General features: G+C 58.5%; 66 protein-coding genes and 1 riboswitch (1 of these 67 only partly in view). Of the genes, 21 read left to right on the plus strand and 45 right to left on the minus strand.

Going from position 1 to position 53,418, the window contains the following annotated elements:
- The 27 genes from ACJ8HT_RS05960 to ACJ8HT_RS06090 form a co-directional block, all read right to left on the minus strand.
- Nucleotides 1-367: phage virion morphogenesis protein (locus ACJ8HT_RS05960; RefSeq protein ID WP_442520126.1), on the minus strand; the 367-nt coding region annotated here is incomplete at its 3' end.
- A complete protein-coding gene (locus tag ACJ8HT_RS05965) occupies nt 367-1,602 on the minus strand; it encodes a phage head morphogenesis protein (RefSeq protein ID WP_197653620.1) in 1,236 nt (411 codons plus the stop codon). The genes ACJ8HT_RS05960 and ACJ8HT_RS05965, both read right to left, overlap by 1 nt.
- Nucleotides 1,602-3,110, minus strand: a complete 1,509-nt coding sequence (locus tag ACJ8HT_RS05970; RefSeq protein ID WP_282677131.1) for a DUF935 domain-containing protein — start codon at nt 3,108-3,110, stop codon at nt 1,602-1,604. The genes ACJ8HT_RS05965 and ACJ8HT_RS05970 overlap by 1 nt, the downstream gene beginning before the upstream one ends.
- Before the next feature lie 5 nt (nt 3,111-3,115).
- Nucleotides 3,116-4,900, minus strand: coding sequence for a hypothetical protein (locus ACJ8HT_RS05975; protein WP_193145338.1), 1,785 nt, complete (start codon nt 4,898-4,900; stop codon nt 3,116-3,118).
- 8 nt (nt 4,901-4,908) lie between these two features.
- On the minus strand, nt 4,909-5,130 hold the full coding sequence (locus ACJ8HT_RS05980) for a hypothetical protein (protein ID WP_350429792.1): 222 nt from the start codon (nt 5,128-5,130) through the stop codon (nt 4,909-4,911).
- A complete protein-coding gene (locus ACJ8HT_RS05985) occupies nt 5,123-5,626 on the minus strand; it encodes a DUF1804 family protein (RefSeq protein WP_060417729.1) in 504 nt (167 codons plus the stop codon). The genes ACJ8HT_RS05980 and ACJ8HT_RS05985 overlap by 8 nt, the downstream gene beginning before the upstream one ends.
- Nucleotides 5,626-5,853: a hypothetical protein gene (locus ACJ8HT_RS05990; RefSeq protein WP_040175205.1), complete on the minus strand. Its 228-nt coding sequence runs from the start codon at nt 5,851-5,853 to the stop codon at nt 5,626-5,628. Before ACJ8HT_RS05990 ends, ACJ8HT_RS05985 begins: the two co-directional genes overlap by 1 nt.
- A 2-nt stretch (nt 5,854-5,855) precedes the next feature.
- Nucleotides 5,856-6,104, minus strand: a complete 249-nt coding sequence (locus ACJ8HT_RS05995) for a hypothetical protein (protein WP_060417730.1) — start codon at nt 6,102-6,104, stop codon at nt 5,856-5,858.
- A complete protein-coding gene (locus ACJ8HT_RS06000; protein ID WP_197819255.1) occupies nt 6,101-6,721 on the minus strand; it encodes a hypothetical protein in 621 nt (206 codons plus the stop codon). Before ACJ8HT_RS06000 ends, ACJ8HT_RS05995 begins: the two co-directional genes overlap by 4 nt.
- On the minus strand, nt 6,693-6,977 hold the full coding sequence (locus ACJ8HT_RS06005; RefSeq protein WP_060417809.1) for a hypothetical protein: 285 nt from the start codon (nt 6,975-6,977) through the stop codon (nt 6,693-6,695). The genes ACJ8HT_RS06000 and ACJ8HT_RS06005 overlap by 29 nt, the downstream gene beginning before the upstream one ends.
- On the minus strand, nt 6,965-7,615 hold the full coding sequence (locus tag ACJ8HT_RS06010) for a glycoside hydrolase family 19 protein (RefSeq protein ID WP_350429794.1): 651 nt from the start codon (nt 7,613-7,615) through the stop codon (nt 6,965-6,967). The genes ACJ8HT_RS06005 and ACJ8HT_RS06010 overlap by 13 nt, the downstream gene beginning before the upstream one ends.
- A 100-nt stretch (nt 7,616-7,715) precedes the next feature.
- Entirely contained in the window at nt 7,716-8,165 is a 450-nt protein-coding gene (locus ACJ8HT_RS06015) for a Mor transcription activator family protein (RefSeq protein WP_040175214.1), read from the minus strand.
- Nucleotides 8,162-8,584: a gp16 family protein gene (locus tag ACJ8HT_RS06020; RefSeq protein WP_197819182.1), complete on the minus strand. Its 423-nt coding sequence runs from the start codon at nt 8,582-8,584 to the stop codon at nt 8,162-8,164. Before ACJ8HT_RS06020 ends, ACJ8HT_RS06015 begins: the two co-directional genes overlap by 4 nt.
- Nucleotides 8,581-8,703: a hypothetical protein gene (locus ACJ8HT_RS06025; RefSeq protein WP_350429795.1), complete on the minus strand. Its 123-nt coding sequence runs from the start codon at nt 8,701-8,703 to the stop codon at nt 8,581-8,583. Before ACJ8HT_RS06025 ends, ACJ8HT_RS06020 begins: the two co-directional genes overlap by 4 nt.
- A gap of 46 nt (nt 8,704-8,749) precedes the next feature.
- Nucleotides 8,750-8,998 (minus strand): hypothetical protein, encoded by a 249-nt coding sequence (locus ACJ8HT_RS06030; protein ID WP_060417735.1) that lies wholly within the window; start codon nt 8,996-8,998, stop codon nt 8,750-8,752.
- Nucleotides 8,979-9,590 carry an HD family hydrolase gene (locus ACJ8HT_RS06035; protein WP_350429809.1) on the minus strand — a complete coding sequence of 204 codons (612 nt, stop codon included), beginning with the start codon at nt 9,588-9,590 and terminating at the stop codon, nt 8,979-8,981. Before ACJ8HT_RS06035 ends, ACJ8HT_RS06030 begins: the two co-directional genes overlap by 20 nt.
- Before the next feature lie 127 nt (nt 9,591-9,717).
- Nucleotides 9,718-10,068, minus strand: a complete 351-nt coding sequence (locus ACJ8HT_RS06040) for a hypothetical protein (protein WP_197653599.1) — start codon at nt 10,066-10,068, stop codon at nt 9,718-9,720.
- Nucleotides 10,065-10,289: a hypothetical protein gene (locus ACJ8HT_RS06045; protein WP_197653600.1), complete on the minus strand. Its 225-nt coding sequence runs from the start codon at nt 10,287-10,289 to the stop codon at nt 10,065-10,067. Before ACJ8HT_RS06045 ends, ACJ8HT_RS06040 begins: the two co-directional genes overlap by 4 nt.
- Nucleotides 10,290-10,736: a hypothetical protein gene (locus ACJ8HT_RS06050; protein WP_197653601.1), complete on the minus strand. Its 447-nt coding sequence runs from the start codon at nt 10,734-10,736 to the stop codon at nt 10,290-10,292.
- Nucleotides 10,733-11,233, minus strand: a complete 501-nt coding sequence (locus tag ACJ8HT_RS06055) for an ANR family transcriptional regulator (protein ID WP_197653602.1) — start codon at nt 11,231-11,233, stop codon at nt 10,733-10,735. Before ACJ8HT_RS06055 ends, ACJ8HT_RS06050 begins: the two co-directional genes overlap by 4 nt.
- Nucleotides 11,223-11,744: a hypothetical protein gene (locus ACJ8HT_RS06060; RefSeq protein WP_197653603.1), complete on the minus strand. Its 522-nt coding sequence runs from the start codon at nt 11,742-11,744 to the stop codon at nt 11,223-11,225. Before ACJ8HT_RS06060 ends, ACJ8HT_RS06055 begins: the two co-directional genes overlap by 11 nt.
- Before the next feature lie 193 nt (nt 11,745-11,937).
- Nucleotides 11,938-12,135, minus strand: a complete 198-nt coding sequence (locus tag ACJ8HT_RS06065) for a hypothetical protein (RefSeq protein ID WP_188240518.1) — start codon at nt 12,133-12,135, stop codon at nt 11,938-11,940.
- Between the two features lies 1 nt (nt 12,136).
- The gene (locus ACJ8HT_RS06070; protein ID WP_060424341.1) at nt 12,137-12,766 is read right to left on the minus strand and encodes a DUF3164 family protein; all 630 of its coding nucleotides are present in this window, start codon (nt 12,764-12,766) and stop codon (nt 12,137-12,139) included.
- Nucleotides 12,767-12,803: 37 nt separating this feature from the next.
- Nucleotides 12,804-13,037 (minus strand): hypothetical protein, encoded by a 234-nt coding sequence (locus ACJ8HT_RS06075; RefSeq protein WP_197819180.1) that lies wholly within the window; start codon nt 13,035-13,037, stop codon nt 12,804-12,806.
- A 12-nt stretch (nt 13,038-13,049) separates the two neighbouring features.
- Nucleotides 13,050-13,946 (minus strand): AAA family ATPase, encoded by an 897-nt coding sequence (locus ACJ8HT_RS06080; protein WP_197819178.1) that lies wholly within the window; start codon nt 13,944-13,946, stop codon nt 13,050-13,052.
- Between the two features lie 15 nt (nt 13,947-13,961).
- Complete coding sequence (locus ACJ8HT_RS06085) at nt 13,962-15,995, minus strand: Mu transposase C-terminal domain-containing protein (protein WP_197819176.1); 2,034 nt, start codon at nt 15,993-15,995, stop codon at nt 13,962-13,964.
- 2 nt (nt 15,996-15,997) lie between these two features.
- Entirely contained in the window at nt 15,998-16,240 is a 243-nt protein-coding gene (locus ACJ8HT_RS06090) for a helix-turn-helix domain-containing protein (protein WP_060424344.1), read from the minus strand.
- A 167-nt stretch (nt 16,241-16,407) separates the two neighbouring features.
- Between ACJ8HT_RS06090 and ACJ8HT_RS06095 the strand changes: the two genes are divergently transcribed.
- Nucleotides 16,408-16,980 carry a transcriptional regulator gene (locus ACJ8HT_RS06095; protein WP_197652834.1) on the plus strand — a complete coding sequence of 191 codons (573 nt, stop codon included), beginning with the start codon at nt 16,408-16,410 and terminating at the stop codon, nt 16,978-16,980.
- Between the two features lie 188 nt (nt 16,981-17,168).
- Here the strand turns inward: ACJ8HT_RS06095 and ACJ8HT_RS06100 are convergent, their stop codons facing one another.
- Together ACJ8HT_RS06100 and ACJ8HT_RS06105 are read right to left on the minus strand one after the other, a co-directional pair.
- A complete protein-coding gene (locus ACJ8HT_RS06100; protein WP_197652835.1) occupies nt 17,169-17,567 on the minus strand; it encodes a universal stress protein in 399 nt (132 codons plus the stop codon).
- Between the two features lie 3 nt (nt 17,568-17,570).
- The gene (locus tag ACJ8HT_RS06105) at nt 17,571-18,536 is read right to left on the minus strand and encodes a DHHA2 domain-containing protein (RefSeq protein ID WP_197652836.1); all 966 of its coding nucleotides are present in this window, start codon (nt 18,534-18,536) and stop codon (nt 17,571-17,573) included.
- 40 nt (nt 18,537-18,576) lie between these two features.
- Nucleotides 18,577-18,652: riboswitch (Fluoride riboswitch) on the minus strand.
- Nucleotides 18,653-18,833: 181 nt separating this feature from the next.
- Between ACJ8HT_RS06105 and ACJ8HT_RS06110 the strand changes: the two genes are divergently transcribed.
- The 3 genes from ACJ8HT_RS06110 (at nt 18,834) to ACJ8HT_RS06120 (ending at nt 22,093) form a co-directional block, all read left to right on the plus strand.
- Nucleotides 18,834-20,714, plus strand: coding sequence for a diguanylate cyclase domain-containing protein (locus ACJ8HT_RS06110; protein WP_194572209.1), 1,881 nt, complete (start codon nt 18,834-18,836; stop codon nt 20,712-20,714).
- 70 nt (nt 20,715-20,784) lie between these two features.
- Complete coding sequence (locus ACJ8HT_RS06115; protein ID WP_194572210.1) at nt 20,785-21,633, plus strand: AraC family transcriptional regulator; 849 nt, start codon at nt 20,785-20,787, stop codon at nt 21,631-21,633.
- Between the two features lie 52 nt (nt 21,634-21,685).
- Complete coding sequence (locus tag ACJ8HT_RS06120) at nt 21,686-22,093, plus strand: DUF2000 domain-containing protein (RefSeq protein WP_194572211.1); 408 nt, start codon at nt 21,686-21,688, stop codon at nt 22,091-22,093.
- A gap of 12 nt (nt 22,094-22,105) precedes the next feature.
- Here ACJ8HT_RS06120 and ACJ8HT_RS06125 read toward each other — a convergent pair whose 3' ends face one another.
- Entirely contained in the window at nt 22,106-22,975 is an 870-nt protein-coding gene (locus ACJ8HT_RS06125) for a LysR substrate-binding domain-containing protein (protein ID WP_197652837.1), read from the minus strand.
- Between the two features lie 181 nt (nt 22,976-23,156).
- Between ACJ8HT_RS06125 and ACJ8HT_RS06130 the strand changes: the two genes are divergently transcribed.
- The 5 genes from ACJ8HT_RS06130 to ACJ8HT_RS06150 all read left to right on the plus strand — a co-directional run bounded on the left by ACJ8HT_RS06130 (nt 23,157) and on the right by ACJ8HT_RS06150 (nt 28,715).
- A complete protein-coding gene (locus ACJ8HT_RS06130; protein ID WP_244664458.1) occupies nt 23,157-24,329 on the plus strand; it encodes an MFS transporter in 1,173 nt (390 codons plus the stop codon).
- A 17-nt stretch (nt 24,330-24,346) separates the two neighbouring features.
- Nucleotides 24,347-25,390 (plus strand): NAD(P)/FAD-dependent oxidoreductase, encoded by a 1,044-nt coding sequence (locus tag ACJ8HT_RS06135; RefSeq protein WP_197652838.1) that lies wholly within the window; start codon nt 24,347-24,349, stop codon nt 25,388-25,390.
- A 236-nt stretch (nt 25,391-25,626) separates the two neighbouring features.
- Nucleotides 25,627-25,944, plus strand: a complete 318-nt coding sequence (locus ACJ8HT_RS06140; protein WP_038871643.1) for a cupin domain-containing protein — start codon at nt 25,627-25,629, stop codon at nt 25,942-25,944.
- 357 nt (nt 25,945-26,301) lie between these two features.
- Complete coding sequence (locus tag ACJ8HT_RS06145) at nt 26,302-27,093, plus strand: AraC family transcriptional regulator (protein ID WP_084827800.1); 792 nt, start codon at nt 26,302-26,304, stop codon at nt 27,091-27,093.
- Between the two features lie 86 nt (nt 27,094-27,179).
- Nucleotides 27,180-28,715 carry a phospholipase D family protein gene (locus ACJ8HT_RS06150; protein WP_194572214.1) on the plus strand — a complete coding sequence of 512 codons (1,536 nt, stop codon included), beginning with the start codon at nt 27,180-27,182 and terminating at the stop codon, nt 28,713-28,715.
- 59 nt (nt 28,716-28,774) lie between these two features.
- Here ACJ8HT_RS06150 and ACJ8HT_RS06155 read toward each other — a convergent pair whose 3' ends face one another.
- Complete coding sequence (locus ACJ8HT_RS06155) at nt 28,775-29,188, minus strand: energy transducer TonB (RefSeq protein WP_197652839.1); 414 nt, start codon at nt 29,186-29,188, stop codon at nt 28,775-28,777.
- Between the two features lie 315 nt (nt 29,189-29,503).
- Here ACJ8HT_RS06155 and ACJ8HT_RS06160 point away from each other — a divergent pair, with 315 nt between their 5' ends.
- Nucleotides 29,504-30,589: an NAD(P)-dependent alcohol dehydrogenase gene (locus ACJ8HT_RS06160; protein ID WP_194572215.1), complete on the plus strand. Its 1,086-nt coding sequence runs from the start codon at nt 29,504-29,506 to the stop codon at nt 30,587-30,589.
- A gap of 26 nt (nt 30,590-30,615) precedes the next feature.
- Here the strand turns inward: ACJ8HT_RS06160 and ACJ8HT_RS06165 are convergent, their stop codons facing one another.
- From ACJ8HT_RS06165 to ACJ8HT_RS06195, 7 genes are all read right to left on the minus strand, one after another.
- A complete protein-coding gene (locus ACJ8HT_RS06165) occupies nt 30,616-31,494 on the minus strand; it encodes an efflux RND transporter periplasmic adaptor subunit (RefSeq protein WP_195873442.1) in 879 nt (292 codons plus the stop codon).
- A 7-nt stretch (nt 31,495-31,501) separates the two neighbouring features.
- Entirely contained in the window at nt 31,502-31,714 is a 213-nt protein-coding gene (locus ACJ8HT_RS06170) for a DUF1656 domain-containing protein (protein WP_038871631.1), read from the minus strand.
- Nucleotide 31,715: 1 nt separating this feature from the next.
- Nucleotides 31,716-33,653 (minus strand): FUSC family protein, encoded by a 1,938-nt coding sequence (locus ACJ8HT_RS06175; RefSeq protein WP_197652840.1) that lies wholly within the window; start codon nt 33,651-33,653, stop codon nt 31,716-31,718.
- A complete protein-coding gene (locus ACJ8HT_RS06180) occupies nt 33,650-34,114 on the minus strand; it encodes a MarR family winged helix-turn-helix transcriptional regulator (protein WP_015377885.1) in 465 nt (154 codons plus the stop codon). The genes ACJ8HT_RS06175 and ACJ8HT_RS06180 overlap by 4 nt, the downstream gene beginning before the upstream one ends.
- 156 nt (nt 34,115-34,270) lie before the next feature.
- Entirely contained in the window at nt 34,271-35,131 is an 861-nt protein-coding gene (locus ACJ8HT_RS06185; protein ID WP_043147473.1) for an oxidoreductase, read from the minus strand.
- A 27-nt stretch (nt 35,132-35,158) separates the two neighbouring features.
- Nucleotides 35,159-36,025, minus strand: a complete 867-nt coding sequence (locus tag ACJ8HT_RS06190) for an oxidoreductase (protein WP_197652841.1) — start codon at nt 36,023-36,025, stop codon at nt 35,159-35,161.
- Nucleotides 36,026-36,057: 32 nt separating this feature from the next.
- Entirely contained in the window at nt 36,058-37,080 is a 1,023-nt protein-coding gene (locus ACJ8HT_RS06195; protein WP_048233955.1) for an MBL fold metallo-hydrolase, read from the minus strand.
- Between the two features lie 166 nt (nt 37,081-37,246).
- Here ACJ8HT_RS06195 and ACJ8HT_RS06200 point away from each other — a divergent pair, with 166 nt between their 5' ends.
- Nucleotides 37,247-38,179, plus strand: a complete 933-nt coding sequence (locus ACJ8HT_RS06200; protein ID WP_049272629.1) for an AraC family transcriptional regulator — start codon at nt 37,247-37,249, stop codon at nt 38,177-38,179.
- Between the two features lie 36 nt (nt 38,180-38,215).
- Here the strand turns inward: ACJ8HT_RS06200 and ACJ8HT_RS06205 are convergent, their stop codons facing one another.
- The 3 genes from ACJ8HT_RS06205 to ACJ8HT_RS06215 form a co-directional block, all read right to left on the minus strand.
- Nucleotides 38,216-39,157 (minus strand): sugar phosphate isomerase/epimerase family protein, encoded by a 942-nt coding sequence (locus ACJ8HT_RS06205; protein WP_197652842.1) that lies wholly within the window; start codon nt 39,155-39,157, stop codon nt 38,216-38,218.
- 10 nt (nt 39,158-39,167) lie between these two features.
- Nucleotides 39,168-40,343, minus strand: coding sequence for a Gfo/Idh/MocA family protein (locus ACJ8HT_RS06210; protein WP_197652843.1), 1,176 nt, complete (start codon nt 40,341-40,343; stop codon nt 39,168-39,170).
- Between the two features lie 67 nt (nt 40,344-40,410).
- Nucleotides 40,411-41,334: a substrate-binding domain-containing protein gene (locus ACJ8HT_RS06215; protein ID WP_197652844.1), complete on the minus strand. Its 924-nt coding sequence runs from the start codon at nt 41,332-41,334 to the stop codon at nt 40,411-40,413.
- A 317-nt stretch (nt 41,335-41,651) separates the two neighbouring features.
- On the opposite strand from ACJ8HT_RS06215, the gene ACJ8HT_RS06220 reads away from it, so the two are divergent.
- On the plus strand, nt 41,652-42,674 hold the full coding sequence (locus tag ACJ8HT_RS06220) for a LacI family DNA-binding transcriptional regulator (protein WP_197652845.1): 1,023 nt from the start codon (nt 41,652-41,654) through the stop codon (nt 42,672-42,674).
- Nucleotides 42,675-42,708: 34 nt separating this feature from the next.
- Here ACJ8HT_RS06220 and ACJ8HT_RS06225 read toward each other — a convergent pair whose 3' ends face one another.
- On the minus strand, nt 42,709-43,371 hold the full coding sequence (locus ACJ8HT_RS06225; protein WP_197652846.1) for a hypothetical protein: 663 nt from the start codon (nt 43,369-43,371) through the stop codon (nt 42,709-42,711).
- A 177-nt stretch (nt 43,372-43,548) separates the two neighbouring features.
- Here ACJ8HT_RS06225 and ACJ8HT_RS06230 point away from each other — a divergent pair, with 177 nt between their 5' ends.
- Entirely contained in the window at nt 43,549-43,929 is a 381-nt protein-coding gene (locus ACJ8HT_RS06230) for a nuclear transport factor 2 family protein (protein ID WP_197652847.1), read from the plus strand.
- 920 nt (nt 43,930-44,849) lie between these two features.
- Nucleotides 44,850-45,227, plus strand: coding sequence for a VOC family protein (locus tag ACJ8HT_RS06235; RefSeq protein ID WP_194571981.1), 378 nt, complete (start codon nt 44,850-44,852; stop codon nt 45,225-45,227).
- Between the two features lie 85 nt (nt 45,228-45,312).
- On the opposite strand, the gene ACJ8HT_RS06240 is transcribed toward ACJ8HT_RS06235, so the two are convergent.
- Nucleotides 45,313-45,771 (minus strand): YbaK/EbsC family protein, encoded by a 459-nt coding sequence (locus tag ACJ8HT_RS06240; RefSeq protein WP_048233970.1) that lies wholly within the window; start codon nt 45,769-45,771, stop codon nt 45,313-45,315.
- Nucleotides 45,772-45,938: 167 nt separating this feature from the next.
- Between ACJ8HT_RS06240 and ACJ8HT_RS06245 the strand changes: the two genes are divergently transcribed.
- The gene (locus tag ACJ8HT_RS06245; protein ID WP_047730692.1) at nt 45,939-46,364 is read left to right on the plus strand and encodes a DUF2231 domain-containing protein; all 426 of its coding nucleotides are present in this window, start codon (nt 45,939-45,941) and stop codon (nt 46,362-46,364) included.
- A gap of 10 nt (nt 46,365-46,374) precedes the next feature.
- On the plus strand, nt 46,375-47,676 hold the full coding sequence (locus ACJ8HT_RS06250) for a PQQ-dependent sugar dehydrogenase (RefSeq protein ID WP_197652848.1): 1,302 nt from the start codon (nt 46,375-46,377) through the stop codon (nt 47,674-47,676).
- 40 nt (nt 47,677-47,716) lie between these two features.
- Here the strand turns inward: ACJ8HT_RS06250 and ACJ8HT_RS06255 are convergent, their stop codons facing one another.
- Entirely contained in the window at nt 47,717-48,325 is a 609-nt protein-coding gene (locus tag ACJ8HT_RS06255) for a class I SAM-dependent DNA methyltransferase (protein ID WP_197652849.1), read from the minus strand.
- Nucleotides 48,326-48,571: 246 nt separating this feature from the next.
- Between ACJ8HT_RS06255 and ACJ8HT_RS06260 the strand changes: the two genes are divergently transcribed.
- The 4 genes from ACJ8HT_RS06260 (at nt 48,572) to ACJ8HT_RS06275 (ending at nt 52,141) form a co-directional block, all read left to right on the plus strand.
- Nucleotides 48,572-48,958 (plus strand): DUF2946 domain-containing protein, encoded by a 387-nt coding sequence (locus tag ACJ8HT_RS06260; protein WP_244664496.1) that lies wholly within the window; start codon nt 48,572-48,574, stop codon nt 48,956-48,958.
- Nucleotides 48,959-49,235: 277 nt separating this feature from the next.
- Nucleotides 49,236-51,248, plus strand: coding sequence for a TonB-dependent copper receptor (locus ACJ8HT_RS06265; RefSeq protein ID WP_341534879.1), 2,013 nt, complete (start codon nt 49,236-49,238; stop codon nt 51,246-51,248).
- A 141-nt stretch (nt 51,249-51,389) separates the two neighbouring features.
- Nucleotides 51,390-51,551, plus strand: coding sequence for a hypothetical protein (locus ACJ8HT_RS06270; RefSeq protein ID WP_197652851.1), 162 nt, complete (start codon nt 51,390-51,392; stop codon nt 51,549-51,551).
- 110 nt (nt 51,552-51,661) lie between these two features.
- On the plus strand, nt 51,662-52,141 hold the full coding sequence (locus tag ACJ8HT_RS06275) for a GNAT family N-acetyltransferase (protein WP_197652852.1): 480 nt from the start codon (nt 51,662-51,664) through the stop codon (nt 52,139-52,141).
- 13 nt (nt 52,142-52,154) lie between these two features.
- On the opposite strand, the gene ACJ8HT_RS06280 is transcribed toward ACJ8HT_RS06275, so the two are convergent.
- Nucleotides 52,155-53,048: a LysR family transcriptional regulator gene (locus ACJ8HT_RS06280; protein WP_087762808.1), complete on the minus strand. Its 894-nt coding sequence runs from the start codon at nt 53,046-53,048 to the stop codon at nt 52,155-52,157.
- 84 nt (nt 53,049-53,132) lie between these two features.
- Between ACJ8HT_RS06280 and ACJ8HT_RS06285 the strand changes: the two genes are divergently transcribed.
- Nucleotides 53,133-53,418, plus strand: the 5' portion of a protein-coding gene (locus tag ACJ8HT_RS06285) for an NAD(P)H-dependent oxidoreductase (protein ID WP_197652853.1). 491 nt of this gene lie beyond the right edge of the window; the window shows 286 of its 777 coding nt (coding positions 1-286); it begins with the start codon at nt 53,133-53,135; the stop codon falls past the right edge of the window.

Consider the following 53,418-nt stretch of genomic DNA (forward strand, 5'->3'; position numbering starts at 1 on the left):
GCCGCACCTGGCCCTGGCGCTTGATGGTGCCGCCCAGGTGCTGAATGGCGGCGTAGACCAGGTTAGAGCCAATCTGCGCAAAGTCGTCACCGGAGGCCGGCGTGACCGATGCCGCCAGGCGGCCGGTCACCTGCAGGATTTTCCCAGGCCAGTGGCCGGCGCGGGAACGTGAGCGGATGGTGCTGGGCCTGAGTGAGGGCCAGCTGTTGGCGGGAAAACCTTGCTGCTCGAACATTGCCATGCTTTGAGCATGGAGCGTTTCGGCAACCTGCAGCATCAGCGGCCGGGGCTTATCGACCACCTGCAGCAGCTGCTGCAGACGTTGGCTTACCGCTTTGTCATCGACGGTGACTTTGATATTGGCCATCAGCGCGCATCCTTCAAGAGCGTGCCACGGCGTATTGTGGCATCGAGGGTTGACGCCTTCACAGGCGCAAAGGTGTTGACCACCAGACCCGCATCCAGCGTCGCCAGCCACCATTGCCCCTCATCGAGCTGGCGGAACAGGTGCAACAGCTCGCCGGCACGCACCGCGACGGTGGATGACTCGATAACCGTCTGCACGCTGGCCCATTGCTGCTGAGTCGGCAACGTGCCGGCACTGGCCTGGGCGGCAAGCTGGTGCTCAGCCAGCCAGGCGGTACGGCCGGACGTGCCGAGCGTCGCCATCTCGCCGGCATCCAGCACGCCGGCGGCCAGTATCTCGCCTGTGCGGTTGCCCTGGGCGACATCGCTCAGCATGTGAGTCAACTCTGGGCCGGCCAATCCCGCGCTGACATAGGGGCGCGACAACTCCACATCGTACTTGTCCAGGTTGGCTTTCCACACCTCTTTGCCGGGGTTGATATCAAAGCCCACGTCCGGGAAGAAAGTCACCGCCTGGCCGTCCGGGCCACTGAACCGCACGCCATTCACCGGGGTGAAGGTTGGGCGCCCGTTCTCGTCCTCGCCGGTCATCACCTGCTGGACAACTTCACTGTCGGTGCGCGAAATCACATAACCCCATTGCTTCACTTCTCGCTCGGTCAGCGCTTCAACGCGGCAGCGGCAGTTAAAGCCGTTCGGCGGGAAGATGTACTGCCAAATCGGATCGAGGTAATGGAAGACGCGGTTATGCAGCCGGGCATGGCTGGGACGAGTCTTTGCATCCATAACCGCCACATACCGCCAGTACGGGCGATTTTCGGCGTTGGCCAGCATGGACTCATGGCGCGCCGACATGTAGGCCGCCTGGGTGTTGGTGCGATAGATGGTATTGAGCCGGGCCGGGTTGCCGAGCTGGCGCGTTGTGATCTCGCCGGTATCGGTGTCGATATTTTCCTCGCTGCCCCACCAACCCTTTTTACGCAGTACCGGCTCCAGATTCTTGACGAACCATTCCGGCGTCTGGCCAGCGGCCAGGCCTTCGCGTAACCCGTTCACCAAATCCTGGGCAATATCCAGGCGCGCCAGGTTGGCAAAGCCGAATGCGTGCGCATGATCCACCGCCTGCATGGCGTCGGCATCAGTTCGGATGCGCAGACCCTTGTTCTCCAGGTAACGCAACGCGGCTTCCGGCTTCATGCCAAACAGCGCGCTGATTTCTGCCTTCGATATTGGCATTACTGCCCCTCCTGCTGGGCATACAGGCCAATCAGGCGCGCGATGGTCTGCGTATCACCGAGGTTAGCCTGCAGTAAGGTCGGATCGAGCTGAGGGAACGCATCAGCCAACGCACCCAGCAGGCTTTGTTCGTCCAGTTCCCCGGACAACGCAGCGATAGCCGGCTGCAACATGGCAATCAGACCCTCAGCGGGTTTATTGCCGCTTAACAGTGCCGTTAATGCCTCATCAATCCCGGTTTGCGTGTCATCCGCACCGGGTTTGCGGGTCAACGCGGCCACTAACGCGGCAATGACCTGGGAATTATAACTGCGTGCCGGCGTCGGCGCTGCTGGCGCGCCCAAATTAACCTGCACGGTGCGACTGGCCCCGACAGGTTCGGGTGCCTGGGGTTCAGGCACCTTGAACTTGATGCGCGGCGTGCGGCGCGGGTCGGCGTTCGCGCGGCGATTGAGCACCAGCAGCGGCCAGAACAGGTCGCTGCGCAGCGTCATGGCCAACTGGCGGCTGTCAGAGGAAAGCAGGTCGTGACGCACTTCGTTGTGGATCACGCCCAGGGCATTGGTGGAGGTCTTGCCGTCGGCCTGCGTGGTCAGAGTACCGCCCAGAATGGCCTTGGACATGGACTTTTCTGCCCACTCAGCCAACGCCATAAACGGCTCATGCGAGCTGTTAGAGGCTTGATGCAGCGTTATTTCCATTTCCTTGGGAATGATGCCGCCGGCATAGCGCCCCAGCTCGGTGACGGCGCGCATCAGCTCGTTTTTCTCTTTCTTGCCGATGCCCTCCGGATATTTACCGATACGCAGCGGGATACCGTAGATCTCCAGCAGCTCCGCCAGGCTCTGAGTGCCGAAGTTGCGGCACACATACGGCCAGGACAGGGTACGCAACAGCCCCGCACGCGCAACATAGCCGCTGCGCGACTTGTGGCGGTGCTGTATCCAGCCGAAAGGCTGCAACGGCGCGCCCATGCCGTCATCGGTTCGCAGCAGCAGCTGATCCTGATTGTCCCGCGCCAGTTCGAACCAGGACGCCGGCCGGTGGTTAAACGCCTTCGGGAACCACTCGCGGCCAAGCTGTTGCCATTCAATCTCGATGTTGCTGAACCCCTGGCCGATGGCGTCGAGCATATCGATGATCAAATCTTCCCAGCCGTCTTGCTCGGTGATGTACTCCGCCAGCCAGGCCGCATCCGCTTGCTCTGCCGGTGTGGCATTGGGCGGCGGCGTGATTTCGTGCGGAATGGTCAGCAGCGCGCGCTTGCGCTTTTGCATCTCGGCAAACAAATGGGCGTCCCGTTCTTCCATATCGGTGAACAGGTCGGCCTGGGCCTGCAGGTTGCCCAGCTCGGCCTCGTTGAGAATTTGCTCCAGGCGCTGGGGCGTCAACCGCTGGCTGGGGTGCTCGGCATACAGGCCGGCCAGTGCGGCCACATGCGAGGATTGCGGCTCGCGCAGCACATCGCGGCGGATCGGTTTCCCGTTGACATCGACAATTTGAACCATTTTTTTCACCATAAACCGCGACCGCCGTAGTCCGGCTCGTCGTCGTCATCAAGAAAATGATCGCCGCCGTACCGGGACGCCTCCCGGCGCGGTATCGGCTCCCAGGCGAACGAACCTGCGCCGCGGCTAACGGCAATCATCCAAAGTAGCTGCAGCGCCGACAGGCCGTCATAGTGGTGACCGGTCTGCGGCTCTGGCCAGGTCTCCAGCTCCGACAGCAACAGCGTCAGACCTGGGTTGAACAAAATAGAGGGGTTGAGCTGGTCGTTGATATACGGCTCCAGCCCTTCGACGCGCACTTCCAGCGGCACTTTGGCCGTCACACCCACGAGCGGCAGCGCCACGCTCTGGCGCAGCGCATTTTTGATGAACGTCGAGCGCGAGTGCTCGTAGGCGTTGTTGTTCTCAAAGCCGATGGCCAGGCACCTGAACTGCCGCTGCATCGCTATCAGGTCGGCTTCCAGTTTGGACGGTACACGGCGCTTGATCTCCGCTTCCATCACATGCAGCCGGCTGCGCTGCTTGTCCCAGCCGCCCACAAGAATTGCCGAGGGGTCGCTGGTCTCACCCTGGCCCATAGAGGGGTCACAGGCACCGAAAATCAGCCAGTCGCGCCAGCGCTGGGTAAAGAACTGGATGTTGATAAACGTCCGGTCTTCGTCCGTGCGCGGGTCACCCTGCATTTCGGTGGCAAATGCCTTGCCGTTCTTGGCGCGCTGGCGCATCAACCAGTAGAGGGTACGCACCGCCGGCCAACTGGTGACCGCGCCATCATCCATCTGCACCTGGTGCGCCAGGTAGAACTTGTACGACGGCAGCTTGTCCTGGGGAAGGTCGAGACCCAACTCGGCCGCCTGTTCTTCGGCGCGCTTGTCGTCGTTGAGCATCTTCTCCTGGCACTGCTCCCACAAATCCATGTGCGTGGGCAGCGTCACGATGGCGCGGAAGTGGTGAACCACATGGCCAATGGTGCGCTTGGCCCGGCTGATAGGGTCGTCTTTGTTAAGCACGGTGCCGACGCCCAGGTATTTTACAGAGCCGTCCGGCGGCCCCAGGTATTCGATGGCCTTTGAAATCCAGTTCCAGCGGTTTTCGCGCTCGGTCGGGGATTTGGCCTCGGCATCGGTGATCAGGTCATCGCCCAGCAGCAATTTGGGGCGACTGGCCCCGTGGAACGTACCACGGATAGCCTGCTCGGCACCGAACGCCTCGACCTTCACGCCGGTGCGGGTGGTGAACTCGCCAATCTTCCATTGTCCGCTGCGGCCGCAGACCTCCGGGAAATCCAGCATCAGTGCCGCGTTCATGGTCAGTTCGGTTTTGACCACCTCCAGCAGTTTGGTCGGCAGTTTGGTCTCCGCGCCGAGCAAGATGATGTAGTCGATGAAGGCCGGCCGCTCGTCTGTGAAGCCGAGCGCCGCGCGAACGTCGTCATGCTGATGCAACCCCTGAACGGCGCACCAGACCGGGCCGATTTTGGTCAGCAGCGAGGATTTGGCTTCACCACGCGGGGCAATCCACCATTCGACTGCGCCGCCGGGGCGCGTCAGCAGTTGCGGAAAGCGCGTGCAAAAATGTGCATGGAACAGGGATTGCTCGCCCCGGATGTGATGTGGGAAATAGGTGTAGGCAAAAAACGTGAAGTCGCCAGACAGCACCCTGCGCCGGCGCGCGTTGATGGCCTCCGGCGAGGTATCAAGCCCGGTGCTGTGCGCCTGGATATCGGCACGCAGCACATGCTTGAGCATCGCCAGCTCTTTGAGAAAATCCCTGCTGCTTAATTTGCTCATCGTGGCCCTTACTGCATTGAGCCAGGCGCATCACTCGCGCTGGCTATATTCACCTCATCCACCAACTGCGCCAGGCGCGCCCAGGCGGTCTGTCCGTGACTCTGTTCAGCCAATGCAATACGCCCGTCACTCAACAGCACTTTGACCTGGCGATTACTGTCAATGTGCATATCGTCAATTGCGCTGTAGGCAACGTAATGGTCGCTTGCCAGGCGGATCATCCTAGCCATAAATCCTCTCTATCTCTTTGCCGAACCCCTCCAGCAGGTCGCCGAACGGCTGCAACTGCTGGGGGTGATTGTCTTTGATGTACGCGGCCAGCAGTTGGATCACTTCCAGCGCGATGGCCAGGCGGGATACCTCCGGCATGGCTCGCTTGCTGCTGGCGACAGCCTTGTTGAAGGCATCCGACAGGCTGGCCAGCAGCTTCACGCGGTCTTCCGGCTTAATGTCCACATCGTCATAGGCCAGCTTGTCCATGGTGGTTTTGAACTGCACCACCAGGCCGGTGAACATGGCCAGGGTCAGCTCCTCCAGGCCGCCGCCGGCAAGCATACGCGCGCCGCGCAGCGTCTCCCAATCGTCGCCGCCGGCTTTGCTGTCGTTCTTCCAGCGTTGCGCCGTCCCGTAAGAGACACCGCACTGCACGGCCGCCACTTCCAGTGAGAGGCCGTCGAATACATAGGCCCGGCGTAACCGGTCGCGCGTCTCTGGCGGGTATGCCATCAGCCAACCCCCAGTTTTGCCTTGATCAACATAATCGTGGTGTACACGAGGCCGCCGCTGACGCTGCCGGTGATCGCACCGGCGATAGCGCCCTGGCGAATGGCCGAGGACTTGACGTCATCCAGGCTGCTCTCCATTCGCGCCAGGCGCTGATTGATTTCAGACAGCAACGCCATTTCGGCAGACGTTGCCGGCCCCCGGCGGTAGCGCGATGCGCGTCGGCCCATGATTAGCTCCTTTTATCCGCTTTGCGGTCTAGTTTCTGGTCGATGTGCTCGACGCTGCGTTTTACATCCTTCAACAAGTCCAGTAACTGGTCATTGTTTCGCTGTGCATCGTCCCGGCGCTGGTATTCCGTGCGGATGGACTCGAGGCCATTACGCAGGTCTTTCAGCTCGGCAAACAGATGTTTAAAAAGACCGCTGAACAGGCCCATAATCAGGCCTATCGCGATGTTAAACGCCATTTCAAGGGTCATTGTTCCCTCCCGGCGTACCATTGATTAAGTTGCTGCAGTTGAGCCTCTAATGACTGGCACCAGGCCCCATAGTCGGCGCTGTGCCGGATGAGACCGCCGGCGGAGAGTCCGCCTGCGCTGCCGGCGGCTTCGGTGGAATGGCCAGTAATGCCGCCGGCGGTGTTGGGCAAGTGTTGACCACAATCGGCATAGCCGAGGGCGGCGTTGTAGAGGCACAGCCCGCGAGGGCCAATGCCGGTAAAACCCACATCGTTTTTAACCGCATCGTCGATCGCCTTCTTGAGTTTGTCTTTCGTTGCCTGTAGGTGAGATTGGCTCTGCTGCAGTTCACGGGAGAGCTTGTCGCCGAGCTGCTGCGCCGCCTGCAGCTCGCGCAGCGCTTTAGCCATGGCCAGGGCGTGCTGCTCGGCCTGCTGGCGCAGCGTTTCATTCAGAGCAGACTTATCCGCAGCCAACTGGCCGATGGTGTTGCGGGCTTTTGTCAGGTCGCCCTGCAGTTGAGCGCGGCCGGCAGATTGCCCCAGGTAATACGCACCAACGCCGACGCCGAACGCCAGCAGATAGGCAAGGAAATGGGTTTGCAGGTGACTAAGCACCAGTCTGAGGGTTAACAGCATCGCCCACCTCCAGCTTGGCCTTGTCTCGCTTGATGGCGGCGAATTTCGACGCTTGAGACTGGAAAACGAACGCGCCCAGGTAGGCGGCCAGGTGCCACTCTTCCAAGTGACCGGTCACCGTAACCCAGACAATCACGAACGACGCCACCAGGAATGCACCCAACACCATGGTGTCCGAGGTGGACAAGCGGCCGGTGGCCGGATTGGTGATGAGTTCGCCCAGGCGGCGCAACAGCGTGCTTATCAGCGCGGACATAAGGCGGCCTCGGCATCTTTCAGACGGGCCAGACGGTCATCCATTCCCAACATCCCGCTGTTGATCCGGCGCGTCAGCCCCTTGAAATCACCGCTATCGGCGTAGTTGTTGAGATTGTTCGACCACCAGAAGAACGCGGCAGAACGCGCCGCCGGCAATGGCTGCAGCAACAAGTCAGGACTGCCGAGCAAATCAAGCCCCAGGGCATTGCCGGCGGCGCGGTAATTGTTCTTGAAGGTGGTTTGAATCAGCCCTCGGCCACGATAGCGCCAGCCGTCCCCGGATGACTCCGGGCCATTGCCGCCCCGGTTGGCGTAGGCACGGTTGGCCAGCTTCTCCGGGCGGCGAACGTAGCCGCGCGCAAACTCGATTTCTTCCGGATCAACCACGCCGTCGCCATCGAGATCAAAGCCGGTACGAAAGATGGTCGCAATACGGCGGGGGTCGGTGTAGTAGAGGTTTTCGGACAGCGAGGTAAAACTGTTGCTCTCATGGCCAACCTGCGCCAGAAACGCCGCCTGGCGTTTGGGGGTATCAATGCCAAACTCAGCCATCGCTGACGTGATAGGCGCGTGCCAGCGTGACACATTGGCGGGGGTTAACCTGGCTGCACGGCGTAACTGTTCGGGGGTAATCATAAAAAAGCACCATCCGGTGAAAGATGGTGCCAGTATGATTAAAACGGAGTTTTTCAAAGCGGGGACGGTGTTCGTCACCCTTTGATATCAGGCAAATTTACTATAACAGATCTAATTGCTGTGACGATACCTGTCGCTCAGCCAACAGCTTTTGCGCCCACCGGTCAGTCACGCCATATTTGGGGCAAAGCGTGATGCGCGCAAACCGGGAGCTTTCACCGGCCGCCACCAGGGCGTTGTGCTCGTCGATGAAACGGCGGTTACGCCACTCACGCAACGCGCTGTCACAGCGCGGAATGTACAGCGGTTCGCTGCCAAAGTGTTTTTCAATCACCTTTGCTGTCTCCTTGCCAAGCAGTTCGACCAGCAGCTCGCCGCGACGGTTGCCCTTTTTACGCACGGACTTGCCGACCTTGAATGTGATGCCGCCCAGGTGGCTTATCATTTCCTCGGTCTTGGCATAGCCAATCAGTGAGATCAGCTCAATGACCACCGACGGCAACAGCGCTTCAACCTGGCTTAAATCGGGCTTGATCTCGTTAAATTTCATGATGGCTTACTCCTGTTTTTGCGGCGTTTGGCGTCGATGATCAGCGCCTTCATTACCGCAGACAGCTGCTCGACGGTCAGCCACTCCAGCACATGCTGCTGGTACATGTGCGCTGCCAGCCCCTCGGCGTAGTTCCAGGGGCGCTTGGCCTCGGCCAACAGCGCCTCAATCTTGGCCAGAATGGCTTCGCGTGAGCGGGCAACCTTCGGCCGGCGTCCGTGCCGGGCGGTTTTGCGGGGGAACCCCTGCTGATGCAGGTATTCCCGGACGCGCTGCAGCTCGTCCAGCGAGCACTGCCGGCAGGAGGTTTTACCGTCGCTGACCCTGGCAATCATCTGACGATAGGTGTCGTCATCCATCCCCAGGAACGCCTGGCCGGCTTTGATGGCCCCGATGAGGCCTTTCGCGTTAGGTGTCATACCAAACTCCCGTACACTTTGGGGCGGTCAACCGTCGCCCACTGGATCTCTTTCTCTTCGTAGACCTGGTAAGAGCCGCTGTCCCACTGCACGCCGTAACGAAATCGCTCATCCGGCATTGGGAACACGTTGAGAACAACGCCCCGGCCTGGCTGGGGTGGCAACTTAACCACGCTGCCCTTGGGGTACTTCATGGAAGGCCTCCAGCGGCTCCAGACGGTAGACGGAAACGCCGCCAATCTTGCCCTCGACCCGCACCACGGTCTTACCGTTCTGCAGGTGCCAAGCCACCGAGCGTGTCACCACTTCTTCGCAGTCAGGCACGCCGACAACGGGGTAGTAGCGAAACCGCGACCCCACCGGAAAACGCCGGTTAAAGTCTTTGGCGCTGGTTTTACGCAGGACGTTTTTCATGAGGCCCTCCTGCCTGCTGCAACTCGTTAAAGCGCTCAATGAACAGGCTGCGCGCCTGGCGTGGGTTTAGCGGGCAAACGGTGAGTTTATCGGTCGGCTCGATCCCCGCGAGAATGTCCCACTTATCGCCATCGTCAATGTCGAGGTCGCGGCGTTCGGTAGCCAACATGATCAAATCCGCCTGCTTAACCTCGGCGCTATGCTGTAGCGGCAGCCAGAATCTGTTGCGGATGGCGCAATCAACCATTGACTCAATATCGCGGTAATCCGGCAGCAACGCTTTTAGCGGTGCGGGGATATCCTGGCAGTAGGCCTCTGCGGCATCGTGCAGCAGTGCTTCCAGTGCCAGTTCCGGCGGCACCAGATAGCTGACAAGAACCGAATGCTGCGCGACGCTGTAGAAGTCATCCAGGTGCCCACAAAACCGGCAGATATTGGAAAGCGCCTGGGCAATATCGTGAATATTAATAATGTCCTGGTCGATAGCCTCGTAGCAAAAATGGAGGCCGCCGTGGGTGCGGATGTAATGCTGTTGTGTCGGCTGCTGCAGCTTGATCTCGACGCAGTTCGTCAGCAGATCCGCATCCAGCATGGCATCGGCCATGTTGTAGGCTGATTTGGCCATATCGGCATAATCGGCCCAGGCTCCGGTGTTCAGGCCGCTAATCACCAGCGCCTGCATAGCTGCGCTGGCGAACTGCTGGCGAATGTTCAGGGTTTCATTGCTCATCGGTTACCTCCGGGGAATCCGTTGAATCGACACACGCGCTGCACAAATCAGGGCTGACCCAGTGGCAACCCCCGGCGCACGCATTGCGCCAGGTGCAGCCACAACGGCGGCATTTTTGGGTTTCATCGACCGTGACCCGAAATGTGCCGGCCGCATGTTCCCGGCCGGCGCTGATCCGCGTGACTGTCACCCGCTGCAGGGTGCCAAAAATCTTACCTGCCAGCCGATGGACAGCGCCTTTTGCGCTGGCGGTATTGCTGGCCTGTTTACCCTGGTATCGGGCAATGTAAGTGCCGCTGGTAAAGCGCCCGATGATTTCAATGCTGTTGTCGTCGTTCATTCGAACCTCCAGAGTTTTTTATGGCGTTCAACGGCCTGTTTCATCGCGACACGATCGCCATTGGTATGAACCTTGTTGCCGCGCGGGTCATAGAACTGAAAGCGAGAACGTACAGGCAAACGCGGATACTCAATCACCGTGGCCTTATTGGTCAGGTGGTAAACACGCTTGGCACCGCTATCCAGATGCTGGCAACCGGTGACTGACAGGAAATTAGTCATCTATTCGCCCCCAGACTTAGAGCCAGAGGCGGTGTAGAGCCGATCACCAATTTTTATTTCTTGTCCGTAAAAAGATTTGAAAATGTATTCATCGCAACCGTTGCCATAACCCAGAATAAAACCAGACGCCTTTACCTGTTGCGCTCCCTGGTTATCTGTCAGCTTGTTTTCTTTCTGCGCCAAAAGTTCATTCAGGCGCGCGACTTCTGCCTCATTGCGGTCATTCATGATTAATAGATGTTTTGATGCATCCTGTACCTTTTGGAACTTGTAGAAATACTCATTTACCAGTAATTCCAACTCGGTAACCCGTGCAGCCAAGTTATCCCGCTGCGTTTTTACGGGCAGGTGGTCTTGATATTCCATATATGCGCCGTCTGGCGTTTCACGCATAAACGCCATTTCGTGTGACATATGCATTGAACAATCAGGGGTAAACCGTTTCATTGGTTCACCTCCGGATATTTCCAGCCGCGCACGCAGAAATCAGAACGGCTACGGCACCAGAATTGATTCGCTTCTTTGGTGGCAAAGTCAGCAGCAATTAACCAAAGCGGGGCGGCGGCGGTGAAGTTATTTGCCTGCTCGCATTGACGGGCTTTTTCGGACAAAGTTGTAAAATTGTCGCCAGGTTCAATATCAGGCATCCGCATACGCTCAACAGCTTTACTTTGTTGGGTACGATGCGAGACATAAGGCTTGGCTCTACGCAAGGGAACCAGTGAAGGCGATGGCGACGGATTATCGATGGTGCCAGGCAACCCATAAATACGAATTTTTCCGCGCCACCCACGATCCAGGCGGCCATGCTTCAAATCATAAGCCAGCAACGCCCCAACGTTTTTAATCTCAATGTCTACACCTTCGGCCAACTCTGCCGCCGTGGACGGGCCGCGCTCAGCCAAAGCCAGGCGAATCTGTTCGCTTTTAGATTTATTTTCCATTTTGATAATCCTCAGCAGCAGCGGAATATTCAGAACCGGTAATTTCAACGGCACCACATTCCAAATTTGGTTTGGCGCTGGTATTGAAATAAATCGCGTCTTTAAATCGAAATATCTCAAGGCCACAGATAAATAACATTCCCCAATCCAAACCGAGCGAAGACCATAAAGGCTCGCGTGATACCGACTCGCCGGGATACCCCTCATCCCATAGCGCCCAGAGTTCGCGATGCTCTTTACTCATCCCCGCAGGTGCTCTACGTTTGGGGGCTGTGGTGTATCTGTTTGCGTCCGTTGCTGCTGTCCACAGTGACGGGTGGCCAAACGTTGGAACGCCATCAGGAAACGCAACAGCATAGAAACGATGGCGAGTGGCGTCAGTGTTAAAGACCGGCCTGGCACCAAACTTAGCGGCAAACTCTTTCGCTTTTTCGTTCAGCTCTTTGCGCTTGAGGCTTTCAAAGTCCCATGCCTGAATAGCTGCCTCATTAGTTGTTTTATAAAAACTCATAATCACCCCCAGAGAATTAAACCAAGCCAAATCAGGCTACTAATCCACACCACACCGATAATCAAAACACCGGCCCAAACAGAGCGCCGAGAAACATAAAATTCTTTATCCATTTCAGAACCTCATGATTTAGGCGTAAGCGCGCCCCTGCGGGTTTACGCCATAATTAAAAGTCAGTTATTTACGTTTAAATTCAGTCGGTCGGTGTTAATGATTCAATATTGACGAAATACGGCGCAACATTGATTTCCACAACCGTTGCCGATTTAAGGTCTCGGGCTGTTTCCACTGTCCTGACCACCGGGCCACCGCATAGCGCCCGGTTAGGCTGATAAATAAACGTGCTGCCTATTTTGTGCTGCTGGTTAAATAACTTTGCTTTGGAACCCATATCACACCGCCGCGATATTAATAGGGATGCTATTCAGCTCACCGCTACTGTCTTTTTTGAAGAACCGAATATAGGTCTTACTGACCGCCACCTGCAGGGACTCAGAAATGCAGTCCATCGCTTTAAGCCAGCGTGGATCATCAATCTTGATGCGACGCAGCGATAAGATGCGGCCGGTGTTGAGCTTGCCTTCCTGGTCAACGGCGAACGCATCATTCACGATGGCTTTCAGGTTTTTATTGGCACCCTCTGACCACTCGCTCAGGCACTCATCAATAATGTCCTTAGCCACCTGCAGCTCCGGCCCGAACGTCAGCGAGTCCTGCACGGCAATGCGGATTTGTTGGCTACCGTCGAACGAGGAGAACGTGACGTTGCCTTTCAGGCCGCCGCGCTGACGGTCGTACTTTTCCGCAACCAGATCGAGCCAGGCATAGCAATCATCAAAAGACTTATTTTTAAACGCCTTGATGCGCTCGCTTTCATCCTCTGCCTCTTTGACCTGGGCACGAACAAAGGCGTCCATTTCGATATCAAAAGGGGATACCTGCTCAACAGGAACCAGGCGACCCTTACGGTCTGCCATGTAGCCTTCAGGAATTGTGTTATTTGATGCGACTGTAGTAGTCATATAAACCTCTTTATTAATAGTCCGAAATAAAACGCAATTAACACCAGATGATGTGTGCGCCATGCCATATCGTCATTTTGACAATGCGCTTAATTCCGTTTCGTGTTTCCGTGATTTCCACAGCACCCTTTACCCAATCTTGCAGTGGCGCTTCAACTTCAATAACCGGGCGGCGAAAATTAACATGGCACTCAACAACCTTTAACCCCACACGCGCCAGACAATTCAACTTCGCCGCAATCTTCTTATTGTTTACCGTTAATTGTTCCATGCTGATGCCTCATTAACTAATTAACATGCCGGCGACTTTATCAACCATTGCCTCATCAATCGGCGTGGCGTTAATTTCGCTGGCGCGGATGGTGCCGCGTGCCAATTTGAACAACCGGCGCGCATTACCTTTTGATGCCCTGTAAAAGGCGGAAAAAACACTGTCGCTGTTCGCTTCCTCGACCATGTTGGTGAGGATAAGCTGCAGGTCTGCCTGCGGCAGCTTCTCCTGTAGATCAAGAGCAAAGCCGACACGGCTGTAGAGCTGCGCATACTCGCCGCGCTTGCCTTTCAGGTTGAGGATCAAGCGCGGCATACCGGCCAGAACGACGCCTACACCGGCCTTGTCATGAACGCGGCGGATGACCTCCAGCGCGCGATACGGCAGGTTTTCGGCCTCGTCGATCAGCACAGCGCGCCCTGTGCCGCTCAACGCGGTGATGCAGCTCTCGCTCAGCTCATGGATGGTGCCGCGCTTGCTGAGGCCCAGGCGGTCGCACAGCTCCTGCAGAAGCACCAACGCGGTATAGCCGGGGTCGGCCTCAATCAAGATGGCATCACGATAGCGGCGGGCGTACTCCTTCAACATCATGGTTTTACCCAAACCGGCCGCACCGTAGATCACGTTGATATCGTTTTCCAGGTGCGCCATGCGAATGACCTCAAGGCCGCTTTTGGCGGTAATAGTCGGCACGAAATCAATATTCAGATGGTGCAGACGGTCTTTATCAGATTCACGCTGAATAAAGCCGGACAGTTCGGATTCCAGGGTTTTAATATCGCCGCTGTATTTCCCACTCAGGAACGTGCTGATCGCCGCCGGGCTGCGCCCAATTGCGCGCGCTACATGGGATTGCGTGTAGCCCTTACGGCTCATAATTTCTTCAAGCTGTACGCTTATTTTTGACATGTTTTATTCTCCAGTTCAGCGGGAATTGGTTTTCTTAAAATATTCGTCGCGTTGCGTTTTCAATACGAACAACGGTTCTTTCTGTTTAGGTTCTTCATCGACAAACAAACTGCCAAAATCATTTCTTTTAACTTCCAAGACTGGCCGCAGCTCGTCATTGGCATCCTGAATAATCTTCCCAGCCCGTTTAATCATGCGTTTAGCGCGTTTCTCTTTGGCCTGCTCAACGCGAGACTGAGGAACAGGGGAATGAGAGTTGCCATTCCAAATGGCAGTGCAAACATAGGTGCCATCCATTTGGCGAATAATAACTGCCTCCGGGTCGTGAATATCCATACCCACGCGCACTGACTGGCGATCGACTTCGATAAGGTCTTTGGAGAAATATTGGTTATTCCCGACACTGACCCATCCACGCTGCGCTACGCGCTCAACTTCTGGCATAAACATCTCGCGCAGCTCGCCTTCGGTGATGTATTCGATTTCATCGCCTTCCTGCTGCAACACCAGGGCGCGATAGGCCGCCGGTGTCATGTGAGTGCCGTCAACCTTTGGTAACTCACTGTGTTCATGGTGATTGTTGTAGTTATCAATCTCGTCCTGTACGGCATCCATCAACCACTGCCACGATGGCAGGTCGCGGAACGTCCGCTGCTGCTGGGTGGTCAGCTCGTTGCCGTTGCGCAGGGCATCCGACAGGCTGATGAGATTTTTCCCTTGTATCCTGGCGGCGTTCGGGTCAACCGATCGCCCGTTATAGGTCATCGTCCGTTTGGCGATACGCTCTGGAATGACGGCGTTGAGGCGTTCGATGATGCCGCGTGCCTGCGGGTTGCCCGGTATGCCGGTCATATGCTCAATACCCAAGCGCGGGAATATCCCGGTAATATCGGCGTCCAGCATTTTGTTTTTCTGGCCGCCGCCATTATCCGAATAAACAAATAACGGCTTACCGAAATGCTTCATGCCAAAGCGGTATGCATCCGCAACGCCCATCGCGTTCTCTGACAGCGATAAACTCCAGCCGACGACAAAACGTGTCCGGCCATCAATAACCATGGTTAGCTCTGGCGTAAATGGTCGCCCGTGGATCGGGTGGGCCACCTTCATATCCATGGATTTACCATCGCTGATCCAGATGCCATTGACCGGCATCTGCGCCCAGTCGCGCTTGGAATACACCTCGTAAGCCTTCTTGGCCGAGCCGGAAACACGTCCCTGGACACGAGAGCACAGCGGCAACTGGTTAACCCGGCGCAAAACGGCGTAGTAAGACGGTATCGCTTTACGCATGGCCGGCTCCGCGTGGTAGACCTCGTACCATTCCCGACGGAAAGAGCGGTAAGCCTCGCGCACGCTGGGGCCGTTCCTGTTGGCGTAGTGAGGCCAGAACATGCCGTAAAACCATGATGCATCTTCGGGCTTTTTGCGCTTGTTCTGCCCTGGTGCCAGCATGGCCAGACGCTCCAGACCGGGCTGCGTTGCCTGAAAAATGGAAACCCACTCCTGCAGGCTGCTGCGGCTAATGCCAACCCGTGACCCCTTGCGGGCGTTGGCCAGGTCTGCCGCCGCCATCAAGTTCTCTGGCAGTGAACCATCGCGCGAACCGCCCACGATGTAATTCACAGCCGAGAGGCGGGACAGGCCGGCATTGCGCAGCCGCTCCACCTCAGACGCCAGTAGCGCACGGGCATCCGCGATGGCTTTCTGGTCGTCGGTCAGGCCGCAAACCTCGCGCTCGACCAGCGCAGGACATTGGCGCATCAGCTCCAGTTCCTGGCGCGGTTTGATTGCAACAGCACGCTTAACGGGCGGTTCAGTCGTCTGGCAACCGGATTGCTCCAGCACAGACTTGTAATGCCGCTCGGTCGCTGCCGCGCGCGCCGCTTCCGGCAAGCAGTCGATGTGGTACTCGAAAGCCTTGCTCCCCTGGCGCTTGCGCACCAGATCAGGTGAATTATCTGCCCGTTTTTTCAGTGCAAGGCGTAAGCCTTGCGCTGTGCCAGGCAGTCCCGGCAAGCCGATCAGTTCATTCACGCTAAGAAACATAATCATGCCACCTGTTGCTGTTGCGGATAACGGCTAGGCCAGATGGCAGAGGGTTGCGTATCCAGCGCCTGGGCAATAATTTTTTCGCCTTTCGGGTAAGAGCGATACAGCGCATTTTTGAGCGTATCAGGGGAAAGGCCTGCGGCGCGGGACAGCTCCCGCATCGTGGTGCCTTGTTTGTGGAGAGCAGCAACGATATCAATTCGATGCATATCGACAGGTTCAACTTCATTTCTTTTGTTCATTCGATTACCCTAAAAAGTTGTCTGTACGGATAACCCTGACGGCTTATCTCTACGGATAAGTATTGATCCAAATAAGGAGCATGTAAAGCAAATAAGGAGCTTTCTTTGTTTCTTTTAAGGATTGAATGATTCCTTTAATACAAATCAAATAAATATCAAGAGGTTATATGGAAAGGAAAGTGCGCACTGAAAAGCAAGAGATGCTTTCTTTTGATACCGTGGGTAAAGAAACGCTTAAAGACAGGCTGTACAAGCTTATGGCCAGGCGTAGTGTCCGTGCCGCCGCAGAGGATTGGGGGCTGCCTTTTTCGACATTGAACAACTATCTAACCAAAGACACAGAGCCCTCGCTGAAGAACATCCAAAAAATTGCAAATAAGGAACAAGTGACGCTTGAATGGATCGCAACAGGTCTTGCCCCCATTGTTGCTAAGCAAACCGAGGAAGGTGATGCTAACCGCGAAGTTAGCGATTTTGGAGGTCTGCGGATGGTATGGGACAGTTTAAGCGAAGACGAGCGCTCACAGCTTCTACGAGTGTTAGGCCGCAAAGGCGCTGATGCCCTGACTTTACTGTTAGATGAGGAAGCGTTCCAATTGTTGAAGTTAACAGGCGATGCACGCAAGGCGGCGCTGTTGCTTGAAAAATTGCCAGCTTCAAAGCTTGAAGAGATTTTGGTCGAATGTAGTAAGGTTCAGCAAGACCCGACTCTAAACGTACAACATAAACAGGCCGTTTAAGGAGTGTTTCATCGCAATTTTTAAACTCTTTAATCGGCCCTTAAAAAGGGTTTAATTGTGGATCACTCTAGTCCAGAATTTATCGCATAATTTCTCGTTTTTTATCATTTTTCTTCCATCAGTCCAGAATCACCAGATTCCGTCGAAATCCCCGCCGTTCAAGGCTTCGGGGCTAATCTGGCGTTCCCTCAGACAGTCCAGAAACGATCACCACCCCACACGAAGGAGGTATAGACGCCAAACGGACGGTTCTGATGGCCGAGCAACAAAAGATCGACGCCTTCACGGGCAATCAGGGCTTCGACGTCTTTGAAGCGATGGATGCTGACCATTGCGCGCACCTCCAGGGGGATTGAGCAGTCGTCCACCAGGCGGCTGAGCATGGCTTTGGCGGCGATCACCTCGCTGGACTGGCGATCTTTGGTTTGCGCATCGCTGAGGTAGTCCAGCTCGGCATAGTCGGCACTGATGTGCGCCATGGTAATGCGCGTATTCATCTGCTGATTGAGGCGTTCGGCATGGCGCAACAGCAGCCGGCCGTCGCGTTCATCCTGTACCAGCAGTAAAGCGTGTTGGTAGATCGGCATGACTTATCTCCCTGCGTGAGCAATCTGTAGGGTTAACCACGGTAAAACCTCTTTTTTTCGGCTCGTCATACCGGGCAGCGACACCTGCTGAATGGCGAGCACCCGGTTCGACGAAAAATACAGGGTGGAACGGCGGTGGGTGATATCGGTAACCAACAGCGCGGTCATCTCCAGCCCGGCTTCCTGCTTCGCCTGCTCGAGCGCCTGTTGCAGCGCGGGCAACAGCGGATCGATGTCGCTCATGGCCCGCACTTCTATCTGCGACAGCAGCAGCGAAACGGTATGGATGCGGTAATTCTTGGCGTCGCGCTGCAGCAACTGCGGGGCGGATTGCCCGGAGAGATCGGTTTTGGCGGCCAGCAGCCCGGCGATGAAGGCGTCATAGTCGACGTGAGAGATTGCGCGCAACCGGGTGACCGCCAGCCGATCCTGTTCCGTGGTGGTCGGCGCACTGAGCGCGACGGTGTCGCTCAAGATGGCGCCCAGCAGCAGCGTGGCCTGCGCGGCGTTAAGTGGCATCGGCTTTTCTGTCGTCAGGATTTGCAGGATCACGGTGGCGCAACAGCCGACGGCGCGCACCCAGACATCGGGCGGGTTGCGGGTGATCAAGGTGCCCAGGCGGTGATGGTCGATAACGCCGACCACGTCGCTGTCGGGCAATGAGGCCGGGCCTTGTTCGATATCGGTAAAGTCGACCAGCCAGACTTTGCGGTCACGGAGATCGTCTGTCAGCAGCGCAGGTGCTTGTACGCCGGCGGCAGCCAGTATGTAGCGGGTTTCCGGCGTCAGCTCGCCTAGGCGGAAAGCCACGGCCGGTTTGCCGAGGTGATTGAGCCAGTCCGCGACCACCAGCGCGCTGCAGATGCTGTCGCTGTCGGGATTTTTATGGCCGAAAACGTACAGAGGCATTTCCCGCGCGACGGCATCGGGCTGGCGTGGAAAAGAGGTAAAACGTGAGATTTCATTCATAGCGACTCCTGACATACCTGCCTAAAAAATAAAGCGAAGTTGTATATCAGGCGTCATCATCCGGTTCGAGTGAACGCGGCGGTTGGGAAAGGTGGAACACCATCACCTTGTGAACGACTGTAGCGCAGCGCGGGGGTAAACGCAACGCCCGGCAAAGTTGGCGAGAATACATAATCGGATTGATACTGTGAGTGAGTCTATGATGGACAAGGATATTATTTGCCGCTAATCGACGGATAGGCTGAACGGACTCACGCCGGCCATACCGGGTCCGTGGGTGACACAATGGGAGACAACATGCTCGAACCCTGCTTCCCCGAAAACGAAGCCGAACGCCTGTCGGTATTGAATTCGCTGAACGTGCTGGATTCGAACTCGGTGGAAAAACTGGATCGCATCACGCGGTTGGCGGCGAAATACTTCGGCGTGACCATTGCGCTGGTGTCGCTGATCGATCGGGATCGCCAATGGTTTTTATCGCGCTACGGCCTGGATGCCCGAGAAACCCCGCGCAATATCTCGTTTTGCGGCCATGCCATCTTGCAACACGAAGCGCTGGTGGTGCCCGATACCGCCAAGGATCCGCGCTTTTTCGACAATCCGCTGGTGATCGGTGGGCCGAGGATCGGTTTTTACGTCGGGCAGCCGCTGCTGTCGCTCGACGGCTTGCCGCTCGGCACGTTGTGCATTATCGACAGCCACCCGCAGCCGTTTTCTCCTGCTCAGCTGGCCGATCTGCACGATTTCGCCGCCGTGGTGGAGGAATATCTGCAGAGCATTGAACGCCTCGTCTATACCGAAAACCTGAAATCCGACCTGCAGCGCACGGAGGCGCTGTTCGAACAAACCTTCTCCCAGGCGGCGGTAGGGATGGCGCTGGTCTCGCTGCAAGGATATTGGCTGCGGGTGAATCCGCGCATCTGCGAAATGCTTCAGTACTCCGAGCGTGAGCTGATGGATCGCACCTTCCAGGACATCACCTATCCGCTCGATCTCAACACCGATCTGGAAAAGCTGCAGCAGCTGCTGAAAAATGAAATCAGCACCTATTCGATGGAAAAACGCTATTTCCGCGCCGACGGCTCGATCGTTTGGGTGCAGCTGACGGTGGCGCTCAATCGCTTGCCGAACGGCAAGCCGGACCATTTCATCTCGGTTATCGTCGATATCAGCGAGCGCAAGGCGGCCGAGGCCGATCTGTTCGCGTTGCAGCATGAACTGGAGGAACGCGTCGAAATCCGCACACGGGAGCTGAACGTGGTGGTCAAGAAACTCAACGAAGAGATTGAGACGCGGGTGCTCGCCGAATACCAGCTCAGCACGGAAAAAGAACGCCTGCGCGCCATTACGGACAATATGCCGGCGTTGATCAGCCAAATCGACGGTAATGAACGTTACCTGTTCGCCAACAGCGCCTACAAAACCTGGTTCGGTCTGGAGGAGTCCAGCCTCAGGGGGATGACGGTGCGCGATTTCATGGGGGAAAGCGTTTATCGAATAGCAAAACCGATGATCGAGCGGGCCCTCGCGGGCGAAATGGTGAGTTTTGAAAATGAGCTCCAGACCCAACAGGGGCAGCTGATGATCCACACCACGCTGGTGCCGTGCGAAGCGCAGGGTTTTTACATTCTGTCCATGGATATTACCGAACTGAAACGCTTGCAACAGCGGCTAGAGTACGAGGCCACGCACGACATGTTGACCGGATTGACCAATCGCCGCGCGTTTCTACGCCGGTTGTCGGGCACGCTGCAGGCCTGTTGCCATCAGCGGCAGATGGCGCTGCTGTTTATCGATCTCGACGGGTTCAAAACCCTTAACGACAGCTATGGCCATGACTTCGGCGACGCGATCCTGAAGACGTTCGCCACATTGCTCAGCACCTGCGCCGGCGAGCGCCACAGCGTCTCGCGTCTGGCCGGTGACGAGTTCACGGTGATCCTGTGGCCGTTGACGGATCCGCGGCGCGAAGTCAGCGAGTTTTGCGAAAACGTGTTGGCGCATCTGGCCAAAATTACGCAGATCGGGCCGCAGAAGGTACGGCTTTCCGCCAGCATCGGCGCGGCCATTTCCCCACGCGGCGATGTGACGGAGGAGATGCTGCTGACCCGCGCCGACGGCGCGATGTATCAGGCGAAATCGGCCGGAAAGGGCACCTACGCCATCTGCGAGCTGTGAGTGTGCAACGGTGGCGGTCTCGGGGTAAGCTGTTTTTCTTTTCCTGTGAGCAGAACCACGGACTTATGGCATGGCGTCAAATCATCAACATAAAGACTGGCTCGAACTGCGACGCGATGACGAAACCGGTATTGAAAGCGTCAACGCCCACTTTCAGGGGCATGCCTACGATCCCCACGATCATGATGAAATGCTGGTGGGCGTCACGCAGCAAGGTTTACAGCGTTTCAACTGCCACCGCTCACTGCATACCAGCCAGCCGGGCAGAGCCATGCTGATCGAACCGGGCGCGGTGCATGATGGCCATGCGCCGCAGGCCGAGGGATTTACCTATGCGATGCTCTACTTGCCCCAGCATTGGGTATCCGCCGCTATGCACCGCCGTGGAATGGGGGACGCCTCCGTGCTCGAAGGCGCCTTCCACAGCACGTTGACCGACGATCCGATGCTGGCTGCCGCGATACGGCAGGCCTTTTTCTCGTTGCATCATAGAGAGGGGCGGTTGGCGCGCGATCAGAGCCTGGACCATCTGCTAACGCTACTGTCACGGCACATCCGCACCAGGCCGGCTTCCCAACACGATGACGCGTTGATTGAGATGAACCGCTTACGAGACTATTTGCATGCACATATGGCGGATAACCCCAGTCTGGATGACCTGGCGCTTCAGTGCGGTCTGGACCGCTTCCGCCTGACTCGCCAGTTCACCCGGGCTTTTGGCCAGTCGCCGCATGCCTATTTGGTTCGGTTGAGGCTGCGGGCCGCTCGCTTGTTGTTGGCGCAGGGGCAAGAACCGGCGCAGGTCGCTATGCAGGTGGGCTTTGCCGATCAGAGCCATTTGGGGCGCTGGTTCCAGCGCGCCTACCGTTTATCACCGGCGGCCTATCAACGCCAGTGCACAAACGTTCTATACCGCTGATTTGCCATTTCCGATGATGTGCTTTTAACAGCACAACGGAGTAGAGCGAAAGATGTTTGATACTAAAATAGCGTTTATCGTACGTGACGATCTGCCAACCTGGCAGCGGCTGAACGTGGTGGCCTTTCTGGCGACGGGTATCGCCGCCGCGGCCCCGGAGATCATCGGAGAGTGTTACGTAGATGCGCAGGGCAGACGCTACGGCGGTATTTCCGGGCAGCCGATGCTGATTTTCGCCGCAGATTTGCCGGGCCTGCAACATGTGCATCGCAAAGGGTTGGAGCGGGAATTGACGTTGATCCCCTATGTGCACGCCATGTTCTCGACCGGGCACGATGAAGCCAACCGCCAGGTTTTTCTTGCTGAAGACGCGGACAATCTGGATTTGGTCGGTCTGGCGCTGCGCGGGCCGAAGAAAGCGGTGGACAAGGCGATAAAAGGCCTGGCGCTCCACGGCTAACCCTATCGGGATCTAAGCCTGGAATGCCTGCAGCCAGGTGGCGAATTTTCTCACGACCTCATCGTCCCGATCGCGCAGCAGCAGGGAATAAACGCCGGTTCGGATAGTCAACGCCGGGAAAGGCGACACCAGCCGACCAGACGACAGATGTTTGGCGCAGAACAGGTAAGGCACGACGGCCAACCCCAGGCCGTCCTCGGCCGCCTGAATGGCGGCGAAGGTATGGTCGAGCGTGAGCGGCGGCGGCGAAGCGTCCAGCGCCGTCGGGTAGGTATTCAGCCAGCTGTGCCATAAATCCTCTCGGGCGCGGATGCGGATGGCGGTATGTCCGGCCAGCTGGCTCGGCGCACTGACCGGCATCGTGCACAAATAGCTCTGGCTGCAGACCAGCAGGCTGTCCTCCTGCAGGAAAGGGATCGCTTTCAACCCGGAGAAGTGCGCGGGATCGCGCCGGATCGCCAGATCAAACGGCGTATTGCGATCGACGGCGCCGGTGCTGGTGGTGATATCAATCGCGACCTCCGGATGAATCTCATTGAATGCCGCCAGCTTTGGCATCAGCCAGTGCATGGTAAACGTCGGCAGGCTGTGTACTACCAGCCGCTGCCGGCCTGCGCTCTCTTTCAGCGCGCTTTCCGCCGCAAACAATTCGCTTATCACCCGCGAAGCGGTGCGGGAAAAGTTCTCACCGGCCTGCGTCAACCGCACGGACTTGTGTCCGCGATAAAACAATTTGATCCCCAGCTGTTCTTCCAGGCTGCGAATATGGCGGCTGACCGCGCCGGTGGTGAGAAACAGCTCATCCGCAGCGGCGCTGAAGCTGCCAAGACGGGCGGCAGCTTCGAAAGCGGGGAGGTGCGGCAGGGAATAAATTTTTTTCATAGGTTGAGTCTAGCTCAACCAAATGAGCGAGGAAAGATCGTTTGTCAGCCGTTGATTTTTATCACTATTATCACGCATCCTTCCCGGTTTGCCGAGTGTGTCATGCAGCGATTTTCCCCGTCTGTCGTTCGTGTTAATCGAATTATCCTCACCCCTCGATTGGCAGGGAGACGGCGCTGAGATGCGAGCTTTCTTTCTGCTTTGCGTGAGCCGGGCCGGCCTCTGCCTGGGCACCATGATGTTCGCCGGTGCACTGCCGACCATCAGAAGCGAGTGGCAGCTCGACGCCGCCTCCGCCGGTACGGTGCAGACGGTGTTCAGCCTGACCAACGCCTTGGCGCTGCTGGTGGCCTCCTGGTGGTGTGATTCACTGGGGGCGCGCCGGGTTTACCTGCTGTTTTCCTGGCTGGGCGCCGCTGCGCTGATGCTGTTCGCCGTGTTTGCCCATTCTTATGCCGGCGCGTTGGTGTTGATGGCCTTCGTCGGCCTGACGCAGGGCGGCGCCTATACGCCGGCGCTGCTGCTGGCGATGGGGATGAACGGCCCGGCCCGGCGCGGTTACGCCATTGGCATGATGCTGGCGGCCAGTTCGTTGGGGTATTTTCTGTCGGTTTTCATCGCCGGTTGGAGCGCCATGCGTTGGGGCGCCGGCGTGGCGTTTTTCCTGTGTGCCGCCGGCGCGTTGCTGGGGGCGCTGGCGGGTTCGTTGGCCCTGATCGGTTATCAGGAACCGCAGCTGCGCACGCTGGGGAGGCAGACGAAACGTGAAAACCATGCTATCACCTATGCGACCTTGCTGTTGCTGATCGGGTATATCGCCCACAGCTGGGAGCTGCTCGGCAACTGGGCCTGGGCGCCCAGCCTGGTCAGCGAGGCATTGAGCGGTTTCTCTCTGGATCCGCTGAGCGCCGGATTGATCGTCGCGGCGGTGATCCACCTGGCTGGCATGGCTGCCACGCTGATTGTCGGCACCGTTTCCGACTATTTCAATCGCGCATCGGTGCTGATGTTTATGGGCGCCGCCGGCGCGCTGGGATCGCTGCTGATGGGGTGGTCGGCGAACTGGGGGCCGGGCTGGACGCTGCTGGCCGTCAGCATCGGCAGTTTCTTCATCCTCGGCGACTCCGGCGTGCTGTCGGCCGCGATGGCGGACAACGTGCCGCCGCAACAGCTCGGCAGCGTGATGGGCTGGCGATCGTTGCTGGGGTTTGGCATTGGTTCGTTCGCTCCTTTATCCTTTGGCGTCGTGATGGACACCACCCAGAGCTGGGGGGCGTCTTATGCCGTGTTGGCCGGCGGCGGTGGGGTAGCCTGTCTGGCGGCAGGGCTGTTTTGGCGACAATACCTGAAATGAGGCACGGGCATCATTAAATGAATGGAACATCATCACGCATTGTTATCGTTGGCGCCGGGATTGTCGGGGCATCGATCGCCTATCATCTGGCGCGTCAGGGGCAGCACGTTATCGTCGTTGAGCAGGCGCATCCTGCGGCGGGGGCCACGGGCAGATCGTTCGGCTGGATCAGCGAAGGCGTGCCTGATGGCGCTCCCGACGCGTTTCTGCGGCGCGAGATCGTCGCTGACTGGATGCGTCTGGCGCAGGAGATCCCGGATCTCTGGGTGAATTGGTCCGGCGCGCTCAGCTATGGCCAGGCGCCGGCGACGCAAAATCCCGACAATCGGCTTTTGCCCTCCGCCGAGGTGAACGCGCTGGAACCGGGGCTCAGGCTGCCCGATAGCCAAGCCTATTTTGCGGCGCGTGACGGCGCCGTCGATCCGCAAGAAGCGACACAGCGGTTGCTCGAGTGCGTTAGCGCGTGGGGCGGGGAGTTGCTCCTGGGGCGAACCGTCACCGGATTTTTGCGTGAAAAGGGGCAGATAATCGGCATCGTTACCGAGGAAAGCGCTATTGCCGCCGATCGGGTGGTGCTCGCCTGCGGCACGGGAATCTCCGCGCTGCTGGATGGCAGCGGGTTCTCGCTGCCGATCGAGGCGTCGCCGGCGATTCTGTTACGCTATCGTGCAGCGGCGCTGGCAGTGAACACGCTGATTGCGGGCGATGACGTTGAAGTGCGCCATACGCAAAACGGCGATCTGCTGGCGGCGGAGGATTACCCGCCGGAGGGGGACGTTAAACGGGTGGAAAACGACGCGCAATCGGCGATTAAAAACCGCCTGCCGGATACGGCACCCTTGCAACTGCAGGCGTGTTCGGTGGGGATACGCCCCCGGCCGCGCGACGGTTATCCCATCATCGGGCCACTGGGCGCTACCCGGCTCTATGTGGCGGTGATGCACCCGGCAGTGATGTGCGCGCCGACGCTTGGCCGACTGGTCAGCGACGAGCTGCTGTATGGCGTCAATCCTGCCATTCCGCACGCTTATCGCCCCGAGCGATTTGACGAGGGGAAATGAATATACGCTCAACCTGGTAGCGGTTTTTTGCGCCGTCGGCGAGGCTCTTATATATTTAGTAGCATGCCTGAGGCTGGTTGGGCATGAAACGGCGGTCGATCGGGCCGTGCAAGTACGACAGTTAAATCCGTTCGCCAAGAGGCTGCGAGCCTGTGCTTTCGGTAGGGACAGCCGCCAATCGTTTTTATGGCGACCGAAGGCGGAGCAGCTACTCACAGGTCACGAGGACACTTACCATGCATAAGAGAACACTGGCGTCACTGCATTACGAAAACATGCCTTACGATGGGGTGCGTTTTCATATTTTGAAACGGGAGACGCCTGGCCATACGGCGTTGCTGAAGTTGGATGCGGGCAGCCGACAACCGGCGCGTTTTCATCCGGGGTGGGTGAAACTGATGGTGCTGAGCGGTGAACTGAAGGTTGACGATCAGACGTTGCAACCCCATGAGATGTTAATCATTCCTGCCAATACTGCCTATACGGTACAGGCCATTACTGAAGTGATTTGTTTGGCGATTTCCGAACTGGACGGCGCTGAGTTGGCCCGTTGATGTGATAACACGAATGGATAGAGGAGAGCCTAGGCGCTCTCCATATCCATTCAGCATTGAGCCGCCCCCCAGGCTGAGCTACCTGCTGATTGATGCGTATACCTCCTGATTTTTGCCACCGCGCTTTCCCTTTCCATCACTTTCGGCCACGTCGCCCCCGCAACGAGCCGCCATCGCGCAGCGCATGCGCAACGTCATCGCTTTGGTTTTACGCAGAACGATGAAATTTTGGTGTAAATAGTGAGTTTCTTCGCATAAGGCCCCTGGTGTGGCTTGCGAGAACGTCACTATATGGAGGATTATGCGGTCCCTCTATCAAATAAAAGACATTCGCGTTATCAAAAGGGACAAACGACCATGGGATTCGAAGTCGACAACGCCGAAACGAAACGCATCGACCTCAGTAGCCACGAAAACTCCTCGTTCGAGGTGACGGGGCTGGTGAAACACTATCCGGCGGGCTTTGTCATTCCTTACCACTCGCATAAACGCTGCCATTTGCTCTATTCGCAGCAGGGCGTTATGGCGGTCGAGGCGAGCAGCGGGCGCTGGATCGTGCCGCCCACCACCGCGGTCTGGCTGCGGCCTGGGGTAGAACATCAGTTGGTCATGCAGAGCAACATTTGCGTTTACGGGATTTTGGTTGATGAAGTCACCGCCGCGCGTTTGCCGCTGCGCGACGGCGTATTGCAGGTATCACCGCTGCTGCGAGAACTGATCGCTCAGCTGGCGACGCTGGCGCCCGAAGGGGCGGAGACCAAACGCAATACGCTGCTCAGAGCGTTGTTCCTTGAGGAGCTGAGCCTGCAGCCGCAGCTGGCGCTGCATTTGCCTTGGCCGGCAGAGGCGAGAATGGCCGAGATTTGCCGGCTGTTAGTCATCACGCCGGCCGACGATCGCGGCATTGAGGCCTGGGCCGATTCACTGTCAATCAGCGCGAAAACCTTCCAGCGTCATTTCACTCAACAAACCGGCATCACCTTCGGCCAGTGGAAACAGCGCCTGCGGCTGCTGTCGTCCATTCCGCTGCTGTTGGCCGGCAACTCGATCATCCATGCCGCCTTCGAAAGCGGTTACGAGAGCCACAGCGCCTATTCGGTGGCGTTCAAAAAACTGTTTGGCGTTTCGCCTTCGCGTTTTACGCTATAGCCTTATGGCATAGCGCGCTTCTCCTATAGATTGAAGCAACCTAATGACGTATAAAGCAAAGCAGTCAACCTCCGAGGCCGCTTCCCGTGATAAAAATTGTCGTGTATCTGATTCTCGCCGTGACGATCGCCATTATTGCGGCAAGAGTCCTCTTTCGTTTGCCGGATATTTCCCAGCGTCTGCCGCAGGCGGCGTTGCCGGCGGATCCTGCCGCCCAGTTGCCGGCGCGGGCCGCCGAACTGATGGCGGCGCATCCAGGCCTGAGCGGCGTGGTGCCGCTGGCCAGCGGGCACGATGCGTTCGCCAGCCGCCTGGCGTTGGCGCGGATGGCGGAAAGGTCGATCGACGCCCAGTACTACATCTGGCATAACGACACCTCCGGGCAGATCCTGCTGAAAACCCTGTATGACGCCGCCCAACGCGGCGTGCGCGTGCGGCTGCTGCTGGACGATAACGGCGTCGCCATGGACGAAACCCTGGCGGCGCTGAACGCCCAGGAAAACGTCGAGATTCGCCTGTTCAACCCATCAACCGTGCGCACGCCGAAGCTGGCCGGCTACGCCTTTGACTTTATGCGTATGAACCGCCGCATGCATAACAAGTCTTACATTGTCGACGGCGCCGTGGCGATCATCGGCGGCCGCAACATTGGCGACGAGTATTTCCAGGTCGGCGACGAAAACTATTTCCTCGATCTCGACGTGCTGAGCGTCGGCAGCGTAGTGGCAGAAACGGCCGAGGTCTTCGATCGCTACTGGAACAGCGCGTCGGTGTTTGGCGTTGAGCAGATTATCCGGGGCAAAGGCAACCTTTCTGCGTTCCTGACGCAGGCCACCGCGACCGAAAGCAGCGACCGGGCGCGCAAACTGGCGGTGCAGTTGGAAACCAGCGCGGTGCGCTTTCGCGATGGCGCCGTCCAGCCGGAATTCACCAGGGTGGAGCTGGTGGCCGACGATCCGGCGAAAGGGCTGGGCAAGGCTTCGCGCGATCGTTTGATGGTGACGCAGCTCGGCAAGATCATCGGCGGCGTCAGCCGACAACTGGATCTGGTTTCCGCCTATTTCGTGCCGGGCCGAGAAGGGGCGAGCTTTTTTGAATCGCTTGCCAAACAGGGGAAGTCCATACGCGTGCTGACCAACGCGATGAACACCACCGACGTGCTGGTGGTGCATGCCGGCTACGCCAAATACCGGCGTGAGCTGCTGCAGGCCGGCGTGGAGCTGTTTGAACTGAAACTGCGAGCCGGCCAACCGACGGGGCGGCAGGAACTCAAACCGCTGGGGCTGTCCGGCGCGGCGCTGCACGCGAAAACCTTCGCCATCGACGACAAGCGGGTGTTTATCGGTTCGTTCAATTTCGATCCGCGATCGGCGCACCTGAACTGCGAAATGGGCTTTTTGATCGACAGCCCGACGCTGGCGGCCGACACTCGCCAACTGTTTGATGGCCCGCTCGAGTACGCCGCCTATCGCCCGGCGCTGACGCCCGAGGGCAAGATGGTGTGGAACGAAGCCTTCGAAGACGGCCACACCGAGGTGCATCAGCAAGAGCCTGGCGCCGGCTGGGTAAAACGCATTATTCTCACCGTGGCCGGCTGGCTGCCGATCGAGTGGATGTTGTAACGGCGGCGAATGCCGCCGCCACCCGTTGAGTCAACCGTTGCAAGGGAACCTATCCTGCGCTATCGGTTGGCTTCAGCATCACCAGAGAGTTTAAAAGTAAACAACGCCGTTTCATTAACGCTGCCTGGTATCCAGCAGCTGCGTGCGATAGCGCTTTTGGTGTCGCGATAAAACTCCGGTGTGCCCGTTAGCACGATATTTCTGGCTTTACCCTTATCATCAACATCAAACGTTGCGCTCACTTCGCCTTCACGTTTTTCAGCCTTCGCAGAGGCGGAATAGTATGGCCGCTCATAAAAGACTTGTCCGTCGCATCCCAGGTTAGGCGGTTGCTTTACCGTTGGAACATTGCTGCCTGCACGCCAGGCATAGACGCAATCATTCACCGCACTGGCTTTTTCACAGCCATCAGGTTGCAATGGCGCGCAGCCGGCAAGTGCCAAGCTCAGCGGGATGAGGGTGAATCGTGACATGGCGTTTCCTGCATGTTTTATCAATCAGATAACGTATATTTTCGCTGAGCGCAGGGTATTTAGGAAGAGAAATTATGCAGCTTTCGCTAGGGTGTTAACCATTCTTTTCTTAAGCGATGCTCTATTCGAAAATTTGAGGATAAATAGTTTTCCGGGGTGGGGTTAATTCTTCGGCTAATTATATTTCTCATTGTACTTCACTCATGGAACTATTGGTTATAGTGATTATTTTACAAGGCATTAAAATAGGAAAAATAACCGCTTGGGTTATTCTTTCTTGTAATCACCTCGACAGAAACCAAAGGGTCTTCCACCATGCGCATGATGAAAGCCGCCGCCTTTATCGAAAGGGGGAGAATAGAACTCATTGAAAAACCGATCCCTTCTCCCGGCCCCAATGATGCCTTGCTTAAAATAACCACGACGACAATTTGCGGTACCGATATTCATATTCTCAAGGGCGAATATGCCGTGCCTCACGGGTTGACCGTGGGCCATGAACCGGTCGGGATTATCGAAAAGCTCGGGAGCAATGTTAAAGGCTTTAAAGAAGGGCAGCGGGCGCTGGCCGGCGCCATTTGCCCCTCGTTTACGTCCTATGCCTGCCAGGATGGTTTTCCTGCTCAGGACGGTGCCTATTTGCCGGAATGCCGTTGCCACGGATACAAAGCGACGGCGGGGTGGCGTTTTGGCAATGTTATCGATGGCACGCAGGCTGAGTATGTGTTGGTACCCGATGCCGAAGCAAATCTGGCGTTAATCCCTGATGCGCTGACCGATGAGCAGGTGCTGATGTGTCCGGATGTGATGTCTACCGGATTTAAAGGTGCGGAAAATGCCAACATTAAAATTGGCGATACGGTAGCCATTTTCGCCCAGGGGCCGATCGGATTATGTGCCACCGCCGGGGCGCGTTTGCAAGGCGCCAGCCTGATCATTGCCGTCAGCAGTTCCCCCGAAAAGCTGAAAATGGCGGGCGAGATGGGGGCAAACGTCCTGCTGAATTACAAGGAACACGATGCGGTTGATGAGATCTTCAGGCTTACCGGCGGGCGGGGTGTGGACGCCAGCATAGAGTGTTTGGGAACGCAAACCACCTTTAATCAGGCGCTGCGGGTGTTAAAACCCGGCGGCACCTTATCCAGCCTTGGCGTTTATAGCGAAGACCTCCATCTGCCGGTGAGTGCGCTTGCCTATGGGCTGGGCGATCATACTATTCGCACGGCATTGTGCCCGGGCGGTAAGGAGCGGATGCGCAGAATGATGAACGTGATCCAGCATGGCGGGTTGGATCTCACGCCGTTCGTGACGCATCGCTTTCGGCTGGAGAATATCGCAGATGCCTACTCGTTGTTCGCGGAGAAACGCGATGGCGTGATTAAGTTGGCCATCACGCCATAAAGCGCATCGATACGGTTAACGGCAGATTATTCCCCGTTATCCTTGAGACTGACCGTCGCCGTGCGGCCGGCGATCAGCTCGACGTCGTGGGGAATGGTGTCGATCGCGATGCGCACCGGGATGCGCTGTGCCAGACGGATCCAGCTGAATGTCGGGTTGACGTTGGCGAGCAGATTGCCGGCGGCGGTGGTGCGCTCGCTGTCGTTGATGCCGGCGGAAAGCCCGTCGACGTGGCCATACAGCGGCTGCCGTTCCCCCATGATGCGGATCACCACCTTGTCACCGTTCTGGATGCGGCCCAGCTTGGTCTCTTCGAAGTATCCGGCGATGTAGAAACTGTTGGAATCCACCAACGCCATGATCGGCTGACCGGCGGTCGCGTAAGCGCCGGGGCGCAGGGAGAAGTTAGTGATCACGCCATCCACCGGCGCATAGAGATCGGCGCGCTGCAGGTTGATACGCGCCAGCGCCCGATCCGCCAGGGCCTGATCCAGATTGGCCTTCGCCAGCGATTGGGCATCGCGGCGATTGTCGCGTTCCTGTTGTGAAATAGCCGACTGCAGCGCCTGATAACGCCGGTTTTCGCGCTGGGATGATGCCAACTGGACGTTGGCGCGCTCCACGGCGGCCTCGGCCTGATCCAGCGCGTTGCGCAGCCGTACTTTGTCCAGGCTGAGCAGCAGCTGCCCTTTATGCACCACCTGGTTGTCGTGAATGTGCACGGCCTCCACTTTGCCGGAAACATCCGTGGCCAGCGGCACCACGTCGGCGCGGATCTTGCCGTCGCGCGTTTGCGGGGCGTAGGTGTAATAGAGATAAAGCTGCCACAGCACGCCTGCCGCGATCAAAACGGCAATCAGGGTCAGCGCGGGGCGCAGCAGAGCAAGGGTACGTTCACGAAACATGGGGGCCTCAGGGGGTGGTAAGCCATTTCAAGCCGTGGAAAAACAGCCCGGCCAGAATAAGAAACAGGGCGGTGTCGAACAGCGGGCGCTGCGCGACCCAGCGATAGACGCCTACGGCGTTGAGCGTCCAGGAAAGCGCCATGCGCGAGAAGAACGCGCACACCAGGCACAGCAGCAAGGGCGAGATGAACACGCCGTCAATGTTGATTTCACCGATCATGTCAGGGATTCCAGTGCAAAGCCGTGGGGAAGTGCAGCAGCCGCAGCCGGGTAAGCGGCCGCAGCGCGCGCCGATCGTTCTGCCGCCAGGCCTGTTGCAGACCGGCGTCGATCTGGCCCAGCAGCGCGGAGGGTGCCTCGGCGTGCAGAGAAAGTTGACGGAACGCCGCCGGCAGACCGGCGTTCGGCGAAGCGCCAGGGGTGAGCCCGCCGGCCTGCTGCAGACGAATCAGGTCGATAGCGGTTTTTAAGCGCATCAACAGCTGTGGGCTGCGATCGGCTTGCCCAACGGCGGCCAGGCGGCTACCCAGCGCGGTGATGCGATCCAACGCGCGGGCCTGATAGCGCTGTAAGTCGCGCTCCGTGACGTGGCGATTGAGGCGCAGCATCTCTTGCGCATCCTGCCGCATCAGCCGCGCCACCACCTGATCGGTGCCCCAGCGGCGGAACAGCGCGGCGCACAGGAATGCGAAATAGACGCCGATCAGCGTGCCGGTAGTGCTTTCCAGATATAGCCCCATATTGTTCGGCGCATAGTGCCCCTGAAAGTTGACGTTGCTGAGCGACAGGGCGATCGCCAACGTCGCCAGCGGGTTGCTCGCCGCCCACACGCCGAGCGGCAGCAAAAACAGCTCCATCACGATCAGGAAACTGCCGTAATCCCCGGCCAGCGGCAGCAGCACATAGCTGAGCAGGGCGCCAAGGGCCATAGCGATAGCGGCGAAGCGGCCAAAAGTGGCGATGGTGGCGCCGGGATTGTCGCCGGCGCCGAAGAAGGCGATGGCCACGATCCCCATCAGCACCATATTGGCGCCCTGTTCCCAGCCGGTGAAATACCAGAGGCCGCACAGCAGGGCGTAGGTCGTCAAAATTCCGGCGAACATGCGCACCGCCATGCCGATATCCGGCGGCGGCGAGAAGACGCGGCTGCGCATCATCTGCGCCTGTAGCGCCGCGGGCAGCGGCTCGCCGTCCAGGAATGCGTTCAACTGCTGTACCTCGACCCACAGCGTTAACCACTGTTCAACCTGTTCAGCCAGCTCGTCGACGATCAGCGTTTCCCACGGCGACAGCGACGCTGCGGGCGGCAACAGGCTCACCGAGGGCGCAGCGTGCGGTGCGGGTTCAACGGCCTGCCGCCGGACCTCATTCAGCCACGGCTGTAGGCGGGGGCACAGGCCGGCCGGCAGTGCGGCGATGCTGCTGCCGATAGCCGAGAGTAGCGGCACGATTTGCAGTACGCGTTGCTGTATCGAAATCGCCGCCTGACGGGTGGGCTTATCGACCGAACTGTCATAGCCAAGGGTGGTCATCATCTGATTGAACGAGGCGATGTCGCCCAGCAAACGGATACGGTCCGCGTCGGCCTGGGCGTCGCTGCCCTTGCCGTCGAGGCTGTCCTCCTGCCAACGCGCCAGGTCAGCCAGCCAGCCTTTCAGCCGCGTGCGCAACACCGGCGCCAGCGACGATGGGAACAGCACGCTGTCTACCAGCGTCACCGCCAAAATACCCAGGCAGATCTCCGTCACCCGCGTGACGACCATGGTGAACATCGTGTCCGGGTGATTGATGTAGGCGATGGCGACCAGCATCATGGTGATGGCGCCCAGCTGGAAAAAGTAAGCGCGCGGCGTGCGATCGAGATAAGAGAGGCCCAGCATCAGTGACGATGACAGCCCAGCGGCGACGATCAACAGCACCGGCGTGTTGCTAAGCCAGGCCGAAAGGCCCAGCGTCAGCACGCCGGCGAACAGCGTGCCGCAAAAACGGTAGGTGGCGCGGGCGCGTACGGCGCCGCTGACCGGATTGCTCAGCACGCAGCAGGTCACCATCGCCCAATAGGGATTTTGCAGGCCGATGCTTTCCGCCAGCGCGAAGGCCAGCATGGCGGAAATAAACAGTTTCGCGGCGTACAGCAGCTGCGGTTTACCGATGTTCATGGCTCATTGCCGGCCTGTTGCAGATAGTGGCCTGCGCGCTCTTCAAACAGGCGCAGAATGCGCGTAGCGGTTTCAATATCTTCCAACGGCACGTCGTGCATCAGCTCGACTCGCAGCTTATCGGCCGCGGTTTCGACCTTTTTGGCCAATTCGGCGCCGGCGGGCAGAATGCGCAGGGTTTTAAACCGACGATCGCCGGCCGACTCCTGCCGCTCGAGGAAGCCTAACGCGGCGGCCTGATCCAATAGACGCACCAGCGCACCGGGATTGACGCCGACTTCTTCCGCCAGGTCGCGCTGATTGATGCCCTGCGGATTGCGATGCACCAGAACCACGACGGTAGCCAACGACATGGATATGCCGGATTTGGCGATCGCCAGCGTCGCAGCCTGTTTCCACACCCGGCGAACCGGTTGCAGGGCGTTGGTGAGGGCATAGAGGGATTTTTCTTTCGATGACATGGGATACCTCGGCAAACAGTGTATATAGGTTAAATGGCAACAGTTGCTTTGGCAATTAGTTTTAAACACTCGATTGAGAAACAAAAGGTAAGACATACGTGACGACGTCACATAAAACAAACGGGCTACATAGGTAGCCCGTTTGAAAGGTGGGTATTACAGCGCCTGAACGGGATTCATCGCAGCGCCGGGGAAGGCCGTATCTTCACCGCGTTCACGCCAAGGCGCCAGATCGCGGCTGCGGGAGGCTACCGCGCTGTCCCACAGCTGATACGCGTCCTTACCGAGCATCAAACGCACCGGCGGGGTGGCGCTGGCCACCATATCGACGATCACGCGAGCGCCCTTGACCGGATCGCCCATCTGTTTGCCGTTCTGCGTGCGGTAATATTCCACCATGCCGGCATCCAGTGGCGCATAGGCAGCGATTTCGCGTTCGGCCTTCATGGCGGCGCTGCTGGCGAAACCGGTACGGAAGGCGCCCGGCTCGATCAGCGTGACGTGGATCCCCAGCGGCTTGACCTCGTGGTGCAGCGCTTCGGTAAACCCTTCCAACGCGAACTTGGTGGCGTTGTACAGACCGCTGCCGGGGAAGGCCACCAGGCCGGCGATGCTGGTCAGATTGAGAATATGGCCGGACCGTTGAGCGCGCATCTGCGGCAGCACTTCACGCGACAGCTCGGCGGCCGCGAAGAAGTTCAGCTCCATCTGGGCGCGGATCTGTTCGGAAGTGAACTCTTCCAGCGCCCCGTAAGAACCGGCGCCGGCGATGTTGGCCAGTACGTCGAGGCGGCCGAAGGTTTCTACGGTCTTCTTCAGGGCGGCGGCGCGCGCCGCAGGATCGGTCACGTCCAGCTGCAGAGCCAGCGCGCGTTCGCCGTGGCCGGCGGCAATCGCCTGCAGCGGCGCCAGGCGGCGGGCGGTGAGCACCACGTTGTCGCCCTTGGCCAGCACGGCTTCAGCCAAAGCCTGGCCGAAGCCGGAAGATGCGCCTGTAATAAACCAGGTTTTGTTCATATCGAGATTCCTCGTTATCGTGGGGAGTTACAGTTGAATTTCAGTGAGTTCTTCGCCATCAAAGGCGGTGTCTTCGCCCCGTTCGCGCCAGGCGTTAAGCTCCTGCTGGCGTTTGGCGAGGGTGGTGTCCCACATGGCGTAAGCGTCGCGCCCCAGCATCAGGCGCACCGGCGGAGCCGTGAGAGTGACCAACTCCAGCATGCGCTGCGCCGCTTTGGCGGGATCGCCCATCTGTCGGCCGGCGGACTGCGCCAGGTAGGTTTCAAACGGTGCAATCGACGGGCGGTAGGCCTCGATGCGCTGCGTCGGCCGCATGTTCACGTCGCCGGCGAATTCGGTGCGGAAGGCGCCGGGCTCGACCAGGGTCACGTGGATCCCCAGCGGCCTGGCCTCGATGGCCAGCGACTCCGTCCAGCCTTCGAGAGCAAACTTCGCCGCGCAATAGGGGCCGGCGGCGTTCATCGCCACCAGACCGGCGATGCTGCTTACGGTGATCACGTTGCCGCTGCCCTGGCGCCGCATCTGCGGCAGCACGGCGCGGGTCATCTCCGCCGCCGCAAAGAAATTCAGCTCCATCTGCTCGCGCAGCTGTTCGAGGCTGAACTCTTCGCAGGCGCCGGCTACACCGCGCCCGGCCAGGTTGGCCAGCGCGTCGATGCGGCCGAACCGCGCCAGGGTATCGGCGACCGCCTTATCGCGCGCGGCGGCATCCGTGACGTCCACCGCCAAAGGCAGCACGCGATCTTCCTGGCCCTTAGCCAGCGCCTGCAGGCGATCGAGACGGCGGGCGGTTACCACCACCCGATCGCCGTTGGCGATGGCCGCTTCGGCCAGAGCTTTACCCAGGCCCGACGAGGCGCCGGTGATCAGCCACACTTTATGGTCATTGTTCATTTCAGGTTTCCTGCAAATAAATAAAATGGCGCTTAGCGCCACCAACGGTTGCCGGGGTGCGGCCGAACGATATCGACACGTTCGCCGATCATCGGCGTCGCGACCTGCACGCTAGAGGTAGCGGCATGGCGCAGTACCTGGTCGAACGGGTCTTGCCAGGCGTGCATCGCCAGATCGAAGGTGCCGTTATGGATCGGCAGCAGCCAGCGGCCGAGCAAATCCCGGTGCGCCTGCACGGTTTGCTGAGGGTGCATATGCACATAGGGCCAGCGTTTGTCGTAGGCGCCGGTTTCCATCAGCGTCAGGTCAAAGGGGCCAAAACGGCGGCCAATCTCGGCAAAACCGGCGAAATAGCCGCTGTCGCCGCTGAAGAACACCCGCAGCTCATCGTCTTCAAGCACCCAGGAACACCACAGCGTGCGGTTGCCGTCGGTCAGGCTCCGGCCCGAAAAGTGCTGGGCCGGGGTAGCCGTCAGCCGCAGGCCGTCGATTTCCGTGCCTTGCCACCAGTCGAACTGGCGGATTTTTTCCGGCGCCACGCCCCAGGCCGCCAGGCGATCGCCCACGCCGAGCGGCGCGACGAACTGGCCCACCTTGCCGTCCAGCGCCCGAATGGCGGCTTGGTCCAGGTGGTCGTAATGATCGTGCGAGAGGATCACGGCGCGGATCGGTGGCAGCTCCTCGATCGCGATCGGCGGCGCGTGAAAGCGTTTTGGCCCGGCGAACGGCAGCGGCGATGCCCGCTCGGAGAACACCGGATCGGTCAGCCACCATTGGCCGCGCAGCTTGAGCAACACCGTGGAATGCCCCAGACGGTACAGGCTACGATCGGGTGCCGCCTCAAGTTCGGCGCGCGACAGGCGCTGAATCGGCACCGGCGTCGCCGGCACCGTGCCTTTGGGTTTGTTGAAAAATACGTCCCACCACACGCGCAGGGTGGACTCGGGCAGGTCACCCGGCGCCGGCGGCCGCTGATTGTTAAAGCGCCGATCGCGCCATTGTGGCGATGAAGCATAGCCGCCCGCTGTCGGGCGCAATTTGGAACAACGGCTCAAAGTCAGAATTCCTTCAGCACAGCAATGGATAATTCGGGCAGCGACGTGGTTCAGGTCGCCTTTGCCCGCACGACGCGATAAAACTTGTCGTCAAGAATAAGCCTTGAGAGACGGACGATCCATGCGCTAAAGTACTTGTTTGTTTATCAAGAGTACGGATTTCATCATGGACCCGCTGTCAGACGTGTTGTCGCTGCTGCAACCCCAAAACCAGTTTTACGCCGGTTTCGACGCCGCCGGGGACTGGTCGTTCGAGTTTCCCCCTCATGAAGGCATCAAATTCACGGCGGTGATGCGCGGCGCCTGCTGGGGCATGACCGACGATCTGACGCAGCCGATCCATTTCCGCGAAGGGGACTGCTTTTTGCTGAACAGTCGGCGGCGCTTCAGGGTCGCGTCCGATCCGGCGTTGCCGCCGCAGGGAGGGGAGCAGATCATGGCCGAGGCGACGCGCGACGGCATCGCCGTGCATAACGGCGGTGGCGAGGTCTTTTTGATCAGCGGGCGTTTCGGTTTTTCCGGCCAGCATGCGGCGCTGCTGTTTGATGCGCTGCCGCCGATCATCAACATCCCCAAAGCCTCGAGCCAGGCGGGCGTTTTGCGCTGGACGCTCGAACAGTGGACGAATGAATTGCGTCACCCGCAGCTCGGCGGTGCGCTGATGTCGACCCACCTGGCGCACTTGATGCTGGTGCAGGTGTTTCGCCAGTTCCTCGAAACGGCCCATGAGCTGCCGAAAGGCTGGTTTCTGGCGCTGACCGACCGCCAGATCAGCCTGGCGATCGCCGCCATGCATGCCGAGCCGGCGCGCAACTGGACGCTGGAAGAGCTGGCCCGCATCGCCGGCATTTCCCGCACCGTATTCGCTCAACGTTTCAAAGGGCTGGTTGGCAGCACCGCCATGGAATACCTCTCGCGTTGGCGTATGCTGCAGGCGGCAGATCGCCTGCGGGCCGGTAAAGAAAACGTCGCGTCGATCGCCTACTCGTTGGGGTATGGCTCGGAAAGCGCGTTCAGCACCGCCTTCAAACGGGTGATGGCGCAGTCGCCGTCGCAGTATCGGCGGCAAATGCCGGCCGGGGCGAGTGAACCGGAGTGAAAGGGGGCGCAGCGGCCGTGGCCGCCGCGCCTGAGGCTACCGGCTGATCGTCTGCTGCAGCGCCTGAACGGAAGAGGCGATGCCGGCATCGACCGACATGGTCAGGTCCTCCATTTCCAGCGACACCCAGTCGTTGTAGCCCATCATGCGCACCACCGAGAAGAACTCCTTCCACCACTGCAGATCCCGGCCGCAGCCGACGGCGACATAGTTCCAGGCTCTGTGGGCTACGTCGTCGATCGGTTTGGTCTCCAGCAGTCCGTTAACCTCAACGACGCCGCGCTCAAGGCGCACGTCTTTACCGTGCACATGGTGAATGGCGGGGCCGAGGGCGCGGGCCACCGCGATGGGATCCGCGCCCATCCAGATCAGGTGGCTGGGATCGAGGTTCAGGCCCACCATCGGGCCAACGGCGGCGCGCAGCCGGAACAGCGTTTCCGGGTTCCACACCAGCATGGCGCTGAAGTTTTCCAGCGCAAAGCGCTCGACGCCGCACGCTTTGGCCCGGGCGACCAGCGCCTGCCAATAGGGGATCGCCACCTCATTCCATTGATAGTCCAGACAGTTTTTCACCGTAGGCGGCCAGCTGACGGTATAGGTGATCCAATTGGGGATGGTGTCATGCGGGCTGGCCGGGGGCAGGCCGCTCATCATAACGATCTTTTTCACCCCCAGCAGGCCGGCCAGCTCCAGCGTATTGTCGGTTTGGCGCTGATGGCGTTGCCCCAGTTCGCCGGGATCGAGCGGATTGCCGGAGACGTTGAGCGCGGCGATCTCCATGCCGCGGCTGGCCAGCGCCTGCTGCAGCTGCCGGCGTTTGGCGGGGTTGGCCAGCAGATCGTCGGTATCCAGATGGGGCGCCGGAGACCAGCCGCCGGTGGTCATTTCCACGCCGCGCACCCCCAGCTCCAGCAGCCGATCCAGCATCTGCTCGAAGGGTAAATGGCCCAGGCTGTCGGTACAGAATGAAAGTTTCATGGTGCTTTCCTTATTGGTAATTAACCCAGGTGGCGCCGTTGTCGGCGGAACGAACGCAGTTTTCAATCCAGCGCACGCCTTCCAATCCGGCGTCGATATCCGGATAGATCAGCGCGGCCAATGTCTGCCGATCGCCGCGCTGGCTGGCGCTGATGGCGATGGCGAACTTGAGGTAAATATTGGCCCAGGATTCGGTCAGCCCTTCGGTATGCAGCGCGCCGAGCCGCTCTTCGGCCAGGGCGCTGTCGTTCAGATAGGGCATGCCATGGTGCAGGATCTGGTTGGGCCGCCCCTGGATCTCATAGCGCAATTCGCCGGGGGCAGCGTCGCTCCACTGCAGGCTGGCGCGTGAGCCCACCACGCGGATGCTTTGGCTGTCCATCGCGCCGGCGTTGATGGCAGAAGCCCACATACGGCCGACGGCGCCGTTTTCGTAGTGCATCAGCACCATGGCGTTGTCTTCCAGCGGTGCGCGGGAAGGAATAAAGCTCTGGCGATCGCACAGCAGGGAGGCAATCTTCATATCGGGCATCACCAGCTGCGAGATGTAGAAGGTGTGAGTGGAGATGTCGCCCAGCACAAAAGAGGGGCCGGCGATTTTCGGATCGACGCGCCACTTTTGCGCCTCGAACGCGTCCGCGCTTTCGTTGGCATTGAAACCGTGGGTGTATTGCAATTCGACCATGCGTATTTTGCCGATGTCGCCGTTCGCGATCATGGCCCGCATCTGCATCAGTAGAGGATGGCCGGAGAAGCCGTAGGTTACGCCAACGATCAGGCCTTTCTCCGCTGCCAGCGCCTTGATTTCTCTCGCCTCCGCCGTGGTGAAGAACAGCGGCTTTTCACAGATGACATGCAGGCCGGCATTCAGCGCTGCGCGCGTGATTTCATAATGGGTGCCGTTGGGGGTGGCGATGGTCACCACCTCAACGCCATCTTCGCGGTTGGCTTCTTGCGCCAGCAGCTGTTGATAGTTGTCATAGCAGCGTTCGGCGGGCACGCCGAGGTTGACGCCAAACTCACGTCCGCGCGCCGCGTCGATATCAAAAGCGCCGGCAACCAGCCGATAGGCGGTGTTGTCGCGCAGTGCGCCGGAACGGTGCTTGTAGCCCACCTGGCTGAGGCGGCCGCCGCCGATCATCGCCCAACGCAGCGGGCGAGGGATGCTTCTTTCACCATTTAACATGCTGACTCCTGATACTGTGGTTTTGCACTCGGGTGCAAAATGGGTTGAAAAAGAGAGTGGCAACGGTTTATTTCTGGTTCATCAGTGCAAATTGCGGGTAGTTTTCTCGCGTCACGGTGGCATAAGGCACCCAGTTGTAAGGCTCCGTTTTGGCGTGATCCAACATCGCTCGGGTCACTTGCACCGCGCCGATCGCCTGGGCTTTGGCATCCTGGAAAATGGTCACCGCCAGGTCGCCGCTTTTGATAAATTGCAGGCCGTCTGGCGTGCCGTCGATGCCGGCGACCAGCACGCCATTCTTTTTGGCCTGCTTCAGCGCCATGATCGCGCCGATGGCCATCTCATCGTTGTTGGCGGCGATCGCATCGATCGGCGTGCCGTTCAGCAACCAGCCGGAAACCACGTCGACCGCTTCATTGCGTTGCCATTTGGCGGTCTGTTTCTCTACCACTTTCAGGTCTTTATGTTTGGCGATCACCGCTTCCACCGCACGGGTGCGTGCGCGGGTTTCTTCGTTGGAGAGGGCGCCCATCAGGATCGCCACGTTGCCGCGGTAATTCATTTTTTTCGCCAGGGCCTCCATCTGCAGGCGGCCGCTGAGCGCCGAATCGGAGCCGACGTAGGCCGTCGCGCCGGTCAGCGGCACTTCAGGTTTGCGGTTGACGAAGATCAGGGGGATCGCGGCGCGTTTGGCGGCCGCTATCATCGGCTGAACGCCTTGCGTATCAACAGGGTTGAGGATAATGGCGTCCACACCCTGATTAATCAGATCGTCCACCTGTTGCACCTGCAGGGCGACATCGCCTTTGGCATCGACGAACTGGCCCTGCAGCTGCTGAGCCGCCAGTTCACGTGCCATTTGGCTGCGCAGGATGGAGACGAAGTTGAGATCGAAGTTGGCCAGCGCCACGCCGACCTGGTAGCTCTTGGCCTGGGCGGTCACGACAAACAGCGAGCAGGCTAACATCAACAGCAGTCTGGTTTTTTTCATTACGGTATCCTGTTGAGAAGAGAGGTGTTGTGTAAAAGCAGTGTCATTGCAACCGGGTGCAAAGCAGGAGACAAAACGGCGATGAGTCTCTGAATGCCACCGTGAATGTCGGCCATGGATAAAATTTGGTCAACAGGGGAAAGGTGAAAACAACGTGGACGATCACAAACTCTTTACCTTTTGCACCCGGTTGCACAGCAAATTGCAATCGGGTGCAAAAACGGGACATAATTGCAGCAGGAATGCCGACGGGCGCTTAGGGGATCTGAGCGAGCAGGGTATAGTTTGACTTCACCGAAGCAGGGATCGACGTAACCATGATAAAACACCACAAAGCCACCGCCAGCGACGTCGCCGAAAAGGCCGGCGTCTCTAAATGGACGGTATCGCGCGCCTTTACGCCTGGCGCGTCGATCTCGGACAGCGCGCGTGAAAGCGTACTGGCGGCGGCGGCCGAGCTGGGCTATCGGCCAAACCTGCTGGCGCGCAGCCTGTCGCAAAAACGCACGCACATCATCGGCGTGGCCATCGACGAGATGAAGAACCCGCATTCGATGATGATGCTTGATATGGTCACCAAACAGCTGCAAACCCGCGGCTATATGGCACTGCTGCTGAACATCACCGCAGGGGAAAACTACCGGGCGGTGATGGCGATGGCCGATCAGCTGCAGGTCGATGGCATTTTGTTCCTGGCGACGGTGTTAACCCAAGAGTGGGCGGCGATCGCGCAAGATCTGCATCAGATCCCGCTGGTGCAGGTGTGTCGCAATACGGAAAGCGAACACATTGATGTGGTCAATATCGACGGCTACCGCGCCGGCGAAGAGATCGCTGGGTTGCTGATAGAACAAGGGCATCGGCGCTTTGGCTACATGAAGGGGCCGGATACGCAAAGCAGCCATTTGCTACGTATGGAAGGCTACCGCGACAAACTGATGGCTACCGGCTTTCAGTTGGATCGGGTGCTCACCGCCGGCCACTACGATCGCCAACGCGGTTTCCAGCTGATGAGCGAATACCTGCAGGCAACGCCGGAAAGCGAGCGGGTTGAGGCGCTGTTCTGCGAGAACGACGTGTTGGCGCTGGGGGCGCTCGAAGCGCTCAGGCAAACGGCGCCGTCGTCTGCGATGGCCGTGGTGGGTTTCGACGATATCGACGAAGCCGGCTCAGCCAATTGGGCGCTGACCAGCTACAGCCAACGCATCGACCGCTTAGTCGAGGAGGCCTTGAATCGCCTGATCGACAATCGAGCCACGGCAGACGGCGCCTGGCGACACGGAGAGTTGCGGGTTCGGCGGTCGCATGTGAAGCAAGACGAAATTCAGATCGCTGATTGAGCGCATGGCGGATAACATTTCCGCCATGCTAAAATTAGTGCGTTTTATCTGGCGCAGAGATAAGCCAGGGTGTAGCAGAGCCATTTTTTATGGCTTCAATATAATTTTCCGCCATAATCTGATTTTTTGCAGATATTTCACAAAATATTACCAGTTGGCCGAATAGCTCAGTGTCATCATTGATTTCATCAGGAATTACTTCCGGAACGAATGTAATAGCGCGTTTAGACAGCGTTCGCACGGTGAATTTTTTGCCAAACTCAGGTTGGCTATCAAACGCATTAACGCCTATTTCAAGTAAATTCAAAGAGGGTGAATAGATGGCATACCATGATTTTTTATAACAAAAAATGCCGCTTTTGAATTCTGGCATGTCCTTTAAATTAATTGAATTTTCCGTTTTTATTCGCTTTATGGCAGTTAATGTATACTTTTTCGTTGAATACACATCCTTGAGGAGAATGGCAACGCATAAAAAAATAAAGCCTGCTGCAAGAAAAGAAAATATGGCAATCAGAATGCCAGTGGCAGAAAGATCTGAATTGAGAAGGAACATTATCGCAATAGCGATAACGAGAGATGAAGCTATATTTATCAACCCATCTTTTTTTGTGATTTCCTTTCTGAACTTCACAATGAAATAAATTACTGCAGCAAAGACTAAACCATAAAAAAAGAGCAATGACCGATCGGGCATGATTCCATTCGCCAAAAAATTGATATTGCGTGTAATTTATAGTAATGGTTTAAAATAAGCAATATCCGGTTTGATTTTCAACCGTTATGACAGGAATCACATCCGCTTAAATCTGAACCCCTGTGTGAGTTTCTTGTCTCCAGATTTCACGTAGCGCGATCAAAAAAGGAGGGCATTTTGACCCATATTGCACAGTGGCTTAGCCAAATCCAGGTGCTTGAGGTTGAACTGCACCAGCCAACAACGCGCTGCGATCCGAAGCGTGTCGCGGCATTGCTGCATGAAGACTTTGAAGAGATTGGCCGCTCAGGCCGACGTTATGACAAATGCCAAACCGTTGCGGCACTGGTGATGGAAGCGGACTATCCGCCGATTTTCGCCGAAGGTTTTATGCTGGCGAAAATCAGTGAAGGCGTCGTGTTGCTGACGTATAAAAGTTTTCAGCGCGACGCGCAGGGCCGCGCCGTGCGTTGCACAGAGCGTTCGTCGATTTGGCTTCTGACAGCCCAGGCGGGTTGGCAAATGCGATTTCATCAAGGCACGCCGTCTGATGATTGAGGCAGGTTTAAAAGCCGATCGAATGGAATGACAACAAGCCTGGTAGAAAGACAGATATCAGAGGGATAAAGCTGGAGGTGAGGAGAGAAGATGCTCAGGGATAGGCACGGTGCGTATCCAGCAATTCAATTTAACATAATATACATTATGCGCACCAAGATGGTGATATGTGGATTCTGCCGTCCAGGCCTGATTCATGGGCTTTCTCCTGCGGCCAACCATGCCCGCGCCGGCTGCTCATGCTGCTAAGTAAATTGGCTTTCAACCGGCCATAAGCCGCCGGGTTTTGCCGGCGGTCTTCTGCTGCCTGGTATTTGTGTTGCTCAGCAATACCATGATGCTTGCGCAGAAAATCTCTGAACGCCAACTGTCTGATCGCCTGTTCACTTGCTGCAGCAACGCCTGCCGGTAATGCCGTTCTCGCCACGCGGCGTCGACCTCATGTCATGCATCTTGTCATTCACACCATCCAACGCCGCCAGGCTTTCAATCTCCAGCAAGATATCAATCGTTGGTTTGTCACTGCTGTACTACCGATATGATGAATTGCCGTTAATACGCCAGCCAACATCTCGCGTAGTTTCAGCGCTTCATCTTGATAGTGTTCCAGAGATCATAGCCCTCGACCGTGATGATGCGTGCTGCCATTTCCCGCTCCAGTAATGATGACCGGACATGATTTTCTATGGCGCATACCTGCCTCTATTGGCCAGAAATCCCCTGCTTTTTTGATCGCGCTACGTGAAATCTGATAAAACGTGGCGGCTACGATACTGCAGATTTCTCCCAAACGCGTCACTTAAACGGGCACTATTTGTATGCTAAATGCGCATTGGCGTGCGTTTGCATCGCTTTCGGCGCCCACCACGGCGTTAGCTATACTGAATGGGAATATTCTTCCACGCTCCAGGAGCCTCTCCATGTTTGACCATGTGAAATTTGGCGTCAGCGACTTTGCCCTTAGCAAAGCGTTTTTCCTCAATGCGCTGGCGCCGCTGGGCGTAAAGATCGTTGCCGAAGGCGCGCCCGGCTATGGCGTCGAACTTTGCCCCGATCGGGGTAACGTGTCATTGTGCCTGTTTCAAACCGATGAAAAGCCGGCACACCTGCACCTGGCATTTGCCGCAAGCAGCCGTGAACAGGTCGATGCGTTCTACCACGCCGCGCTAAATGCCGGCGGCAAAGACAATGGCGCGCCCGGTTTGCGGCCCAATTACCATGCCCACTACTATGCGGCATTTGTGATCGCCCCGGATGGCCACAATATCGAAGCGGTTTGCCATAACCCGATGAGCTAATGATTTTTCCTGTTAAAACAGTAGATTAATCACGAGGCAATGCATTAGATTTAACATAACGTAGTTGTGACGACGTCACTTAACGTTACCCTGTCACGTCAATCCACTCTGCTCCGGTGATGCTGGCCAGGCGTTGTGGCGCAATTCTCACGCCTGAATTATCGCTGCCACCTGCCGGAAGCACTTCACCGTAACTGCACAGGCTGCGATCGCAGTAAATTCTCACCGCTGCCGGTGCAGCAAAGGGGCAAACGCCGCCGGGCGGATAGCCGGTCAGCGCCTCCACCTCCTCCGCCGGCAGCATGCGCGCCTTTACGCCGAAGAATTGTTTGTACTTCTTGTTGTCGATTCTGGCGGTTCCCGCCATCACCAACAGCACCACGCCGTCGTTCACGCGAAACGACAGCGTCTTGGCGATCTGCCCGCTCTCCACCCCAAAAGCTTCCGCCGCCAGCGCCACCGTAGCGGTATTCTTTGTCAGCACCGTCACCGCCGTTTCCGGGGCGTGCTCGGCCAGAAATCGCTGAACGCGCTCTATACTCATACCCTTCCTCCCGATGTTGCTAAGCCATTGATAATGCTGCAGTGAGGGTTCGGTTTTAACATCGCATGCTAAAAATGAGAATCAAAATTGTTCAAATCGGTGAATCTGAACAAAGCTTTAAGGGGTCTACGCCTTTTTTACCTATCATTTTTCATGGAGATACCTGCATGACCACGCAAACGACAGCAAGGCCTTCAGCGGTCGCGGTGGCCGTCTATGAATGGCTCAATCCGCTACCCTACGGATTTTTCACCGCGGCGCTGATTTTCGACATCATCTATGCCTGTACGGCGAATATTCAGTGGGTCAATGGTGCCAGCTGGCTGATCGCCATCGGCCTGGTTTTTGCCATTATTCCCCGGCTGATTAACCTGGTTCAGGTGTGGTTCGGCAGCGGCCGGCTGCAGGGCTCACCGGTCAAGCTCCATTTCTGGCTGAATCTGATCGCCATCGTTCTCGCCATCATTAACGCTTTCGTGCATAGCCGGGATGCGTATGCCGTGGTGCCGCAAGGTCTGGTGCTGTCTGCGATCGTGGTCGCGCTGCTGAGCCTCGCCAACATTCTGCTGGCCGTGGGCGCCCGCGCAAAATAAGGAGGTTTTCATGAAGCTATCATCGATCGCGATTGCGCTTTCCGCCGTGCTGGCGCTGGCCGGCTGCGATAACAGCGCCGTCATTTCGCCGGAACAACAAATGGGGCCGGATCCGGTGTTGCCGGCGGCGCAAAACTTCCTGATGCCGCCGATGCAGGTGCCAAAGGGCGTCGGCTGGCAACAGAACCAGATGCCGAAAGTGGCCGAGGGTTTGAAAATCGACAAGGTGGCGGACGGTTTGCTGCATCCGCGCCAGCTGCTTACCCTGCCCAACGGCGATGTCCTGGTGGTGGAAGCCAACGGGCCGGGTACGGAGGCGGTGAGCACGCCCAAGCAGCTGATCGCCGGGCTGGTGAAAGGCCAGTCCGGTAAAGGGGGCAAAGGCGGTAACCGCATCACCCTGCTGCGCCCAACCGCCGACGGTAGTTGGGAAAAGCATGTTTTCCTCGAGGGGCTCGATTCCCCGTTCGGCGTCCAGCTGATTGGCAACACCCTGTACGTGGCCAACACCGGCAACATCATGCAGTACGCCTATCAGCCGGGCGAAACGCGCATCAGCGATGCGGGTAAAGAGCTGGCCGATCTGCCGGACACCATCAACCACCACTGGACCAAGGCCCTGCTGGCCAGCCCGGACGGTAAAAAGCTGTATGTCGGCGTCGGTTCCAACAGCAACATCACCGAAAATGGCCTGGCTGTAGAGTACCGGCGCGCCGCCGTGCTGGAAGTGGACACCGCCTCTGGCGCCAGCCGTGTCTTCGCCAGCGGCCTGCGCAACCCGACCGGGCTGCAGTGGGAACCGCACAGCGGCAAGCTGTGGGCCATCGTCAACGAGCGTGACGAGATCGGCGCCGATCTGGTGCCGGACTACCTGACCTCGGTGCAGGACGGCGGCTTCTACGGCTGGCCTTACAGCTATTTCGGCCAGCACGTCGATCGGCGGGTGCAGCCGGCGCGGCCGGATCGGGTGTCGAAAGCCATCAAGCCGGACTACGCCCTCAGCTCGCACGTCGCGCCGCTGGGGCTGCTGTTCTATACCGCGAACGCACTGCCGGCCGAGTATCGCGGCGGCGCCTTTGTCAGTGAGCACGGCAGCTGGGATCGCTCGCCGCTGAACGGCTACCGGGTCAGCTACGTGGCGTTTGAGCAAGGCAAACCGGTCGGCAAACTCAAAGCGGTGGTTACCGGCTTTGTCTCCGACGACGAGAAGGAACTCTATGGCGCACCGGTAGGATTAACGGTCGACAAGGCCGGCGCCCTGCTGATTGCGGATGACGTGGGCAATACCGTTTGGCGCGTCAGCGCTAAATAACGTTAACGGGCAGGTTCTGGGGAATCTGCCCGTGACATTGTCACTCAATACTCTGCGCCAACCAGACCGTTCTTCCCCCGCAGGCGGGATCTTCCACCACATGGTCGACCACGCGGAAGCCGTTCTCCTGCAATAAACGTCTGTACTCCTCCGGCGCCAGACTGGCGTGAAACAGCGGCTGGCCTTCGAAGCTGCCGATCGCCACGCCGTCGGCTGGGCCGCTGGTGAACATCAGTGCGGCGTGCGGCCCGGCATGTCGTCTGAACAGCGGAAACATCCGGCGCTGATGGTCGCGCGCCAGATGAAAGAAGCTGTCCCAGGCCAGCAGGCCGTCGAACTTCGCCGGCAAATCCAGCTGGCGCATATCCATTTGTCGCCATTCCTGCTGCGGGAAACGCTGCCGGCAGCGCGCGATCATCGCCTGAGCACCATCGACGCCGGTGACCCGATACCCCTGTTCGATAAAATAGGCGGCGATCGGCGCGCCATTGCCGCAGCCGAGATCCAGCAGCCGCGCATTGGCCGGGGTGAGCTGCAAAAAGCGATCGAGCCACGGCCGTTCAAACAGCGTGGTGGGTCTGAGGCGTTCCCAGGCGGCGGCATGTTCGTCATAAAGCGGGATAATGGTGCTCGCCAGTTTTTCCGTCATTAATATTGTCCCCATCACGTTATTGGTGCCAAAAAAAATAGTCTTTGGTCAGAATTAAAGCGCTTATTCGATAATATATTCATCAACAGACCGTTGACCAGAAATAAAAGGTTTTAACATTTCGACATAAACCAGTACAATTCCCTACCCTGTGTTAACCCTTTTTTTAGGTTGATTGTGTCGTTAATTCAGCGCTCTGCATCGCGACATCGGGCCGCCGCCTGGTTAGGGATGTTTGCCATTCTGATGTTGTTCATTGCGCCGGTGGTCTCGCGATCCCTGGAGCATGTACGCGCCGGAAGTGCTGGAACGACCGTCATGGCGGGTTGCGGCATGGAGATGCCGATGCATCACGGGATGCATTCGCCGCCGCCTGAGCCTGAAAAAGCCGCGCAACCGCTGATGCAGCACGGCGGCGGCCATCACAACATGGCGATGATGATGGACGACAGCGCCTGCGGCTACTGCGTGCTGTTGCTGCACGCGCCGCTGCTGGACGTGAGCCACGCCCCGCTGTTCTGGTCCCACTCGCTGGCTTCGCGCCCGCCGCCGATTCACTATCTCGTTCCCCTGTTTGCCCACGTCGTTCACACCGAATTACAGCCGCGCGCGCCCCCCATTTCTTTCCTCTGATCTAACAATAAGCCATTGCCGTTCTCTGTATTGCCGTTGATCGCTTCAACCCGGCGGAAATAATTCGCCCAACGGTTAATCATCGAGACGACATTATTAATCCGGTTATTTCCACGTTGATGGAATAACCCCCGTATTTTCCGATGGTGATTTTCGCCAGGCCGCCCCACGCCTGAATAATCCCTCGGCCAAGAACGGAAAAGAGTTAGCTTAAGGAAAGATGATGTTTAAACCGACTTATAAAAAGAACGCCGTTACCCGCGCCATCACCACCGCCATGCCGCTGTTCCTGCTGGCCGGCCACGCGGCGCAGGCGCATCAGCCCCCTACCGACGCACAGGTTAATGATGGCGACGTGATCACCGTCACCGCGCCGCTCTACTCCCCGCTCACCATCGTCACCTCGCCGAAAACCCCGCGCCAGCCGGTACCGGCCAGCGACGGTTCGGACTACCTGAAAACCATCCCCGGCTTTTCGCAGATCCGCAACGGCGGCACCAACGGCGATCCGGTGTTCCGCGGCATGTTCGGTTCGAGGTTAAAGATCCTCACCGACGGTTCGGAAATGCTGGGCGCCTGCCCAGCGCGGATGGATGCGCCGACCTCTTACATCTCGCCGGAAAGCTTCGATCTGTTGACCATCACCAAGGGGCCGCAGACGGTGCTGTGGGGGCCGGGATCGTCGGCGGGCACGGTGCGTTTCGAGCGCGAGCGCCCGCGCTTCGACAAGCCGGGCATCAAGGGCAGCGCCAGCGTACTGACCGGCTCCAACGGCCGCTGGGACGAGAATATCGACGCCAGCCTCGGCGCCGAACAAGGCTATCTGCGGGTGATGGCCAACAAATCCCGCTCCAACGACTATCAGGACGGAACCAATACGCGCGTGCCGTCACGCTGGGACAAGTGGAATGGCGATCTGGCGCTCGGCTGGACGCCGGACAACGACACGCTGCTGGAAGTGACCATGGGCCGCGGCAACGGCGAAGCGCGCTATGCCGGCCGCAGCATGGACGGTTCGCAGTTCAAGCGTGAAAGCCTGGGCATGCGGGTGGAAAAATCCAACATCGGCGAGGTGCTGGATAAGCTGGAAGCGCAGGTCTACTACAACTACGCCAACCACGTGATGGACAACGTCACCCTGCGCTCGCCGGGCAGCGGCGGCATGGGGGGGCACGGGGGCCATGGCGGTATGAGCATGGGCGGCCACGGCGGGCACATGATGTCCTCCGGCATGACGATGCAGCTCGATCGCCGCACCGTCGGCGGCCGCGTGATGGGCACCTGGCAGTGGCAGGACGTGAAGCTTGAAAGCGGCCTGGACACCCAAACCAACACCCACCGCAGCATGAGCCGCGGCAGCTGGGAAAAAGACGCCCAGTTCAACAGCTACGGCGCCTTCAGTGAACTGACCTGGTCCACCAGCGAACAGGATAAACTGATCGGCGGCGCGCGTCTTGACCGCACTCTGGTGGAGAATTTCCGCAGCGGCAGTGACGGGGAGCGTTCGGACACCCTGCCGAGCGGCTTTATGCGTCTTGAGCATACATTGGCCGACCTGCCGCTGATGCTGTATGCCGGCGTCGGTTATACCGAGCGCTTCCCGGATTATTGGGAGCTGTTCTCGCCGAAGCTCGGCCCGAACGGCAGCAAGGATCCGTTCTCCAGCGTCAAGAGCGAAAAAACCACACAGCTCGACATCGGCGCGCAGTACAACGGCAAGCGTTTCAACGGCTGGGTCTCCGCTTACGTGGGCCGCGTCGATGATTTCATCCTGTTCAAATACGATCCGCACAACGCGCGTCTCAGCCAGGCCGATAACGTCAACGCCAACATCATGGGCGGTGAAATGGGCATGGGTTACCAGCTGAGCGAGCACTGGAAAACCGACGCCAGCCTGGCCTACTCCTGGGGTAAAAACACCAGCGACGGCCGGCCGCTGCCGCAGACCCCGCCGCTGGAGGCGCGTCTGGGGCTCACCTATGAGTACGGCGACTGGAGCGGCACCGGCCTGTGGCGTTTGGTCAGCAGCCAACACCGCGTGGCGATCAACGAAGGCAACGTGGTAGGCAAAGACTTTGCCGAAAGCGCCGGCTTCGGCGTGCTTTCCGCCAACGCCGCCTACAAGGTGAATAAAAACGTCAAGCTGAGCGCCGGTCTGGATAACATCCTGAACAAGACCTACAGCGAACACCTCAACCTGGCGGGCAACAGCGCCTTCGGGTATTCGGCCAATAGCGCGGTGAATGAACCGGGCCGCACCCTGTGGGCCAAGGTTAACGTCACCTTCTAAACCGTACACCGGGCGATGGGCAACCGTCGCCCGGTCAGGCGATATGCGATCCGGTTCTTAGGATATGAGTTTTAAGTTTTTCCCATTCGGTTGAGCGGCGATTAGTATCACTCTCAATATAATCAAGGATCCGGAGGGAATATGCAAAAGCTCACTCGTTTTCTGGCCCTGCTCGGCGAGCTGATGATTGAAAAAACCGAAGACGCCGCGCCGCAGGCTGCTCAGCCAGACGATCGCGACGACGCGTTGCCGCCGCGCCTCGAACGTGGGGTTCCGCTGGCCGACCGCTTCCTGTTCATGTAATTCCCCTCACTGTCTTTTCGTCCGGCACGTTCCGATATTTCATTATCGGACGTCTGCGTCTATCTTCTTTCGATGGTTCCAGCCGATTCATCATAGGAGATTGCAACGCAATGAAGATCAGAACGGTAGCCCCGCAAGACGCTGAAGCCCTGACGCAGTTATTGAATGACGTGATCGGCGCCGGCGGCACGACGGCGATAGAAACGCCCCTCACCCCCGCCGAATTCAGCGAATGGTTCATCAGCGGCAGCAATGCGCTGAGCTGCCAGGTCGCGGAGGTAGATGGGCTGTTGGTGGGCTTCCAGGCGCTGAGCGCAGATGATGCCCTGCCGCCCGATACTGCAGATATTGCCACCTTCTCCCGCCTGTCGCCGAAGGTGCGCGGCGTCGGCAGTGCGTTGTTCCCTGCCACATTAGCGGCGGCGAAGTCGCACGGTTTCAAGCACATCAACGCCACCATCCGGGCGGATAACGTCGGTGGCCTCGCCTACTATCACAAAATGGGCTTTCGCGATTACGATCGTTTGCCGCAGGTGCCGCTCAGCGATGGCACGCCGATCGACAGAGTCAAAAAACGCTTCTCCCTTTAACCCGCCAACTCGCTCACACTGAACGCACGATATGTTCGCGCAGCCAGCGGTGAGCGGGATCCCGGTGCGATCGTTCGTGCCACAGCATGGTCATTTCAAAGCCCGGCACCGCCAGCGGCGGCTCGAGCCGTTGCAATAAAGGCTGGTTGCGCACCAGCCGCTCCGGCAGCATCGCCACCAAATCGGACTGCGTCAGCACCGAGATAACGAACAGAAAATGTGGCACGGAAAGCACCACCCGCCGCGTCAGCCCCACGTCTGCCAACGCCCTGTCGGTCATGCCATAGAACCCGCCGCCGTCCGGCGAGACCATCACCTGCTCCAATTGGCAAAATTGCGCCGGCGTCAGCCTGGCATGCAGCTTGGGGTGGCCGACCCGGCCCACCAGCACATAGCGTTCGCTAAACAGCGTGCGCTGCCGCAGGCCGGATGGCGCACCTTCTCGGGTATGAAACGCCAGGTCGATTTCCCCTTGCTCCATCCGTTTGGCGAGGCGCGCCGGGGCGATCTCCAACACCGCCAGCCGGGTGCCGGGCGCTGCCGTGCGCAAACCGTTCAGCGCCGGCAGCACGATGGTGGATTCGCCGTAGTCAAAGGCAGCCACGCGCCAGGTATCGGTCGCCACGGCGGGATCGAACGGCGTCGCCGGCGTTACCGCCAACTCGAGCGCCGCCAATGCCTGACGTAACGGTTCCCGCAGCTGTTCCGCTCTGGCGGTCGGGCGCATGCCGCGCGGGCCGGGCAACAGCAGCGGATCGTCAAAGATCGCCCGCAGTTTGGCAAGGTGCACGCTGACCGCCGGCTGGGAGAAATTGAGCCGCTGCGCCGCGCGCGTGACGTTGTGCTCCGCCAGCAGCGCGTCGAGCGTCACCAGCAGGTTGAGATCCAGCCGCCTTAAATTATTCATAGTTATACCTGGGATAACGGTAATTCATTTCTAATATACCGACTAACGCCCTAACCTGCAGCTCTCACACCAAGGAGAGCTGTTATGAATGTGCTGATTGTTTACGCCCACCCGGAGCCGCTGTCGCTGGCCGGCTCACTGAAAAATTTCGCCGCTGAGCGCCTGACGCAGGCCGGCCATCAGGTACAGGTGTCCGACCTGTACGCCATGAAGTGGAAAGCGGCGCTCGACGCTGACGACAGTCTGGAAGGTCCGGCAACGGCTCGTTTCGATCCTTCGCGGGATTCGCAGCGCGCGTTCGCCAACGGCATGCAGAGCGCCGATATCGAACGGGAGCAGCAAAAATTGCGCTGGGCGGATGCGGTGCTGC

It is taken from the genome of Serratia sp. CY44782, assembly GCF_052168715.1.
Lineage (GTDB): Bacteria > Pseudomonadota > Gammaproteobacteria > Enterobacterales > Enterobacteriaceae > Serratia > Serratia nevei.

Coding starts and splice junctions, on each gene's coding strand:
- ACJ8HT_RS05965 (WP_197653620.1), bottom strand. CDS start 1,602: ATGCCAATATCGAAGGCAGAAATCAGCGCGCTGTTTGGCATGAAGCCG.
- ACJ8HT_RS05970 (WP_282677131.1), bottom strand. CDS start 3,110: ATGGTTCAAATTGTCGATGTCAACGGGAAACCGATCCGCCGCGATGTG.
- ACJ8HT_RS05975 (WP_193145338.1), bottom strand. CDS start 4,900: ATGAGCAAATTAAGCAGCAGGGATTTTCTCAAAGAGCTGGCGATGCTC.
- ACJ8HT_RS05980 (WP_350429792.1), bottom strand. CDS start 5,130: ATGGCTAGGATGATCCGCCTGGCAAGCGACCATTACGTTGCCTACAGC.
- ACJ8HT_RS05985 (WP_060417729.1), bottom strand. CDS start 5,626: ATGGCATACCCGCCAGAGACGCGCGACCGGTTACGCCGGGCCTATGTA.
- ACJ8HT_RS05990 (WP_040175205.1), bottom strand. CDS start 5,853: ATGGGCCGACGCGCATCGCGCTACCGCCGGGGGCCGGCAACGTCTGCC.
- ACJ8HT_RS05995 (WP_060417730.1), bottom strand. CDS start 6,104: ATGACCCTTGAAATGGCGTTTAACATCGCGATAGGCCTGATTATGGGC.
- ACJ8HT_RS06000 (WP_197819255.1), bottom strand. CDS start 6,721: ATGCTGTTAACCCTCAGACTGGTGCTTAGTCACCTGCAAACCCATTTC.
- ACJ8HT_RS06005 (WP_060417809.1), bottom strand. CDS start 6,977: ATGTCCGCGCTGATAAGCACGCTGTTGCGCCGCCTGGGCGAACTCATC.
- ACJ8HT_RS06010 (WP_350429794.1), bottom strand. CDS start 7,615: ATGATTACCCCCGAACAGTTACGCCGTGCAGCCAGGTTAACCCCCGCC.
- ACJ8HT_RS06015 (WP_040175214.1), bottom strand. CDS start 8,165: ATGAAATTTAACGAGATCAAGCCCGATTTAAGCCAGGTTGAAGCGCTG.
- ACJ8HT_RS06020 (WP_197819182.1), bottom strand. CDS start 8,584: ATGACACCTAACGCGAAAGGCCTCATCGGGGCCATCAAAGCCGGCCAG.
- ACJ8HT_RS06025 (WP_350429795.1), bottom strand. CDS start 8,703: ATGCCGGATGAGCGATTTCGTTACGGCGTGCAGTGGGACAGCGGCTCT.
- ACJ8HT_RS06030 (WP_060417735.1), bottom strand. CDS start 8,998: ATGAAAAACGTCCTGCGTAAAACCAGCGCCAAAGACTTTAACCGGCGT.
- ACJ8HT_RS06035 (WP_350429809.1), bottom strand. CDS start 9,590: ATGCTGGATGCGGATCTGCTGACGAACTGCGTCGAGATCAAGCTGCAG.
- ACJ8HT_RS06040 (WP_197653599.1), bottom strand. CDS start 10,068: ATGAACGACGACAACAGCATTGAAATCATCGGGCGCTTTACCAGCGGC.
- ACJ8HT_RS06045 (WP_197653600.1), bottom strand. CDS start 10,289: ATGACTAATTTCCTGTCAGTCACCGGTTGCCAGCATCTGGATAGCGGT.
- ACJ8HT_RS06050 (WP_197653601.1), bottom strand. CDS start 10,736: ATGAAACGGTTTACCCCTGATTGTTCAATGCATATGTCACACGAAATG.
- ACJ8HT_RS06055 (WP_197653602.1), bottom strand. CDS start 11,233: ATGGAAAATAAATCTAAAAGCGAACAGATTCGCCTGGCTTTGGCTGAG.
- ACJ8HT_RS06060 (WP_197653603.1), bottom strand. CDS start 11,744: ATGAGTTTTTATAAAACAACTAATGAGGCAGCTATTCAGGCATGGGAC.
- ACJ8HT_RS06065 (WP_188240518.1), bottom strand. CDS start 12,135: ATGGGTTCCAAAGCAAAGTTATTTAACCAGCAGCACAAAATAGGCAGC.
- ACJ8HT_RS06070 (WP_060424341.1), bottom strand. CDS start 12,766: ATGACTACTACAGTCGCATCAAATAACACAATTCCTGAAGGCTACATG.
- ACJ8HT_RS06075 (WP_197819180.1), bottom strand. CDS start 13,037: ATGGAACAATTAACGGTAAACAATAAGAAGATTGCGGCGAAGTTGAAT.
- ACJ8HT_RS06080 (WP_197819178.1), bottom strand. CDS start 13,946: ATGTCAAAAATAAGCGTACAGCTTGAAGAAATTATGAGCCGTAAGGGC.
- ACJ8HT_RS06085 (WP_197819176.1), bottom strand. CDS start 15,995: ATGTTTCTTAGCGTGAATGAACTGATCGGCTTGCCGGGACTGCCTGGC.
- ACJ8HT_RS06090 (WP_060424344.1), bottom strand. CDS start 16,240: ATGAACAAAAGAAATGAAGTTGAACCTGTCGATATGCATCGAATTGAT.
- ACJ8HT_RS06095 (WP_197652834.1), top strand. CDS start 16,408: ATGGAAAGGAAAGTGCGCACTGAAAAGCAAGAGATGCTTTCTTTTGAT.
- ACJ8HT_RS06100 (WP_197652835.1), bottom strand. CDS start 17,567: ATGCCGATCTACCAACACGCTTTACTGCTGGTACAGGATGAACGCGAC.
- ACJ8HT_RS06105 (WP_197652836.1), bottom strand. CDS start 18,536: ATGAATGAAATCTCACGTTTTACCTCTTTTCCACGCCAGCCCGATGCC.
- ACJ8HT_RS06110 (WP_194572209.1), top strand. CDS start 18,834: ATGCTCGAACCCTGCTTCCCCGAAAACGAAGCCGAACGCCTGTCGGTA.
- ACJ8HT_RS06115 (WP_194572210.1), top strand. CDS start 20,785: ATGGCGTCAAATCATCAACATAAAGACTGGCTCGAACTGCGACGCGAT.
- ACJ8HT_RS06120 (WP_194572211.1), top strand. CDS start 21,686: ATGTTTGATACTAAAATAGCGTTTATCGTACGTGACGATCTGCCAACC.
- ACJ8HT_RS06125 (WP_197652837.1), bottom strand. CDS start 22,975: ATGAAAAAAATTTATTCCCTGCCGCACCTCCCCGCTTTCGAAGCTGCC.
- ACJ8HT_RS06130 (WP_244664458.1), top strand. CDS start 23,157: ATGCGAGCTTTCTTTCTGCTTTGCGTGAGCCGGGCCGGCCTCTGCCTG.
- ACJ8HT_RS06135 (WP_197652838.1), top strand. CDS start 24,347: ATGAATGGAACATCATCACGCATTGTTATCGTTGGCGCCGGGATTGTC.
- ACJ8HT_RS06140 (WP_038871643.1), top strand. CDS start 25,627: ATGCATAAGAGAACACTGGCGTCACTGCATTACGAAAACATGCCTTAC.
- ACJ8HT_RS06145 (WP_084827800.1), top strand. CDS start 26,302: ATGGGATTCGAAGTCGACAACGCCGAAACGAAACGCATCGACCTCAGT.
- ACJ8HT_RS06155 (WP_197652839.1), bottom strand. CDS start 29,188: ATGTCACGATTCACCCTCATCCCGCTGAGCTTGGCACTTGCCGGCTGC.
- ACJ8HT_RS06160 (WP_194572215.1), top strand. CDS start 29,504: ATGCGCATGATGAAAGCCGCCGCCTTTATCGAAAGGGGGAGAATAGAA.
- ACJ8HT_RS06165 (WP_195873442.1), bottom strand. CDS start 31,494: ATGTTTCGTGAACGTACCCTTGCTCTGCTGCGCCCCGCGCTGACCCTG.
- ACJ8HT_RS06170 (WP_038871631.1), bottom strand. CDS start 31,714: ATGATCGGTGAAATCAACATTGACGGCGTGTTCATCTCGCCCTTGCTG.
- ACJ8HT_RS06175 (WP_197652840.1), bottom strand. CDS start 33,653: ATGAACATCGGTAAACCGCAGCTGCTGTACGCCGCGAAACTGTTTATT.
- ACJ8HT_RS06180 (WP_015377885.1), bottom strand. CDS start 34,114: ATGTCATCGAAAGAAAAATCCCTCTATGCCCTCACCAACGCCCTGCAA.
- ACJ8HT_RS06185 (WP_043147473.1), bottom strand. CDS start 35,131: ATGAACAAAACCTGGTTTATTACAGGCGCATCTTCCGGCTTCGGCCAG.
- ACJ8HT_RS06190 (WP_197652841.1), bottom strand. CDS start 36,025: ATGAACAATGACCATAAAGTGTGGCTGATCACCGGCGCCTCGTCGGGC.
- ACJ8HT_RS06200 (WP_049272629.1), top strand. CDS start 37,247: ATGGACCCGCTGTCAGACGTGTTGTCGCTGCTGCAACCCCAAAACCAG.
- ACJ8HT_RS06205 (WP_197652842.1), bottom strand. CDS start 39,157: ATGAAACTTTCATTCTGTACCGACAGCCTGGGCCATTTACCCTTCGAG.
- ACJ8HT_RS06210 (WP_197652843.1), bottom strand. CDS start 40,343: ATGTTAAATGGTGAAAGAAGCATCCCTCGCCCGCTGCGTTGGGCGATG.
- ACJ8HT_RS06215 (WP_197652844.1), bottom strand. CDS start 41,334: ATGAAAAAAACCAGACTGCTGTTGATGTTAGCCTGCTCGCTGTTTGTC.
- ACJ8HT_RS06220 (WP_197652845.1), top strand. CDS start 41,652: ATGATAAAACACCACAAAGCCACCGCCAGCGACGTCGCCGAAAAGGCC.
- ACJ8HT_RS06225 (WP_197652846.1), bottom strand. CDS start 43,371: ATGCCCGATCGGTCATTGCTCTTTTTTTATGGTTTAGTCTTTGCTGCA.
- ACJ8HT_RS06235 (WP_194571981.1), top strand. CDS start 44,850: ATGTTTGACCATGTGAAATTTGGCGTCAGCGACTTTGCCCTTAGCAAA.
- ACJ8HT_RS06240 (WP_048233970.1), bottom strand. CDS start 45,771: ATGAGTATAGAGCGCGTTCAGCGATTTCTGGCCGAGCACGCCCCGGAA.
- ACJ8HT_RS06245 (WP_047730692.1), top strand. CDS start 45,939: ATGACCACGCAAACGACAGCAAGGCCTTCAGCGGTCGCGGTGGCCGTC.
- ACJ8HT_RS06250 (WP_197652848.1), top strand. CDS start 46,375: ATGAAGCTATCATCGATCGCGATTGCGCTTTCCGCCGTGCTGGCGCTG.
- ACJ8HT_RS06255 (WP_197652849.1), bottom strand. CDS start 48,325: ATGACGGAAAAACTGGCGAGCACCATTATCCCGCTTTATGACGAACAT.
- ACJ8HT_RS06260 (WP_244664496.1), top strand. CDS start 48,572: ATGTTGTTCATTGCGCCGGTGGTCTCGCGATCCCTGGAGCATGTACGC.
- ACJ8HT_RS06265 (WP_341534879.1), top strand. CDS start 49,236: ATGCCGCTGTTCCTGCTGGCCGGCCACGCGGCGCAGGCGCATCAGCCC.
- ACJ8HT_RS06270 (WP_197652851.1), top strand. CDS start 51,390: ATGCAAAAGCTCACTCGTTTTCTGGCCCTGCTCGGCGAGCTGATGATT.
- ACJ8HT_RS06275 (WP_197652852.1), top strand. CDS start 51,662: ATGAAGATCAGAACGGTAGCCCCGCAAGACGCTGAAGCCCTGACGCAG.
- ACJ8HT_RS06280 (WP_087762808.1), bottom strand. CDS start 53,048: ATGAATAATTTAAGGCGGCTGGATCTCAACCTGCTGGTGACGCTCGAC.